Source organism: Planococcus circulans (assembly GCF_020023385.1).
Taxonomy (GTDB): domain Bacteria; phylum Bacillota; class Bacilli; order Bacillales_A; family Planococcaceae; genus Planococcus.
The window spans coordinates 57,672-111,963 of sequence record NZ_JAIQCL010000001.1 but is presented as its reverse complement, the minus strand read 5'-3'; the positions used below and the strand labels follow the sequence as shown (position 1 = coordinate 111,963).

At 44.3% G+C, this 54,292-nt stretch carries 69 protein-coding genes (2 of these 69 only partly in view); 45 read left to right on the top strand and 24 right to left on the bottom strand.

Features of this window, described 5'->3' with window-relative positions; genetic code table 11:
* Positions 1-3,316: the 3' portion of a dynamin family protein gene (locus K8U60_RS00640; RefSeq protein ID WP_223632721.1), read on the top strand. Its footprint begins 266 nt before the window's first position; 3,316 of the gene's 3,582 nt are visible here — the last part of the coding sequence; its start codon lies beyond the left edge, outside the window; its stop codon occupies positions 3,314-3,316.
* Positions 3,317-3,319: 3 nt separating this feature from the next.
* Positions 3,320-4,249, top strand: coding sequence for a sulfurtransferase (locus K8U60_RS00635; protein ID WP_223632718.1), 930 nt, complete (start codon positions 3,320-3,322; stop codon positions 4,247-4,249).
* Positions 4,250-4,292: 43 nt separating this feature from the next.
* Here the strand turns inward: K8U60_RS00635 and K8U60_RS00630 are convergent, their stop codons facing one another.
* A complete protein-coding gene (locus tag K8U60_RS00630; RefSeq protein WP_223632715.1) occupies positions 4,293-5,603 on the bottom strand; it encodes a hemolysin family protein in 1,311 nt (436 codons plus the stop codon).
* A 170-nt stretch (positions 5,604-5,773) separates the two neighbouring features.
* Between K8U60_RS00630 and K8U60_RS00625 the strand changes: the two genes are divergently transcribed.
* The 5 genes from K8U60_RS00625 to K8U60_RS00605 all read left to right on the top strand — a co-directional run bounded on the left by K8U60_RS00625 (position 5,774) and on the right by K8U60_RS00605 (position 10,606).
* The gene (locus tag K8U60_RS00625; RefSeq protein WP_223632712.1) at positions 5,774-7,351 is read left to right on the top strand and encodes an amidohydrolase; all 1,578 of its coding nucleotides are present in this window, start codon (positions 5,774-5,776) and stop codon (positions 7,349-7,351) included.
* A complete protein-coding gene (locus K8U60_RS00620) occupies positions 7,351-8,100 on the top strand; it encodes an SDR family NAD(P)-dependent oxidoreductase (RefSeq protein ID WP_223632710.1) in 750 nt (249 codons plus the stop codon). Before K8U60_RS00625 ends, K8U60_RS00620 begins: the two co-directional genes overlap by 1 nt.
* Positions 8,097-8,306, top strand: coding sequence for a hypothetical protein (locus K8U60_RS00615; RefSeq protein WP_223632707.1), 210 nt, complete (start codon positions 8,097-8,099; stop codon positions 8,304-8,306). The genes K8U60_RS00620 and K8U60_RS00615 overlap by 4 nt, the downstream gene beginning before the upstream one ends.
* A 287-nt stretch (positions 8,307-8,593) precedes the next feature.
* Positions 8,594-9,232 (top strand): pyridoxamine 5'-phosphate oxidase family protein, encoded by a 639-nt coding sequence (locus tag K8U60_RS00610; RefSeq protein ID WP_223632703.1) that lies wholly within the window; start codon positions 8,594-8,596, stop codon positions 9,230-9,232.
* 63 nt (positions 9,233-9,295) lie between these two features.
* Entirely contained in the window at positions 9,296-10,606 is a 1,311-nt protein-coding gene (locus K8U60_RS00605) for a TolB family protein (protein ID WP_223632697.1), read from the top strand.
* 104 nt (positions 10,607-10,710) lie between these two features.
* On the opposite strand, the gene K8U60_RS00600 is transcribed toward K8U60_RS00605, so the two are convergent.
* Positions 10,711-11,280: a biotin transporter BioY gene (locus K8U60_RS00600; RefSeq protein WP_223632695.1), complete on the bottom strand. Its 570-nt coding sequence runs from the start codon at positions 11,278-11,280 to the stop codon at positions 10,711-10,713.
* A gap of 191 nt (positions 11,281-11,471) precedes the next feature.
* Between K8U60_RS00600 and K8U60_RS00595 the strand changes: the two genes are divergently transcribed.
* Together K8U60_RS00595 and K8U60_RS00590 are read left to right on the top strand one after the other, a co-directional pair.
* A complete protein-coding gene (locus K8U60_RS00595) occupies positions 11,472-11,822 on the top strand; it encodes a hypothetical protein (RefSeq protein WP_223632693.1) in 351 nt (116 codons plus the stop codon).
* A 67-nt stretch (positions 11,823-11,889) separates the two neighbouring features.
* Positions 11,890-12,906, top strand: coding sequence for a potassium channel family protein (locus K8U60_RS00590; RefSeq protein WP_223632691.1), 1,017 nt, complete (start codon positions 11,890-11,892; stop codon positions 12,904-12,906).
* Positions 12,907-12,976: 70 nt separating this feature from the next.
* On the opposite strand, the gene K8U60_RS00585 is transcribed toward K8U60_RS00590, so the two are convergent.
* Genes K8U60_RS00585 through K8U60_RS00575 form a run of 3 tightly spaced genes read right to left on the bottom strand, consistent with a single transcriptional unit; the run spans position 12,977 to position 14,104 of the window.
* Entirely contained in the window at positions 12,977-13,552 is a 576-nt protein-coding gene (locus tag K8U60_RS00585) for a hypothetical protein (RefSeq protein ID WP_223632688.1), read from the bottom strand.
* Between the two features lie 47 nt (positions 13,553-13,599).
* Positions 13,600-13,740 (bottom strand): hypothetical protein, encoded by a 141-nt coding sequence (locus K8U60_RS00580; RefSeq protein WP_223632685.1) that lies wholly within the window; start codon positions 13,738-13,740, stop codon positions 13,600-13,602.
* Between the two features lie 40 nt (positions 13,741-13,780).
* Entirely contained in the window at positions 13,781-14,104 is a 324-nt protein-coding gene (locus K8U60_RS00575) for a hypothetical protein (RefSeq protein WP_223632681.1), read from the bottom strand.
* A gap of 241 nt (positions 14,105-14,345) precedes the next feature.
* On the opposite strand from K8U60_RS00575, the gene K8U60_RS00570 reads away from it, so the two are divergent.
* The 6 genes from K8U60_RS00570 (at position 14,346) to K8U60_RS00550 (ending at position 19,439) form a co-directional block, all read left to right on the top strand.
* Positions 14,346-15,443 (top strand): hypothetical protein, encoded by a 1,098-nt coding sequence (locus tag K8U60_RS00570; protein ID WP_223632679.1) that lies wholly within the window; start codon positions 14,346-14,348, stop codon positions 15,441-15,443.
* 99 nt (positions 15,444-15,542) lie between these two features.
* A complete protein-coding gene (locus K8U60_RS00565) occupies positions 15,543-16,292 on the top strand; it encodes a class I SAM-dependent methyltransferase (RefSeq protein ID WP_223632677.1) in 750 nt (249 codons plus the stop codon).
* 29 nt (positions 16,293-16,321) lie between these two features.
* Complete coding sequence (locus K8U60_RS00560; RefSeq protein ID WP_223632673.1) at positions 16,322-16,666, top strand: ASCH domain-containing protein; 345 nt, start codon at positions 16,322-16,324, stop codon at positions 16,664-16,666.
* On the top strand, positions 16,630-16,821 hold the full coding sequence (locus K8U60_RS19135) for a nucleotidyltransferase family protein (RefSeq protein ID WP_411730337.1): 192 nt from the start codon (positions 16,630-16,632) through the stop codon (positions 16,819-16,821). Before K8U60_RS00560 ends, K8U60_RS19135 begins: the two co-directional genes overlap by 37 nt.
* 351 nt (positions 16,822-17,172) lie before the next feature.
* On the top strand, positions 17,173-18,444 hold the full coding sequence (gene sstT / locus K8U60_RS00555) for a serine/threonine transporter SstT (protein WP_223632670.1): 1,272 nt from the start codon (positions 17,173-17,175) through the stop codon (positions 18,442-18,444).
* Between the two features lie 287 nt (positions 18,445-18,731).
* The gene (locus K8U60_RS00550) at positions 18,732-19,439 is read left to right on the top strand and encodes a DNA alkylation repair protein (protein WP_223634838.1); all 708 of its coding nucleotides are present in this window, start codon (positions 18,732-18,734) and stop codon (positions 19,437-19,439) included.
* A gap of 91 nt (positions 19,440-19,530) precedes the next feature.
* Here K8U60_RS00550 and K8U60_RS00545 read toward each other — a convergent pair whose 3' ends face one another.
* Positions 19,531-19,806 (bottom strand): hypothetical protein, encoded by a 276-nt coding sequence (locus K8U60_RS00545; RefSeq protein WP_223632668.1) that lies wholly within the window; start codon positions 19,804-19,806, stop codon positions 19,531-19,533.
* Between the two features lie 133 nt (positions 19,807-19,939).
* Between K8U60_RS00545 and K8U60_RS00540 the strand changes: the two genes are divergently transcribed.
* Entirely contained in the window at positions 19,940-20,374 is a 435-nt protein-coding gene (locus K8U60_RS00540) for an NUDIX hydrolase (RefSeq protein WP_223632664.1), read from the top strand.
* A gap of 145 nt (positions 20,375-20,519) precedes the next feature.
* Entirely contained in the window at positions 20,520-20,735 is a 216-nt protein-coding gene (locus K8U60_RS00535; protein WP_058385191.1) for a hypothetical protein, read from the top strand.
* A 94-nt stretch (positions 20,736-20,829) separates the two neighbouring features.
* Here the strand turns inward: K8U60_RS00535 and K8U60_RS00530 are convergent, their stop codons facing one another.
* Entirely contained in the window at positions 20,830-21,522 is a 693-nt protein-coding gene (locus K8U60_RS00530; RefSeq protein ID WP_223632661.1) for a DUF3169 family protein, read from the bottom strand.
* The gene (locus K8U60_RS00525) at positions 21,519-21,725 is read right to left on the bottom strand and encodes a helix-turn-helix transcriptional regulator (RefSeq protein ID WP_223632658.1); all 207 of its coding nucleotides are present in this window, start codon (positions 21,723-21,725) and stop codon (positions 21,519-21,521) included. The genes K8U60_RS00530 and K8U60_RS00525 overlap by 4 nt, the downstream gene beginning before the upstream one ends.
* Positions 21,726-21,933: 208 nt before the next feature.
* On the opposite strand from K8U60_RS00525, the gene K8U60_RS00520 reads away from it, so the two are divergent.
* The 7 genes from K8U60_RS00520 (at position 21,934) to K8U60_RS00490 (ending at position 27,741) form a co-directional block, all read left to right on the top strand.
* Positions 21,934-22,356, top strand: coding sequence for an Rrf2 family transcriptional regulator (locus K8U60_RS00520; protein WP_223632655.1), 423 nt, complete (start codon positions 21,934-21,936; stop codon positions 22,354-22,356).
* Between the two features lie 24 nt (positions 22,357-22,380).
* Positions 22,381-23,307, top strand: coding sequence for an NAD(P)/FAD-dependent oxidoreductase (locus tag K8U60_RS00515; protein ID WP_223632652.1), 927 nt, complete (start codon positions 22,381-22,383; stop codon positions 23,305-23,307).
* A 487-nt stretch (positions 23,308-23,794) separates the two neighbouring features.
* Positions 23,795-24,379, top strand: a complete 585-nt coding sequence (locus tag K8U60_RS00510) for a class I SAM-dependent methyltransferase (protein WP_223632649.1) — start codon at positions 23,795-23,797, stop codon at positions 24,377-24,379.
* Positions 24,380-24,686: 307 nt separating this feature from the next.
* Complete coding sequence (locus K8U60_RS00505) at positions 24,687-26,075, top strand: M1 family metallopeptidase (RefSeq protein ID WP_223632646.1); 1,389 nt, start codon at positions 24,687-24,689, stop codon at positions 26,073-26,075.
* 258 nt (positions 26,076-26,333) lie between these two features.
* A complete protein-coding gene (locus tag K8U60_RS00500) occupies positions 26,334-26,783 on the top strand; it encodes a hypothetical protein (RefSeq protein ID WP_223632644.1) in 450 nt (149 codons plus the stop codon).
* 154 nt (positions 26,784-26,937) lie between these two features.
* Positions 26,938-27,423 (top strand): hypothetical protein, encoded by a 486-nt coding sequence (locus tag K8U60_RS00495; RefSeq protein ID WP_223632632.1) that lies wholly within the window; start codon positions 26,938-26,940, stop codon positions 27,421-27,423.
* Between the two features lie 135 nt (positions 27,424-27,558).
* On the top strand, positions 27,559-27,741 hold the full coding sequence (locus K8U60_RS00490) for a hypothetical protein (RefSeq protein ID WP_223632630.1): 183 nt from the start codon (positions 27,559-27,561) through the stop codon (positions 27,739-27,741).
* On the opposite strand, the gene K8U60_RS00485 is transcribed toward K8U60_RS00490, so the two are convergent.
* Positions 27,723-27,959 carry a hypothetical protein gene (locus K8U60_RS00485; RefSeq protein ID WP_223632628.1) on the bottom strand — a complete coding sequence of 79 codons (237 nt, stop codon included), beginning with the start codon at positions 27,957-27,959 and terminating at the stop codon, positions 27,723-27,725. The genes K8U60_RS00490 and K8U60_RS00485 overlap by 19 nt on opposite strands.
* Before the next feature lie 116 nt (positions 27,960-28,075).
* Between K8U60_RS00485 and K8U60_RS00480 the strand changes: the two genes are divergently transcribed.
* The 7 genes from K8U60_RS00480 (at position 28,076) to K8U60_RS00450 (ending at position 32,773) form a co-directional block, all read left to right on the top strand.
* Complete coding sequence (locus K8U60_RS00480) at positions 28,076-28,474, top strand: NUDIX hydrolase (protein WP_223632626.1); 399 nt, start codon at positions 28,076-28,078, stop codon at positions 28,472-28,474.
* Between the two features lie 151 nt (positions 28,475-28,625).
* Positions 28,626-29,036: an HIT family protein gene (locus tag K8U60_RS00475; RefSeq protein WP_223632624.1), complete on the top strand. Its 411-nt coding sequence runs from the start codon at positions 28,626-28,628 to the stop codon at positions 29,034-29,036.
* Between the two features lie 65 nt (positions 29,037-29,101).
* Positions 29,102-30,346: an MFS transporter gene (locus K8U60_RS00470; RefSeq protein ID WP_223632622.1), complete on the top strand. Its 1,245-nt coding sequence runs from the start codon at positions 29,102-29,104 to the stop codon at positions 30,344-30,346.
* A gap of 64 nt (positions 30,347-30,410) precedes the next feature.
* The gene (locus tag K8U60_RS00465) at positions 30,411-30,869 is read left to right on the top strand and encodes a GNAT family N-acetyltransferase (RefSeq protein ID WP_223632620.1); all 459 of its coding nucleotides are present in this window, start codon (positions 30,411-30,413) and stop codon (positions 30,867-30,869) included.
* An 87-nt stretch (positions 30,870-30,956) separates the two neighbouring features.
* A complete protein-coding gene (locus K8U60_RS00460; protein ID WP_223632617.1) occupies positions 30,957-31,232 on the top strand; it encodes an ArsR/SmtB family transcription factor in 276 nt (91 codons plus the stop codon).
* Positions 31,233-31,272: 40 nt separating this feature from the next.
* Positions 31,273-31,659, top strand: a complete 387-nt coding sequence (locus K8U60_RS00455) for a VOC family protein (RefSeq protein ID WP_223632615.1) — start codon at positions 31,273-31,275, stop codon at positions 31,657-31,659.
* Positions 31,660-32,074: 415 nt separating this feature from the next.
* Entirely contained in the window at positions 32,075-32,773 is a 699-nt protein-coding gene (locus K8U60_RS00450; protein ID WP_223632613.1) for a Na-translocating system protein MpsC family protein, read from the top strand.
* Between the two features lie 23 nt (positions 32,774-32,796).
* Here K8U60_RS00450 and K8U60_RS00445 read toward each other — a convergent pair whose 3' ends face one another.
* On the bottom strand, positions 32,797-33,210 hold the full coding sequence (locus K8U60_RS00445) for an Lrp/AsnC family transcriptional regulator (protein ID WP_223632600.1): 414 nt from the start codon (positions 33,208-33,210) through the stop codon (positions 32,797-32,799).
* 117 nt (positions 33,211-33,327) lie between these two features.
* Here K8U60_RS00445 and K8U60_RS00440 point away from each other — a divergent pair, with 117 nt between their 5' ends.
* Positions 33,328-34,086: an MBL fold metallo-hydrolase gene (locus K8U60_RS00440; RefSeq protein WP_223632597.1), complete on the top strand. Its 759-nt coding sequence runs from the start codon at positions 33,328-33,330 to the stop codon at positions 34,084-34,086.
* A gap of 134 nt (positions 34,087-34,220) precedes the next feature.
* On the opposite strand, the gene K8U60_RS00435 is transcribed toward K8U60_RS00440, so the two are convergent.
* Positions 34,221-35,420, bottom strand: a complete 1,200-nt coding sequence (locus K8U60_RS00435; protein ID WP_223632594.1) for an MFS transporter — start codon at positions 35,418-35,420, stop codon at positions 34,221-34,223.
* 64 nt (positions 35,421-35,484) lie between these two features.
* Positions 35,485-36,063 (bottom strand): TetR/AcrR family transcriptional regulator, encoded by a 579-nt coding sequence (locus K8U60_RS00430; RefSeq protein WP_223632591.1) that lies wholly within the window; start codon positions 36,061-36,063, stop codon positions 35,485-35,487.
* 165 nt (positions 36,064-36,228) lie between these two features.
* On the opposite strand from K8U60_RS00430, the gene K8U60_RS00425 reads away from it, so the two are divergent.
* On the top strand, positions 36,229-36,705 hold the full coding sequence (locus tag K8U60_RS00425) for an immunoglobulin-like domain-containing protein (protein ID WP_223632588.1): 477 nt from the start codon (positions 36,229-36,231) through the stop codon (positions 36,703-36,705).
* Positions 36,706-36,797: 92 nt separating this feature from the next.
* Here K8U60_RS00425 and K8U60_RS00420 read toward each other — a convergent pair whose 3' ends face one another.
* From K8U60_RS00420 to K8U60_RS00405, 4 genes are all read right to left on the bottom strand, one after another.
* The gene (locus tag K8U60_RS00420) at positions 36,798-37,163 is read right to left on the bottom strand and encodes a hypothetical protein (RefSeq protein ID WP_223632584.1); all 366 of its coding nucleotides are present in this window, start codon (positions 37,161-37,163) and stop codon (positions 36,798-36,800) included.
* The gene (locus tag K8U60_RS00415) at positions 37,160-37,348 is read right to left on the bottom strand and encodes a hypothetical protein (RefSeq protein ID WP_223632580.1); all 189 of its coding nucleotides are present in this window, start codon (positions 37,346-37,348) and stop codon (positions 37,160-37,162) included. The genes K8U60_RS00420 and K8U60_RS00415 overlap by 4 nt, the downstream gene beginning before the upstream one ends.
* A 31-nt stretch (positions 37,349-37,379) precedes the next feature.
* Positions 37,380-37,865 (bottom strand): flavodoxin domain-containing protein, encoded by a 486-nt coding sequence (locus tag K8U60_RS00410; RefSeq protein WP_223632578.1) that lies wholly within the window; start codon positions 37,863-37,865, stop codon positions 37,380-37,382.
* Positions 37,866-37,981: 116 nt separating this feature from the next.
* Entirely contained in the window at positions 37,982-38,191 is a 210-nt protein-coding gene (locus K8U60_RS00405) for a heavy-metal-associated domain-containing protein (RefSeq protein WP_223632576.1), read from the bottom strand.
* A gap of 251 nt (positions 38,192-38,442) precedes the next feature.
* On the opposite strand from K8U60_RS00405, the gene K8U60_RS00400 reads away from it, so the two are divergent.
* Positions 38,443-40,344, top strand: coding sequence for a heavy metal translocating P-type ATPase (locus K8U60_RS00400; protein WP_223632574.1), 1,902 nt, complete (start codon positions 38,443-38,445; stop codon positions 40,342-40,344).
* Positions 40,345-40,445: 101 nt separating this feature from the next.
* Here K8U60_RS00400 and K8U60_RS00395 read toward each other — a convergent pair whose 3' ends face one another.
* Complete coding sequence (locus K8U60_RS00395; protein WP_223632558.1) at positions 40,446-41,246, bottom strand: TIGR00266 family protein; 801 nt, start codon at positions 41,244-41,246, stop codon at positions 40,446-40,448.
* A gap of 129 nt (positions 41,247-41,375) precedes the next feature.
* Here K8U60_RS00395 and K8U60_RS00390 point away from each other — a divergent pair, with 129 nt between their 5' ends.
* Positions 41,376-41,891 (top strand): cupin domain-containing protein, encoded by a 516-nt coding sequence (locus K8U60_RS00390; protein WP_223634835.1) that lies wholly within the window; start codon positions 41,376-41,378, stop codon positions 41,889-41,891.
* Between the two features lie 64 nt (positions 41,892-41,955).
* Positions 41,956-42,186: a hypothetical protein gene (locus K8U60_RS00385; protein WP_223632556.1), complete on the top strand. Its 231-nt coding sequence runs from the start codon at positions 41,956-41,958 to the stop codon at positions 42,184-42,186.
* Between the two features lie 63 nt (positions 42,187-42,249).
* Here the strand turns inward: K8U60_RS00385 and K8U60_RS00380 are convergent, their stop codons facing one another.
* Positions 42,250-42,894: an SDR family oxidoreductase gene (locus K8U60_RS00380; protein ID WP_223632554.1), complete on the bottom strand. Its 645-nt coding sequence runs from the start codon at positions 42,892-42,894 to the stop codon at positions 42,250-42,252.
* A gap of 197 nt (positions 42,895-43,091) precedes the next feature.
* On the opposite strand from K8U60_RS00380, the gene K8U60_RS00375 reads away from it, so the two are divergent.
* From K8U60_RS00375 to K8U60_RS00365, 3 genes are read left to right on the top strand one after another with little or no spacing between them, the layout of a single operon-like run.
* Entirely contained in the window at positions 43,092-43,298 is a 207-nt protein-coding gene (locus K8U60_RS00375) for a hypothetical protein (RefSeq protein ID WP_223632552.1), read from the top strand.
* 21 nt (positions 43,299-43,319) lie between these two features.
* Positions 43,320-44,330 (top strand): S66 family peptidase, encoded by a 1,011-nt coding sequence (locus K8U60_RS00370; protein WP_223632550.1) that lies wholly within the window; start codon positions 43,320-43,322, stop codon positions 44,328-44,330.
* A gap of 14 nt (positions 44,331-44,344) precedes the next feature.
* Positions 44,345-44,842 (top strand): GNAT family N-acetyltransferase, encoded by a 498-nt coding sequence (locus K8U60_RS00365; protein WP_223632548.1) that lies wholly within the window; start codon positions 44,345-44,347, stop codon positions 44,840-44,842.
* Positions 44,843-44,903: 61 nt separating this feature from the next.
* Here the strand turns inward: K8U60_RS00365 and K8U60_RS00360 are convergent, their stop codons facing one another.
* Complete coding sequence (locus K8U60_RS00360; RefSeq protein WP_223632546.1) at positions 44,904-45,914, bottom strand: PQQ-dependent sugar dehydrogenase; 1,011 nt, start codon at positions 45,912-45,914, stop codon at positions 44,904-44,906.
* A gap of 74 nt (positions 45,915-45,988) precedes the next feature.
* Here K8U60_RS00360 and K8U60_RS18980 point away from each other — a divergent pair, with 74 nt between their 5' ends.
* Positions 45,989-46,111, top strand: a complete 123-nt coding sequence (locus K8U60_RS18980; RefSeq protein ID WP_263298518.1) for a hypothetical protein — start codon at positions 45,989-45,991, stop codon at positions 46,109-46,111.
* 135 nt (positions 46,112-46,246) lie between these two features.
* On the opposite strand, the gene K8U60_RS00355 is transcribed toward K8U60_RS18980, so the two are convergent.
* The 4 genes from K8U60_RS00355 to K8U60_RS00340 form a co-directional block, all read right to left on the bottom strand.
* The gene (locus tag K8U60_RS00355) at positions 46,247-46,561 is read right to left on the bottom strand and encodes a hypothetical protein (protein WP_223632544.1); all 315 of its coding nucleotides are present in this window, start codon (positions 46,559-46,561) and stop codon (positions 46,247-46,249) included.
* Positions 46,562-46,581: 20 nt separating this feature from the next.
* Positions 46,582-46,791, bottom strand: coding sequence for a hypothetical protein (locus K8U60_RS00350; RefSeq protein ID WP_223632541.1), 210 nt, complete (start codon positions 46,789-46,791; stop codon positions 46,582-46,584).
* A 117-nt stretch (positions 46,792-46,908) separates the two neighbouring features.
* Positions 46,909-47,298: a ribonuclease HI family protein gene (locus tag K8U60_RS00345; protein WP_223632539.1), complete on the bottom strand. Its 390-nt coding sequence runs from the start codon at positions 47,296-47,298 to the stop codon at positions 46,909-46,911.
* An 8-nt stretch (positions 47,299-47,306) separates the two neighbouring features.
* The gene (locus K8U60_RS00340) at positions 47,307-47,990 is read right to left on the bottom strand and encodes a queuosine precursor transporter (protein ID WP_223632537.1); all 684 of its coding nucleotides are present in this window, start codon (positions 47,988-47,990) and stop codon (positions 47,307-47,309) included.
* Between the two features lie 147 nt (positions 47,991-48,137).
* Between K8U60_RS00340 and K8U60_RS00335 the strand changes: the two genes are divergently transcribed.
* The 3 genes from K8U60_RS00335 (at position 48,138) to K8U60_RS00325 (ending at position 51,924) form a co-directional block, all read left to right on the top strand.
* Positions 48,138-48,335 (top strand): zinc-finger domain-containing protein, encoded by a 198-nt coding sequence (locus K8U60_RS00335; RefSeq protein WP_223632533.1) that lies wholly within the window; start codon positions 48,138-48,140, stop codon positions 48,333-48,335.
* Between the two features lie 382 nt (positions 48,336-48,717).
* Positions 48,718-49,944 carry an ATP-grasp domain-containing protein gene (locus tag K8U60_RS00330; RefSeq protein WP_223632531.1) on the top strand — a complete coding sequence of 409 codons (1,227 nt, stop codon included), beginning with the start codon at positions 48,718-48,720 and terminating at the stop codon, positions 49,942-49,944.
* A gap of 18 nt (positions 49,945-49,962) precedes the next feature.
* Positions 49,963-51,924, top strand: a complete 1,962-nt coding sequence (locus K8U60_RS00325; protein ID WP_223632527.1) for a hypothetical protein — start codon at positions 49,963-49,965, stop codon at positions 51,922-51,924.
* Between the two features lie 58 nt (positions 51,925-51,982).
* Here the strand turns inward: K8U60_RS00325 and K8U60_RS00320 are convergent, their stop codons facing one another.
* Positions 51,983-52,192, bottom strand: coding sequence for a cold shock domain-containing protein (locus tag K8U60_RS00320; RefSeq protein WP_006831634.1), 210 nt, complete (start codon positions 52,190-52,192; stop codon positions 51,983-51,985).
* A gap of 165 nt (positions 52,193-52,357) precedes the next feature.
* Here K8U60_RS00320 and K8U60_RS00315 point away from each other — a divergent pair, with 165 nt between their 5' ends.
* Complete coding sequence (locus K8U60_RS00315; RefSeq protein WP_223632523.1) at positions 52,358-52,993, top strand: HD domain-containing protein; 636 nt, start codon at positions 52,358-52,360, stop codon at positions 52,991-52,993.
* Positions 52,990-54,292, top strand: the 5' portion of a protein-coding gene (locus K8U60_RS00310) for an ABC-F family ATP-binding cassette domain-containing protein (protein ID WP_223632520.1). 575 nt of this gene lie beyond the right edge of the window; only the first 1,303 of its 1,878 coding nucleotides appear in the window; it begins with the start codon at positions 52,990-52,992; the stop codon falls past the right edge of the window. The genes K8U60_RS00315 and K8U60_RS00310 overlap by 4 nt, the downstream gene beginning before the upstream one ends.

The window sequence follows — 54,292 nt, the reverse complement described above, 5'->3', positions numbered from 1 at the left end:
CTTCGCCATCGTCAATATGCGAAACGAGAAGCCTGTCTATTTTCCCGAGAATTACGATTTTAACGCTGTTAAGGAATTCTGCAAAAGCGGGGATGTCACACAGATCGACATCGGCCACCAAGCTTCTGTCTTGCCGAAAGGCATCACCGTCATGGATACGCCTGGCGTCGATTCGACGGATGACGCTCACCGGCTGTCGACAGAATCGGCTCTGCATGTGGCAGACATGGTCTTTTATGTCATGGACTATAACCATGTGCAATCCGAATTGAATTTCAATTTCACGAAAGAACTGCAGAAATACACCGAGCTGTACTTGATCGTCAACCAAATCGACAAGCATCAAAGCAGCGAAATGAGCTTTGCGGATTTCCAGCAAACCGTACATGATTCGTTTGCAGCATGGGGAGTCGTTCCAAAAGGCATCTTCTTTACATCTTTGAAGGACTTCACTTTCCCTGGCAATGATTTCGAACAGGTCAAAGAATTGGTGTCATCGACCATGCAGAACTGGAAAGGCCATATCGGCGAAGCTTCGGATTCGGCCTTGGACCAATTGAAGGATGAGCACATCAAGTTTTTGGAAGATGAAAAAGCGGAGCGCCTGCAGGCATTTTCTGAAGTTCTTGATCCGGAAGAATGGGAAATGCGTGAAGACTTGAAAAAGGAAAACGCATTGGTGTCACGCAGAATGTCTGTGCAGGATTTTGAAAACTGGCAGGCCAAATTCGAAAAGAGCCGCAAGGAACTATTGGAAAACTCGAATATCATGCCCTATGAACTGCGCAGCGCATTGACAAGCTACTTGGAGTCGGTCCAACCGAATTTCAAAGTAGGTATGCTGTTCAGCGGCAAAAAGACAGAAGAAGAACGCCAGAAAAGAAAACAGGAAGTGGACGAGCGGCTGGAGTCGACCGTTTCTTCCCAAATCACCAACCACCTGAAGAAATTGATGAAGGCTTCTTTGAAGGATGCTGGATTATTGACCGACAGTGAATCCCTGGCGATCGATGATATGGTCTTTGATGTGCCATTTGCTATAGTCGAAGATCAAACCCCAACAGGTGCTTCCACGACGGGAGATGCCGTGCTGAATTTTGCCAACAGCATCTCTACAGCTGTCCAGCGCTGGTTTATCCGCGAAACGGACGGCTGGAAAAAAGCGCAGGAAGAAAAGTTCGAAGGACTGACGGATGATGTCAGCACGGAAATTGACATGAAAGCACAAAATCTGTCCAGAAAAGTACTGGCGATCCAGACGCTTGAAGAAATGGACAGCAAAATCGACAAAGTGAAAAAATCCTATTCGGCGATGCTGCCGAAGCAAAAAACAGCCGCCGAAGAAAGAGTGGATCAATGGCTGGAAGAGTTTGAGGTTTCCATTGAAGAGATGACTGAATTCGATCCGGCGATGCTGGAAAAGGATGACCAGCAACAGGTCGAACAGGAACAACAGACTGAAGTGCTTGAAGTGGCGGCATTCGATGAAAAAGCTGTACTTGAACGTGCCAACCGCACCGCAGAAGTGATCAACCCGATCAAAGGCTTTGCCGAAACGGCTGCCTATTTGAAACGGAAAGCCGGCCGCCTGGAAGGACAGGAATTTACCATCGCATTATTCGGTGCATTCAGTGCCGGGAAATCGTCATTTTCAAATGCCTTGATGGGTGAAACTGTCCTGCCGGTATCACCGAATCCGACGACGGCAACCATCAACCGGATCCGTCCAGTTACGGAAAAGCATCCGCACGAAACCGCGGATGTGCGTTTGAAGACCCGTGCCCAGATGACGGAAGATGTTAAAAACTCCTTCCATGTACTGGGGATTGAAGTGACGTCTTTGGAAGATGCCTACGCCAAGTCGCTGAAATTGCCGGAGGATACGCCGACTGAACAGCAGGTCCATAAATCGTTCATCATCGCCTTCAACAAAGGCTATGAAGGCTTCAAGGACCGTTTGGGTGAAACCGTCCGGACAGACCGGGAAGAATTCGGTTTGTATGTAGCGAAAGAAGAAAAAAGCTGCTTTGTCGATGAAATCGACTTTTATTATGATTGTGAACTGACGCGCAATGGCGTAACGCTGGTCGATACGCCGGGAGCGGATTCCATCAATGCGCGGCATACCAATGTCGCCTTCGAATACATCCGCAACGCTGATGCCATCCTGTTCATCACGTATTACAACCATGCGTTTGCGCGGGCGGACCGGGAATTCCTGATCCAGCTGGGCCGAGTCAAAGATGCCTTTGAAATGGATAAAATGTTCTTTGTCGTCAATGCCATCGATTTGGCCAACGACGAGCAGGAAAAAGATGCGGTCGTCACTTATGTGAAAGACGAGCTGCAGCGTTTCGGCATCCGGTTCCCAAGGTTGTTCGGAGTATCCAGTCTGTTAGCGCTGCGTGACCGGGAACATTCCGGCATGCCGCAGTTTGAGGAAGCGTTCCAGCATTTCCTGAAGGAAGAGCTGAAAGGCATGGCCGTCCAATCACTGGCGGAGGAAGAACAGAAAACGGTGGATCGTTTTCGGAGCCTGATCGAACATACGGAAAAAAACCTGATGCGAAAAGACGAACGGCTGGAAGAACTCAAGCATCTTGAACAGCAGCTGCGCATCCTGTTTGGCGCTTCCATCGCGAAACTATTGGAGCGCGAAGCCCTGCAGGAATTGGATGAATTGCTGTATTACGTCAATCAGCGGGTTTTCTACCGCTTCAACGACTTTTTCAAAGAAGCATTCAACCCGTCGGTCTTTTCAAACAAATCGGCGCAGCAAGCCTTGGATACCGCGTTGCAGGACATAAACGAAATGACCGGCTTTGATTTCCAGCAGGAATTGCGTGTCACCAATTTCCGCCTGGGCCAGTTTATCGAAAAGAAACTGGAAATGCGCTTTAAGGAAGACACGGCCAAGCTGAAAGAACTGAATCCGGACTTTTCATTTACACCGTATGAAGTCCAGGAAGCAGGTTCGTTGAATATTGCTAAACCATTCACGGATGCCGATTATTCATCGGTCAAATCCTATTACAAGAACAATAAGAGCTTCTTTGAGAAAAATGAAAAAGAGAAGCTGCGTGATGCACTGCAATCCATGATGGAGCCGGATGCCTTGCGTTATTTGGAAAAAGAGAAAAAAGAACTCGGCAACTGGGCGGAATTCTGGATCGAGCAGGAAGCGGAAGGCTTACGCCAGCATATTCTCCGCCAAGCCGTCGATCAGATCGATTCGGAGCGTACTTTGCTTCAGCAATCTGAAAGATTGGCACAATGGAAAGAGCTGTATTCAAATTTGATGGACGGAAGGGTGTAGACGATGTCTGTGTTTATAGAAACGATCGATACCGAAAACCATAAATGGATAGATGCACGATTTGACTTGAAGGACCCGTCAGCAGGCCACAAGATGTACAAAGAAGAACATGTCGCCGGGGCCGTCTTTTGGGATCTGGAAAAAGACCTATCGGATATGTCCTCGAATGAAGGGCGGCATCCAATGCCTTCACACGAGCAATTGACTGAATTGATTCGTTCAAGCGGATTGAACAAGAACGATTCGATTGTCATTTACGACCAGGGCGGTTCTCCTTTTGCGGCACGTGCCTGGTGGCTGCTGAAATATGCAGGATTCGAAGAGGTCCATATCAGCCAAAAAGGCTTTCATGAACTGAAAGAGCAGGGAATTGCAGTTTCTGCTGAAGTGCCAAACCCTCAACGCATAGACTATGAACCGGATTTCAACAGTGAAATATTCGCTGATCAGGCATACGTGAAAAATGTCATCAGCGGCGACGAATTAGGAGTTCTGGTTGATGCACGTTCTGCAGTGCGTTATGCGGGACTTGAAGAGCCGATCGATCCTGTTGCAGGACGGATTCCAGGAGCGCGAAATCTGGACTGGGCGCAATTCGTTTCTCAGGGTGAGTTCCAGTTGAATGAAGACATCAGCCATATCGTACAGAAGCATGAACCAGCTGTCGTCTATTGCGGCAGCGGCGTAACAGCAGCGGCACTTTATGCCATCTTGGCTGAAAAAGGCTATGATCAGCTGAGACTTTATATGGGCAGTTTCTCAGACTGGATTACAGACGCAGAAAACGTCGTGGAATTTGACCGCGGCGAACATCCGGAAGCAGCGGATGATGAAACCAAAGCGATATTGGCGAAATTGATCGAAGAAGGCTATTCAGGCGAGATGCTGATGAAAAAGTTCGAATACGAAAAATCATTATTGGAAGAAAAATAAAAAAATCCCCGGCAACAATTTCTGTTGTCGGGGATTTTTCTGGTTATTCGATTCGCTCTGCAGTGCGCGTTAAGAGTACCCGGATAATCTGATGATTTTCCATTTCGCGTACGGTGATGGTATGGGTCGGCAATTCAACCGACTCGCCTTCACTGATATCTGTATTCTTCAACTGGATCCAGCCGCCGATGGTATCGACATCTTCACTGTCATCAAACTCGATGGCGAAACGATCTTCCAGATCAGACAAGAGCACGCGGCCGTTCAATAAATAATTATTGATATCGACGGCTTTGATCTCGTCGCGTTCGTCTTCGTCAAACTCATCGCGGATTTCCCCGACGATTTCCTCCAAAATATCTTCCATCGTGATGACGCCGGCAGTTCCGCCGTATTCATCGACGACTATCGCCATGTGGACATGCTCTTTCTGCATTTTCAGCAACACGTCCTGTATCGGCGCCATGTCATGGACAAAAGGAATATCGTGGATGACGATGCTGTCGTTCAAATCTTGTTTATAGGTGTAATTGGTCAGCATTTCCTTAACGTTGACAAAGCCGATAATATCATCTTTGTCACCATGTTCAGTGACGGGATAACGGGTGTACTGATGGTCACGCACAATCTCCATTAAATCGTCATGGCTCATCTCAAGTGAAATGGTCTCCATTTGTGTCCGCGGCAGCATGACATCTTTTGCCAGCCGTTCATCGAAAGAAAAAATATTCTGCATATACGATAGTTCCGTTTGATTGATTTCACCGCTGTTGTAACTTTGCGTCATGATGATCTTCAACTCTTCTTCCGAATGGGCATGCTCGTGCTCAGACGGCTCAATGCCGAAAGCGCGCAGCAACAAACGTGCTGATCCATTCAACACCCAGATGAATGGCAGTAAAATGACGCCAAACAGATAGAGCGGGCGGGCGAAGATAAGGGCCATTTTCTCTGCATACTGAATCGCCAGAGTTTTAGGGGCCAATTCGCCGATCACCACGTGCAAAAAGGTTATGACGGTAAATGCGATGATAAAGGAAAAGATCGACGCAGTCGGTTCTTCTATTCCAAAGTTTTCAAAAACCGGATGCAGGATCCGTTCGACAGTCGGTTCACCCAGCCAACCAAGGCCAAGCGCCGTTACTGTAATTCCCAATTGGCAAGCGGATAAATAATAATCCAAATTGCTGGTGATTTTCTTCGTCAAGATGGCATTTTTATTGCCTTCTGATACAAGTTGATCAATGCGGGACATCCTGACACGGATAATTGAAAATTCCGATCCAACAAATAAAGCGGTCAGCCCGATTAAAAGAGCGACCAAAAACAAATTGAGAATGAGTATACTGTCCAATTCGTCCCTCCGATTGGGAGGGTTCACCTCTGCTTTCTATAAGTAAAAACAGTATACCATATTTAGGCATGCTTTTGCTTTGCGGGTGGATCATTGAAAAATTCAAACCAAACATATTGAATGCCACGGCGAATAAACTTATGATGGGAAGAGAGAAAAGGAGTGGTTAGATGAAAGTGCTATGGCATGGGGGAACGATCTATACAATGGAAACTGAAGGCGCTACTGCAGAAGCGGTATTGGTGTCGGATGGTCATATAGAGAAAATCGGTACGTATGAGGAGTTAAAGCAATGGGCTGACAAGGAAATCGATCTGCAGGGAAAAAGCATGTACCCGGGATTTGTCGATAGCCATATGCATATGATCGGCCATGGCGAAAAGCTGATGCGTGTCGATTTATCGAAAATCGGAAGCTCTGAAGAAATGCGGGAGCAATTGGTCGAATCCACCAAAGGATTGAGCAAAGAGGAATGGTTTATCGGAGAAGGCTGGAACGAAAACAATTTTGCAGACCGCAAAATTTTCCACCGCCATGAACTTGATGAAATCAGCGAATCACCGATGTTGCTGAAACGGGTATGCCGTCATGCGATTCTGGCCAATTCCCGTGCTTTGACACTTGCCGGCATCACAAAAGACAGCCAGGATCCTGAAGGCGGTGTAATTGTGCGTGATGCTGACGGAGAGCCGACCGGCTATCTGTTGGACGCTGCACAAGATCTTGTCGCCAATCAGGTACCGGAGGTCAGCGTTGAGTATTTGACGCGTGCCCTGCAAAAGTCAGTAGACAATTTACTGTCGCTTGGTTTGACGGGTGCACATACGGAAGATATGGGCTATTACGGCCATTATTCACGCCCTTTGCAGGCATTCAAGAATGTCATCGGCGATCAGGTGAAATTCCGTGCGCATCTGCTTAGAGCACATAGCGCATTTGAAGACATGATGGAAAACGCGACATACGCTGAACCGTTTGTCGATCCGGGCCCGATGAAAATCTTTTCGGACGGATCAATCGGCGGCCGCACAGCATTGTTGAGCAAACCGTATAACGATGATCCATCAACTATCGGCGTCGCGATCCAATCAGATGAGGAATTCAAGCGCTTGGTCTCTATAGCACGCAAACATGGGGAAGCTGTAGCTATACATGTCATCGGGGATCTGGGATTGGAAATGGCATTGGATGCTATTGAAGCCCATCCGGTGCCTGCAGGTAAACGTGACCGCCTCATTCACGCAATGGTGGTTCGTGAAGATTTGGTGGAGCGCATGAAGAAGATTGATGTAGCGTTGGATCTCCAGCCGAGCTTTGTGACATCTGATTTCCCTTGGGTTGTGGAGCGTCTGGGTGAGAGTCGGTTGGAATGGGCATATGCCTGGAAAAAACTGCTCGACCATGGCTTGATTTGTGCTGGAGGATCGGATGCGCCGATCGAAGAGGTCGATCCGTGCCTCGGCATCTATGCGGCAGTAACACGCAGAAAGCCATATGAAACCCATGAAGGTTTTCAGCCTGAAGAAAAACTGTCGCGTTTTGAAGCGATCCAGCTTTATACAAGCGGCAGTGCAGCAGCCATCGGAAAGGAAGCGGAACGCGGTGTGATCCGTGAAGGCTTTGATGCCGATTTCACGATTTTCGATCGGGACCTGTTCTCAGGAAATGAAGAACAGATTCTGGAAGCTCAAGTTGCCGTGACGGTTGTGGCAGGAGAAATCATGTACCAAAAAGGCGGGATGGAGTAATGGCAAAAGAAGCATACATCATTACCGGAGCATCCAAAGGGATCGGTTTTGAATGGAGCCGCCAGCTTAGTGAAGCGGGTCATTTGGTCATCGGGATCGCACGCACCGAACCGGAAAATTGGCCGGGTGGGCATTTTCTGCCATTCGATCTGACCCGTCTGGAAGCAATTGAAGAAATCGTAGCACAGGCTTTAAATCTGATTCCTGGAGAAACCGAAACGATTGTCTTGGTAAATAACGCGGGAACTATCGAACCGATTGGACTTGCCCACACCAATGACTCGGCACAGGTCAGCCAAAGCATCGTGCTCAACTTGACGGCGCCGATGCTGCTTTGCGGTGCTTTCATCCGGCAGCTGAAAAGCAACTCAGCCGAGAAGAAAATCGTCAATACTTCTTCAGGAGCGGGACGTAAAGTCTATGAAGGCTGGAGCGCTTATTGTGCCGGAAAAGCGGGACTTGATCATTTCAGTTCGTGTCTGGATGCGGAAAATAATGATGTGAAAGTGGTCTCTGTGGCACCGGGAATCATCGATACCGCCATGCAGCAGAAAATTCGCCAAAGTGAAGCGGCCGATTTCCCATTAGTCGAGAAATTCCTGGATTACAAAGAGAGCGGATTGCTCAGCAGTCCGGAAGAAACGGCTCGCTTATTGATGGAAATGACCCAACGAGTTGATTTTAAGGAATTGCCGACCATTTTGGACATCCGTAATTTACCGCAAGCAGGAAAGGGGAGCTTGGAGTGAGTAAAACACCGGACAACATCCTGATGAAACTGGCTGATGCTAACCAAGCCGGTATCGACATGGCAAGCCCGAAAGCCGTGGTCACTTTTTTGCTGGCACAAGGCGAAAAAGAATCCATCCTTTTCTTCTATAAGTCCAACAGCGTCGAATTCGATTTCGACAAATTCAATAGTGCTGTAGCAGAGATGAACGATTGTAAGAATTGAGCCCATCATTCACTGTTCGTAAATTCAATTAAGAAAAAATGAACGTTCGTAAAGTGCCAAAACACTTAGCGGACGTTTTTTCATTTTAATTGATGTTGCAATCGTTCTGCATGGTTTAAGCTTTTTACATAAGCACCCTCATCGAGGAATAGTAAGTTACACTATACAAAGAAAACTAAAAACACGGAATAGTAAGTGCTATGTAAGGTAAGATGGAATTATAAAGCGTTTAAGTGAAATCCTGTACATCATAAAAAGGGAAGTTGAAACGAAGGGGATGGAAAACTTTGAAGACCGAAAACACATTTCCAAATACAATAAAGACAGTGGAAGAACTGAGGGAAATCACCGGGAAGCCGAGTGAACTCGTAAATAATAAGGTTATTTCATACATAGACGAACATTGCAGCGGTTTTATTGCAAAATCACCTTTTCTAACCTTATCAACAGCTGACGAATCAGGATTTTGCGATGTGTCACCGCGGGGCGACAAAGCCGGATTTGTTTATGTATTGAACGATAAGCAATTGATCATACCGGAAAGGCCCGGTAACAAACGGATGGATTCCATGCGGAACATCTTGTCGAATCCGAATATCGGCCTGCTGTTTCTGATACCAGGGCTCGGTGAAACTTTACGCATCAACGGAAAAGCCAGTGTGATCCACGACGAAGAACTATTGGAGAAAATGGCGGTTAACGGAAAAAGTCCGCTTCTTGGAATCGGCGTCGACGTGGAGGAATGCTTTATTCATTGTGCCAAGGCGTTTAAACGGTCGGAACTATGGAATCCTGAAACATGGGCGGATAAAGAAGAACTTCCAAAAGGTGCGAAAATTTTAGCGGCTCATGCGAAATTGCCGAATGTGGACGAAGAAGCGATCGGCAAACTTCTGGAGAAGAGCTACAGGGACAGCCTGTATTAGAAGGCAGATGGTCGAGGAGAGAAGCAAACATCGATCAACAAGTATCGGAGAGAGGGCGGTCAAATGAAAAGTCATCGTGCTCTATTGATTTCCATTGGTATCGTCGCTGTACTTTTCGTGGCAGTGATCACTTATGGGATTTTGAATGACGAGACTTCGTATAGTACTCACTCAGGTTTGGGTTCAAGTATTTCTCTATCGCCAGATGATGCGACTCTTGCATTTTCTTATTATGAAAATGGAAAGGAAGCTATTTATCTGGGGAGCCTGGAAGACGGGGAAGTGAGGAAAGTGACGGAACCGGCAGAACAGGACCACAGAATGCCTCAATTTTCACCGGTTGGCGAAGGGTTTCTGTATCTGGCGGCTGACAGTGCCGGCGTCCAGTCTCTGCATCACAAAACCGGGGAAACTGGTGAATCCATAAAATTGACCGGAACAGAAGTGCATGTGTCTGACGCTGCTTTTTCACCGGACGGCAGCACTATTTATTATATGGCGATTCCCGCCGAAGACTTTTTAAAGCCTGAAGGGGAGAAAGAAAATGGAGCCGACTTATTTTCAGTGAATGCCGAAGGCGGAGATTTTCTTAAGCTTACTGACAAAGACTCTTTTGCAATGGACGACTTATCGGTTTCAGGCGATGGAACAACACTTTATTATACAGAATTTGATGGTGTGCAACGGCTGGTTGCCTATTCAATCGAAGAAGGGATGGAAAGGGCTTATTTGCCGCAGTACATCAGCAGTGACCTTTACCATCCGGATTTTTTTAATGATGAAGGGCTGCTGGCTTATACAGCAGTATCGGAAGAATCCAAAAATAATGGCTCGCTATTTGAATACGAACTTTTTTTGATGGAAACCTCATCGGGGGAAACGAAAAGACTGACGGATTTCAATGCTTCTGTCGCATCTCCAGCTTTTTTTCATCATGAAAACCGGATCGCTATTTTGATGCAGCCGAATTGGCCAAGTCAACCTGAGGACTATGAGGCAATGACCGTCGATTATAACAGTGGGGAAACGGCATCTGTGAGCTTGGATTTTCCTGAACTGAGCACCGAGTTCCAATCCTCCGCTCTAGTACACTGGCTCGAAAACCCCATAACGGTTACAGGTCTTTATCTTCTGCTGTTCGGTTTGTTGACCGTCTACTGCCAGTCGGTATTGAAAAGAAGATATCTCCCGGTTAAGGTAAGTGCTGTTCTGACCGGCACCATATTGGCAGGCAGCTTTGCAGTCGCTGTTTTCGACCCGTGGACGGCCATCGGTCTATTTGCTTTAGCTGCAGGACTGGCTGTCTGCACGGGAATCATCCTGGTTTTTGCTTATATTTACCGGAGGTTAGGGAAGTCGACAAATGAAACGTAATTGCAGTACTTATAAAAAAACTGTCGACCCAAATGAAGGGCGACAGTTTTTTTGAGTTAAGTGGCTATGTAAAGCGAATGTCACTTGAAGAAGCTCTAGATTATTCATGGCGTAGTTTGAGTGCCGCTATATAGAAGACTTGCGGATTTTAAACGTTTTCTGACGGAGATTCCTATCCAGGCAGCAAGTGCGGCTTTGATGACACCCACTAAAAGGAATGGGAAAAATCCTCCCATAAAGGCACCTGTCCATGACAGGTTTGCGAATATTTTCAACCAGACAGTTCCGAAAGTCAAGGCAACAAACATGCCGATGATATTGGCAATAACTGCATGAGTAACTGTAAAGCCCGTCTTCTCAAGATAATACCCGATAATAAAGGCGGTTGGGATAAAACCAATTAAATATCCGCCGGTTGGTCCAAACAAGCTGCCTAAACCGCCTGACATTTGCGCGAATACCGGAATTCCCACTGCACCGATCCCTAAATAAACCAAAACAGACAATGTCCCGTACTTAGCCCCTAAAATAGTTGCAGCAAGTCCAATTGCTAATGTCTGGCCTGTAATCGGCACTAATGGCAATGGAATAGTTACTTGCGCTAAGACTCCAATAATGGCTGCAAATAATGCTGTAACAATCATCATTCTCAATTTCAAATTCGATTCCGACAAAACTGTACGCCTCCTTATGAGTTAACCTTTTTATTTTATTGGTTAACTCATATACTAGCGTAGTTGAGTAAAATATGTCAATAAGCTTTTTAAAGATAAAACAAGTGATGAATAAAAAACAGAAAAATCACTCTATGGTGTAATGGAATAGTATAAACTAATAAGAAACATAAAGCGATGGGAGGGTTATTATGAGTTGGATCAATGGTGTAATTCCATTCCTTTTGATTTGTATCTTTATATACGGTTTGATAAAACAGATTCAACAGTCTGTAATTTTGCAGAAAACAATTTCAGCTGCCGATTCCATCAATAGAAGGCTACTCATCGGAAATCATTTCTACACCTTTGTATTTGCAGGATTTGTTTTTCTTTTACTGATTAATGTTGTCGTTTATTTTGGGATTATTCCTCAAACTCAAACGATCAGCAATACTGTAAGTCTGTTGACTGTTTTGTTTCTGGTGCTGATGTTCATAGCGAAATTTGCAGTTATACCTAAAGATCAGTTTGAATTTCCTCTATCCATTAAAAGACTGTAGTTAAACTGCTTAATCGACTGCTGAAGGCAGTGGGAATCAGAAATGCATCAAGGTTGGAGGTTTTAGGATGTTCGAACTGATCAAGCGAATTGTAAAAATCAATCCGGGTAAATTGATCCTGTTTGCCAGTCTATTTTACATCGCCAGTGCATATATCATCTACATTATCGAGCCACAAACTTTTCCTAGCCCTTTTGCTGGTTTCTGGTGGGTGATGACGACGGTCACCACTGTAGGTTTTGGTGATTATTCTCCAACCACGGTTCCGGGAAGGATGTTTGGAATATTCCTCTATATATTCGGTATCGGACTCGTTGGTATCATACTTGGGAAAGTGGTGGATTTTTATACTTATTACGGGAGGCTTAAAATGGAAGGAAAACTGGCTTACAAAGGAAAAGATCATTTTTTGATAATCGGCTGGTCAAAAAGTGTACAGAAGACCATCGAAGAAATATTGCTTAGCAGAGATATCAAAACAGATGTTGTGTTGATTGACCATGTGAAAGAGGCGCCCTTTAAGCATGAGCGGTTTCACTATATCCGTGGTAACCCCACGAATACAAAAGTTTTGCAGGAAGCAAACATCGATAGGGCAAACTCAGTATCGATATTCGCTTCTGAAAGTGATTATGAAGTCCAGGCAGACGGTAAAACATTGCTTATCGCATCCGCTATCGAGAGATATGCCGCTGATCAGAAGAGGAATATATACACCATCGTTGAAATCACACATGAAGATCATATCCGAATGTTCCAGCATGCCGGAGTGAATGAATTTGTGCTGTCGAGTGAATCCTTTCCTCAGTTAATGACGAAGTCCATGCTCCATCATGGTTCAAGCCGTTTATTTATGCAGCTGTTGAACCATACCTATGGTGAAAATATTTGGGAAATCGCTCCTTCTCCTTCGTGGCGCATATACAAAGATGCATTCGATGCGTTGAGTGAACAAGGTGCCAATTTGATTGCAGATGGACCTGACTTCAGCATTATTCGCAGGAGGGAAGATCCTATATCTGAAGGTGCACGGCTTTTTATCATTTGTGATCAGGCAACCTATGAAAATTTAAAGTTACAATAACTTCGATAATAGCAAAAAGGAAGACCAGAATCACCCTACAGGCGATTCTGGTCTTCCTTTTTCATGGATATCAGTTTACTTCATCTGTTACTTTGGAATTGTCGATTCTTTTAAATAAAGAAACCAAGTTTTGATTTTCCTGCAGCTTCTTTACTCTTACCGGTTTAAATGATGGAAGCTGTTTATGCATGAGAGACTCTGCAATCGTAGTAAACCAATAAATCAACACCATGAAAATAGATAGTGGCGGAAGAATCAACCAGTACTGGTTCGTCACAAAAACTTCCCTGGAAATCGCAATCATTCCTGACAGTTCATAAATTTCCAGCACCAAGCGGGGAGAATCAGACTGATACAGCGCTCCACCGACAAAAACAGATAAAATACCCAAGTGCACGAACATTTGAAGCACCTGCACAATGTGCTGTACCCACATCAACAGCAATTTTGGCCAGATCTGTGGCTGGATGTGTTTGGCTAGAATCCAACTCAGGGAACCTCCCATTAACACTGAACTCAAGACGTATTCTTTTTTCAACGACTCATTTATCTCGTTTCCGATTGCGCTGGTCGTTACAGGCAACACGATCACTGTCATAATGAACTTTTCAAAGACAGCATTCCGTTCGATTTCATTCCGTTCCATAAACAGTTCAATGGCTGTGTAGAAAACGAAAAAAGGAATGAACATTGTCAGCAGGATAAAAGTGATGCCTTTGGGACTGAAATCCGATCGCAGATAGCACCGCCGAATAAAGCAGGCGTCACACTGATCAGGACGATTCCAATAACGCCGAATAGAAATTTCATGGAAATCTTTATTACTTTCTTCATTCCGACCTCTTATATTTTGGGATTAACCTGGTAAGTGTATTCAAGTCAAAAAATACTCCCTGTAGATATAAAAGGTCAGTCCAATTACGATTAAGAGGTAAAGGACGGAACCGATGAAAATATATGATCTTCCTGCTGAATGGGCTTCCCGCTCCATCCGAATCCCCGTTTGCCCTTGAATGGACATGTCCAACTGGCGGCTGGCCATGCCTCCTTTAGATTTGAAAAAATAAATGAGGACCAATGCAAGTCCCGCAAAAGGGATAGCAATATCCAAAAAAGCCATTTGCAGAATAGCAGCTGCCACCCAATTGCCTAAAATCAACACAGCTAAAGTGATTAAAATAATCAGCCAATTTTTCATATATACCTCCAGTTTGAATTTTTTGAAAAAAATGTTAATTTCTTTGTATTCTATACGTTAACATAGAAGATGGGTTTCAGAAAATGAAATATTCATAAATGAGAAGCTGAAATTACTATTTTTTATTTCCTTTATGTATAACCTGTAAGCGAAAAGATTTTTCCGTAATCTTCTGTTTAATAATGGTAAACTTTATTTATCGTATTTATCTGTCTATTTAAAACAGAAAGCAGGGACAATTATGGACAATATAAAATTGGAAAAAGCCTTACAGCATGCTGGTATCGATTCAGCAGAGTATCTTGGGGAAGGGGCGTGGCATTACGCATGGAAAGTATCGCGAGCTGGTATCGATTTAGTGTTGCGGATCCCGAAAGCTAGTGCCTATGGCAAGCAGGTCCCGTTCGATGAAGAGACTTTAAAAGCAGATTACGGGGGAACTGAACTTTATTACCGAACCGTCAATAAAGCAGTTGCTGGAGCAGCGCCATCATTTTTTCAATACCATGTGTCCCCAGAGCTTACGTATACACTCGAGTCTTTTGGAGGAGAAAAGATCGATTTACATAAACTCACCGATGGAGAAGCTTACCGGATAGGCCGGGAGATCGGATACATCCATCGTAAGACAGAAGAGATTCCCCATGGATTGGAAGGTTTCGGTTATCTGAAATGGTCACAAACTCAAGGGCTGCAAGGCAGTCTGTCAGGAAGTGCTGAAGCATTTCTTATAGAAGAAAGTGAAGAGCATTTAGCGGATTACCAAGCATTAAGTGCAGTCCTTCCTGAGTTCGAAGACAAAACGCTCGGCGAAGCGATCCGCATGTCCGTAGAACTTAGAAAACAAACATTCACAAAGACTTTGTTGGTCAATCAGGATGTCTCACCGGAGAATATCTTGATGAATGATAACCGGGTCGTTGTAATCGACCCTTTTCCAAGTGTTTACTATCCGCGAGGAATGGCTGGAAATTTTATGAATTTGTACGAAACTTTCTTTGTCGCTTTAGCGGATACAGATCGCTATAAACAACATGATTTTAGTGCAGTTGCACATATTTTGAGAATGATCGGAAATGGATTTTTAGAAGGCTATAGCGAAGGGGATGCACATATCGCCAATCAAGTAAGAGGAGAACAACTGCTGCAGCTTTTGGAAACAGCAAACATACACCATCAATTGCTGTCGGAAGACATGACCGAAGGAATTCGGATTCGCTATGGAACAAAGCAGCAGATAGAAAATCGCCTGATGCTGCTTTCCAAAGAGTTAAAAAGATTGGGGGCTTCTGAAGCTGGGAATCTAGCAAAATCAGTCCAATCAGCTTACCGCGAGTAAAACAGTAGTTGGTGAAGGGAAAGATTTACCGAAATGAAAGTCTTCCAGATCAAGTGAACCAACTGCACGAATACTATTGATTTGGATGGGGGCGACTATATGGATGAATTGGAGTATGCAAGGTTTTACGAAAAAACCGGAAAGGTAAACGGATGGGACTTCAGCCAATTGCAAGTTTCCGTCAATGGGACAGGATGGCAATTCAATGATGAAGTAATCAAAAGGTGCAATAAAACAAAAATCTTGTTGGACATCGGTACGGGGGGAGGAGAAAACCTGTTAGCACTTGCTCCTACCGTACTGCTGGCAGTTGGAATTGATTCATCAAATGGAATGATTGATTCGGCAAAAGAAAACCTGAAAAAAATGAAGTTAGCTAACCTGCGTTTTGTGAAGATGGATTCCGAGAATTTGTTTTTCCCTCCAGATTTCTTTGATGTCGTCACCTCTCGCCACGCTCCTTTCGATTCAAATGAAGTCGCTCGAGTGTTGAAAAGCGGCGGGGTATTTTTAACGCAGCAAGTGAGCGAAGACGATAAACTGAATATCAAAAATACCTTTGGACGCGGCCAGTCTTTTGGGGATGCTGATGGGGCATTGAAACGAAAATACATGAAGGAATTAAAAGCTGCCGGTTTTTCTGTAGTGCAGGCATTCGATTATGACGCCAAAGAATATTATCAACGGCCAGAAGATCTCCTGTTTCTGCTCCAACACACACCAATCATTCCTGATTTCGGCAAAAAGATGAAAGACCTTCGCCTTTTCGATGAGTTCATCAAAAACAATCAAACAGCAAAAGGAATTTGCACAAATGCTAAACGGTTTTTGCTCATAGCAACTAAATAAGCACTTTCAAATTTTTCATAACGGAGGACATGATGAGACATACCATGGGGTTGGATAATGAATACTTCAGACTGATGAAAGAAGGAAAGAAAAGAATCGAGGTGCGGCTGAACGATGAAAAGCGTAGAAAAATTAAAGTTGGAGATACTATCAAGTTTAAAAAGCTTTCTGGACAAGATGAAGTGATGGAAGTTGAAGTTACCAATCTTACAACTTATTCAGGCTTTCAAGAAATGTATAAGCAAGTACCTTTTGTGGATATGGGTTGTGGAGGGTGGACAATGGACAGGATGATTAATGGAACGTTTGAAATCTATTCTAAAGAACAAGAAACACAATGGGGTGCATTGGCGATAGAGGTGAAATTGTTTTAGGGCAGTTGATTAGATTGACAAGGGAAAATAAAATCATTATTCCGGAGACCGCGACAGTCCTGGGAGTTCGACTGGACAGGCGTGATAACTTAATCTTATCGGCACCTCATGGGATTGACGATCCCACCAGTTTGGTCGTTAAACCATCTCCATAAGTTCACCGCAGATATCGGCAGGATTGAAGTTTATAGAAGTCGGATGGAACAGAAGAATTGGAAAAGGTATTGGCCAAAACTTAGGATAAAGAATCTGGATTAAACGAAGTCTCTCAATGAGGATACAATATTCGTTTTGTATATCTGAAGAAGGGAAAATTGATAAATCACAATAAAGTTACAAACTAATCATTGATTTTAGAAAAAATTTGTTTTATTCACTCTTCAGGTTGTATAGAATAAGATTAGATTGAAAGCGTTATTATAAGGGGGAAAGACAACTAGAGACGTTCAGCAGAAGATGGGCTGTGTTTAGGCTACTTAGAAATCAACAGGGGGAATAACGAACGTATGAAAGTATTGAAAGCATGGAATCAGATTAGTCTTGTAAAGCAAATATTGATAGGGCTGATATTAGGGGTCGTACTGGCTGTTTTGATTCCAGAAGCAGCAAAATCATTGACCATCTTTGGTACTTTATTTGTAGGCGCACTGAAGGCAATCGCGCCTGTATTGGTGCTATTTTTAGTGATGGCATCAGTCGCGCAGCATAGAAGCGGCAAGCCGACAAATATGAAAACAGTTATATTTCTTTACTTATTAGGAACGTTTTTGGCCGCATTGATTGCTGTCATCGCCAGTTTCATCTTCCCGGTAAGCATTGCCTTGACTCAAGGTGCTGAGGATTTGGCGGCTCCGGGTAATGCGATTGAAGTTATTAAAACTTTAGTGTTGAACATTGTCGATAATCCAGTAAGTGCGCTTTACAACGCAAACTATATCGGTATTTTAGCTTGGGCGATTGTCATTGGTTTGGCGTTGAGAACGGCCGCTGATAACACAAAATTAGTAATCACTAATTTCTCGGATGCAGTAGCTAAAATGGTTGGCTGGGTCATCAAGTTTGCACCACTTGGCATCATGGGTCTAGTGATTGAGTCCATTACGACAAACGGGCTTGGGGCATTGCTGAGTTATGGGAAATTGCTCGCTCTTTTAATTGGATGTATGCTTTTTGTGGCGCTTGTGGTCAATCCGCTTATCGTTTTTATGAACATTCGCCAGAATCCATATCCACTTGTATTTAAGTGCTTGAGAGAAAGCGGCATTACGGCTTTCTTCACGCGCAGTTCTGCAGCAAATATCCCAGTAAACATGACGTTATGTGAAAAGCTGGGATTGGACAAAGACACATATTCTGTATCAATACCACTAGGAGCAACTATCAATATGGCAGGTGCCGCTGTTACCATTACTGTTCTGACGCTCGCTGCTGTGCATACGCTTGGCATCCAAGTGGACATCCCTACAGCGATTATCCTTAGCGTATTGGCCGCAGTATGTGCATGTGGCGCTTCCGGTGTTGCGGGCGGATCGCTTTTGCTGATTCCTTTAGCTTGCAGTTTGTTCGGCATTCCTGCTGATGTGGCTATGCAAGTAGTAGGTGTTGGCTTCGTGATAGGCGTGCTGCAAGATTCATTTGAAACATCGCTCAACTCTTCAACAGACGCACTTTTTACAGCAACAGCTGAATACAAGAAGCGACTGAAGGAAGGCGAAAAAGTGAATTTCAAAGAAGTATTTGAACTCAATAAACCATCCGAAAATTTGGTGAAGAGTTAAATTTTTGAATCATTCGCTATGAATAACGTGATGCAATTCTTGTATCATGATGTGAACCAGTAAACTTAGACATGTACAAAGCGTCGTTTTGGGCTACTTGATTTTCGGATTCTTTCGGAATGAAAGTAGCCTATTTTTTTATGCGATCTTCTTGGATTTTCGTGTCCACCTTTTTGCTTAACTGCTAAAAAGGACTACATGGTGTACACTTACGTTAGAAAAGAGTGGATTTGACATGGCATTTGCTGAAGCAAGATATTATTTTTCTCAAGAAAGGGTGCTGAATGATGGAGTATGAAACAGTGATGCAGGAGCTTGAAGCATTAGGCAAGGAACGGATGAAAAAAATATACCTATCCAATGGCGCGGTTGAACCTGTTTTCGGCGTAGCTACAGGCGCCATGAAACCGATGGCCAAGCAAATAAAAAAAGATCAGCCATTAGCTGAACAACTGTATGCAACCGGCAATTACGATGCCATGTATTTTGCGGGCATCATTGCAGATCCGATAGCAATGACCGCAGCTGATTTCGACCGATGGATGGATGGTGCCTATTTCTATATGATATCGGATTTTGTAGTAGCGGTGACGCTTTCCGAATCGGATATTGCGCAGAAAGTGGCCGATAAGTGGATTGAGAGTGGTGAGGAACTGAAGATGTCTGCCGGTTGGAGCTGTTACTGCTGGCTTTTGGGGAACCGGAAGGACCATGAGTTTTCTGAAAGCAAGATTTCCTCGATGCTCGATAAAGTGAAAAACTCAATACACGATTCACCTGAACGTACGAAATCTGCCATGAACAATTTTTTGTACACGGTGGGGATTTCCTATGTGCCGCTAACTGAAAGAGCGATTGAAGTTTCCAAAGAAGTCGGTGTAGTGGAAGTGAAGCGTGACAATAAAAAAAACAGTTTCCTGAATGCTTACGAGAGCATTCAAAAAGATGTGGCTAAAGGCAGAGTGGGGTTCAAGCGAAGATATGTCAGATGCTAATGGGAGAGGGCAAGTCCATGATGGACATGCCTTTTTTGATATCAACAGATTCTTTCAGAACAGAACAATATAAGGAAATCAAAAAATTTTTTTACTCCTCACGAAGCTTTTTGGATGCATAGCCTATATACAAAAAGACAAATCCGGTGAACGATGTAGCAATAGCAAAAAGAAAGCCGAAAAAGCTCACCCCGATTCCAGCCTTTACAATAGGAGCAATGATTCCAAGAAAAATAGCATACACTAAAAAAGGCAGAAGAAATGCGGTAATGTAGCCCGAATGGATCCACCGGTGGTGTTTGTTTCCGACAAATTTGCTTACAGAAAAACTTAGCAGTGCAATATAGCTAGCTAAAATTAAAATCACATCAAGACCTCCAGTTCGTCATTTCACAATAGAAGAGTTGGAATTAGTTTACCCTTTTAAAGTGAAGCAAATACAAGAACTGACGAATAAGTTGCTGAATATAGGTCTTGAGAGAAAAGAGGTAGAAAACAGGATGAAAAGAGTAGATGTAGTCTATGTCCTTTTGTTCGACAGCAAGAAAGAAAATATCCTGACGGTGAAAAATAATACATTGGATTCCCCGTACTATACACTTCCTGGAGGAGCAGTTGAAACCGGCGAAACTTTGGAAGAAGCAGCTATACGTGAAGTGAAGGAAGAGACGGGATTGGATATTGAAGTAGGAGGCATGTATGCGGTGAGTGAAGCGTTTTTTGAAGAGCGGGGACATCACGCCATTTTCTTTACGTTCGAAGGGAAAATCGTTGGCGGAGAAATTAACCGGTCGCCTACTGACGAAATAGAAGAAGTTATTTGGATGGATGAAAATACAGCAGAAAAGTATGCGTATGTTCCAAGTGAGGAAAAAGGCTCAATACATAGGAAGACAACTATTCCATACGTTCTTCGCGGGAAAGTATTTCATTAAGAATGAATAAGGATGGATGAATATTATTATATAATGTGGCTGGCCCGTGTTATAATAAAGAACTTAGGGCAATTATTATTAGTGCCTCAATTGAACGGATGCCAAAAAGCCTCCGCTTATGGAAAGAATATGGAGGTGTAACAAAATGAATAAACGATGGACTTTTAAAGAAATCAAAGCATTTGTCGAAAAAAACTCAGACAGTAAATTATTATCGACGGAATACCACGGTTTTTCTCAAAAGCTGCTGTTTAAATGTGCATGCGGCAATAACTTCGAAAAAACATTTACGAAATTCAATACGAAAAACCAGCGTAAATGTGACGTATGCCAGCCGCCAAAAGCGCCACGAGGCGAATAAGATACGAACAAAGCCCCAGTTTCTGAACTCAGAAACTGGGGCTTTGTTATGTCTGATCAGAAATTCAGATCACCTCTTTGTTAGCTGTCGGCATTTATTTATTTCGAATACTGAACTGATATTGCATATTGGTGATCGCCAAAATACCGATAATGATGAAAATACTGAACAGCTGTGATGATTCTGAAGCCATCGAATAGAAAAGAAGCAGAACAATCGCTCCCAGCAACAGGGAATTCATGGTGATATGGGTTTTGTACAAACCGCCAAGCATTACATGCTTTTCACCGTCATCCGAAACATTCAGTAGTTTTTCAGCATATTTCTTATCACTGATAGTAGGCAAGTCTCGTTCCGGGTACATATTCTTCATAAGTCCCGGGAGGATGATGGATATGTTGAAACTGAAGACAATCAGTACAAAACCCAAAAGCAGCAGCCATAGCGGCTGGATGGTCAGGATGCTTAGGCTCATTGATGCTAAACTGAGCAGAATTGCCAGAGTGGAACTGAGGCTGGCATCCGAATACTTTTTGTACATACGTCCTTCAGCTGCATCTTCTTCGTCTCCGGTCAAGTCCTGTTTAGCGAGAATGCGGACACTGAAATAACAGTATGCTGAAAAGACAACCAGAGCTGCAGCGATGGCAAGAATGATTATGTTTCCTGCGTAGGCGTATGGCGACAAGTCTATACGGATATCGCCATCCAGGACAGCAAGCATACCAAAAAATCCTATCAGCGAACCGATCAGCAATTGACCACTTATTCTTCCGAATTTTTTCATTCCAGTTCCTCCTCCTCAAATTGAAAAATCTCTTCGACGGGTTCTTCAAAGACACGTGCGATTTTCGTGGCAATCAACAGAGAAGGCATAAATTCTTCCCGTTCAATCAAACTCACTGTTTGTCGGGAAATCTTTGCCCGCTTGGCTAGTTCTGTTTGGTTGATGCCCAATCGAGCCCGTAATTCCTTCAATCGTGTTTTCATGTCTTCACCTCACTCTATCTAAAGGGTAACTGATTTGTTTCAAAATGACAACTATATTAGTCAAATTGAAAAGTATCTTTGTCTTATTAGTTTAAATCATGAGGATAAAAGTTAATGAATTGACTTTTGCAATAAAAGGATGATATATTTTAATCAATTAGAGACAACGAGAGTCTGTAATATCTTTAAAAGGAAAAAGGAGGCCGTTATGAAATATTCAAATGCAACGAACTATGCCTTGCATACAATGGTGCACTTAATCCGTTTGCCGCTAAATAATACGATAGGTGTTCAGGAATTGGCGGAATTTCAAAAGCTGTCACCGACTTATCTGTCGAAGATTTTGACCAAGCTTACGAAAGCCGGACTGATTGAATCCACACCAGGCGCGAAAGGCGGATACAAGATTTCGAAGTCCCCGAATGAAATTTCATTTTTGGATGTCATTACGGCGATTGAAGGGGATACCAATTTGTTTAATTGTTCCATCCATCGTCATGAAGGCTGTCTGATTGAAGGAGTCATGAGACAATCTGAAGAAAACATGAAAGAAGAGCTTCGGAAGCGCCTCTTGATCGATATTGTGATAAAGATGGAAGAAAAGAGCCAGAGAACAGAAAACATCAACTAAAGATTCAAGAAAGAAGATGATGACATGATAGTGGATTGTGCCGTAATTGGTGGAGGGCCAGCGGGGTTGAACGCTTCGTTGGTTCTCGGAAGAGCAAGAAGAAAAACCATCTTGTTTGATGATAATAAGCCCCGCAATGCAGTGACTTCAGAAGCACATGGTTTTATAACTCGTGACGGGATAGACCCACAGGAGCTGAAACGGATTGCCCAAGACGAGCTGGGTAAGTATCCGGATGTTAAAATCGAAAAACAGCGGGTATTGAACGTAAAAAAAGAACAGCAGCTATTCCATATTGAAACCGAAAATGGAATGTTCTATAAAGCTCGAAAGGTAATTTTAGCAACCGGTTTCAAAGAGGTTCTTCCGGATATCAACCGCTTGAAAGAGTTTTATGGAACGAGTCTGTTCAGTTGTCCATTCTGCGATGGATGGGAGCTTCGAGATCAGCCGTTAGCCGTCATTGCAGAAATTCCTGGCGCTTTTCATATGGCTAAAGTGTCTTCCAATTGGACGAATGACTTAGTTGTCTGTACGAACGGAAAGCAGATCCTTTCAGCAGATGAAAAAGGCATTTTGGAACAGAACGGCATTCAGGTCAATGAGAAAAAAATCCGCTCATTGATTGGGAAAAACGGTAAGTTGGAGGCAATTGAGCTTGTTGGCGGCGAACGTCTCTTCCGTACAGGCGGATTTGTAGCGTCACAATGGATACAGGCCTCTGCTATTGGGGAATCACTCGGCTGTAAGTTAAGCGAGCGGGGCGGAGTGGAAGCTGATCGTTTTCGACGGACCAATGTAGAGGGGGTCTTTGCCTGTGGAGATACGGTTATGGATGGCCCATCCCAATTGATCATGGCAGCTGCAGAAGGCAGTATGGCTGGGATTGCTGTGAATGGAGAGTTGTTGGAGGAAAGATTTGCACAAGTAAAAGTAAGCTCTATAAGTTGAACTAAAGAAGTAACATTTATATGCCGATTCGGCGGCTATGGAAGAGAAGAGAACAATGATCCTCCGCAAGCTCTGTTGTATAGGTGAACCAAATTCTTCTGGCGTACCTTGGTTCCCACGATAAGCCGAGAAGAACACACACCTTACTGCCCCACCTCATCCTGAGCCGCACCGGCGCTGGAGAACTCTCAAAGATATGGAGCAAAACAGCGAAGACTCCTGCGGCTTAGCGATTCGACCGATACACCGCAGGGAATAAGGCGGGCAAAAGGAATTTGCCTACCTTATTTGCGACGAAGCTAGCGCAGCGATGCAGGAGCACCGGTTTTTCGCAGCGGACGAGGAGGATTGGGCGGGAGCCCGCTGGAAAGCGGAGCTGTTTTGCGGAGTATCGACTGAAATAAATCATTAGTTCAACTTATATAGCATAAATAAATTATTTAGTAAACCAAAAGCATTTACCAGCAAATCAAAAGGAGATCAGAAAATGGCTAATGAACACAATAAATCCCATGGAACAGCTCATCAGCACGGAAAAGTTTCTTATTTGGAGAGCGCAAAAAGAAAAGCCGAATTTTCACCGGAGCAATTGCTGAATAGGATTCCATTAAAGAGCACCGATCATATTTTAGATTTTGGGGCGGGAACGGGCTATTTTACGATACCTGCTGCTAAGAGAGTGGACGGCCAAGTTTTTGCACTTGATACCGATCAGGAGATGCTGGAGATGATCAGCCAAAAAGCAGCTAAGGAAGAGCTCGCCAATATTGTTCCGCTCCAGGGACGCAACATGGGAATTCCGATCCCTGATGCATCAATCGATGTGGTAATCGCATCATTGGTATTGCATGAAATCCATCCATTGGCGGCGACTTTGACACAGATTAAAGATGTACTTAAAAACGATGGTTATGTAATCGTTATCGAATTGGAGCCGAAAGGGCAGTCAACGCATAAGACACCAAGAATTTCTTTAGCTGGTATGGAAGAGGAGTTAGAGGCTGCAGGACTGCACATTATAGAAAAATTCTTTCCAGCTGAATCTTTGTATGTTTTGATTGCACAAAAATAAGCCCTTTGAAATGGAATCTCTTTTATCTTAATTAGAGACAACATGTGTCTTTAAAGTATCTAATTAGATTGTGAAGAGTACCAATTGAAATTTACAAGAAAGGTGCAGATTTAATTTCTGCTCCTTTTCTATTGTGAAAAAAATAATCTTTTCTCATACATATGAAAACGAAATTTGAAAATCAAAAATTATGTGAGCCAGTTAGAAAAACAAATGATACTATTTAGAAAGAATAATCTCTTGCGATGAACTGCCGGAAAATAACTGCTGGAAATGATAAAACATTTAAAGAGACGGGAGATATATCATGAAGCTGGAAATATGGGCAGCAGTAATGGTCATGGCAATAGGAGTCATCGGGTTTATAGCTTTGAGGACCACTTTCTTTTGTGAAGACTGCGGACCTCAGGAATCCGGAAGAGTGGAAGATACAGTAAACGCTATCTACGACTTGGAGGTTTTTCTGAATGAGACAAACGAATTTCAGGTAGCGGCTTCCATCAGTGTTACGAACTATTCATCGGACACTTGGGAAGATATCGGTTTTTACTTGGTTCCTAATGCCATGAACTCTGAAGAAACCTCTTTTTATAAAGATGACGATGTATGGCTGGAAATAATTGCGGTATCTGTTAATGGAGAAGAGTCGGGTTTTAACTTGGATAATAATGAGTTGTTGGTGGAGTTGGATACAGATCTAGAACCTGATTCAACTGTAGATATTCAAGTGGAGTATTCAATGGTTTTGCCGCAAAACGGTATGCGGTTGTCACAAGTGGACAACAACTTTTACTTGGCCCATTGGTATCCGATGCTTGGCTATTACCAAAATGGATGGGATATTGAAGATTATGACTCGAAAGGCGAGTCCTACGATACGGATTATGGGGACTATACCGTCAGCTACGACTTGCCCCAGGACTATTTGGTGGCCAGTTCGGCTGAAGATGGTGAAATCGTGGCCGCTTCAACTGGCACTGTGCAAGGTGACAACATAAAAGACTTTTACTTAGCCATTATGGATCCGGACGAATGGGAATTTGAAACCGTAGCAGCGAATGATACAAAACTGCGGGTGTTTACACCTCTTTCAGCGGATATGCTGGAGGAGACTTCAGGACTGGCAGCGGAGTCCTATGTGTATTTTGAAGAACACATCGGCGATAATCCCTTTGGCGAGCTGGACATCATAGGGAACGACGGCTATATGGAATACCCGAATATTATCGAAGTCGCAGCGGATGAAGAATCCCAGGAGTCTGTACTTGTGCATGAAATTGCCCATCAATGGTTTTACTTCCTGGTGACGAATGACCCGTACGAGGAAGCTTGGTTGGATGAAGGATTGACGGAATTCGCAAGCTCGCTTTTCCTAAGCGACTATTATGATGACGATGAATATGGATTTTGGGGCGCGCAAATGGCTCAAGAGTACTACCCGCCAGAAACCTATGTGAACTTGCCGCTCGACGAATTTAAAGAAGAGTCTTATTACTCTACGATCTACGGCAAGGTTCCGATTCTGCTGAAGGACTATTTTGACGGCCTGGACGGAAATGAAACCGCGCTCGATTTTTTAGCGGCCTATTACGAAGAATATCAATTCGAGCAAGTGGATACGGAAGAGTTTCGAGAGTTTTTTGAAGATTATTTTGAAGGGGACCAAAGTGAGTTTTTGGACAGCTGGTTAGAATAATAAATAATAGGTAAAGGGGAGAAGCTGCATTTATGCTTCTCCTCTTTTGTATTGTTTCGGTAAAAACCAATCTGATCGCGACAAAAAAACGGAGCCAGTATTAAAGTGAACCCCACAAGTAACTGCCCTTATAAAGACGTTATGCAGGCTCTACATCTAAAGTCTTAGTTCCAAGCACCCCTCAGGCTGATTAGTTATATGTCAAAACCGGTTATGCTGTTCTTATCAAAGGCTTAACTAAACAGTAGGAGGTTCAGTATGCAATCTACACGAAAATTGGTTTCACTATCCATCATTCTATTGGTGGCTCTTTTGGCTGGCTCGGTATTATCTTTGAACTCATTAGAGAAAAACCCATGGGTACATGATCAGCTGGTCGAACTATTCCAAAATGATTCGAAAGTGCAACTGGATATGAACAGAGGAGAAGTCACGGTTTCGGCTGACCAATTTGCGGCTGAGATGATCCTCTTTGCTGAAGATGTTCTGATTTATCCTTTTTATATGATTGTCTTCGCCGTATTCTTCAGCTTGTTCGGTTTGGTGATGTTGTCGACTTTTCCATCAATTGCGGCCGCATTCCTTGCGCTGGCTAGTATCTTGTCGCTATTTACTTTGGTGCCACCTCTGCTCTTATTTTTTGCAGCAAACAGTTTACTGAAGTCGGAAGGTAGTTTAAAAGCAATGACCACCAAGAACGCAATTTGATGGATTGGTGACTGGTTGAGAAGAGGCGCTGAAATGCGCTTCTTCTTTTTTTAGCTAAATAAGGTTTCATTTAATGCAAACCGGAAGGAATCTTTCGGAAAATGGAGAATATAACCATATGGTGTAAAAAGCTGGATCAGCAAGGAGGAAGAATATGTACAAACTGCTTATGTTATTGTATTGGCTTTCCGCAATCCTTACTCTTGCTGCTTTTTACGGAATGAACGCTTTAAGTGAACCTGTAAAAAATGATGGCTTCGGAGGTGGGAATGGAAATCCGACTTTGGTCATTCCTTTTTTTCTGATGCCATTCATCATGTACTTTCTGTACGGCACTGTTGAATTGTCGATGCGGATTGCCAGCAAGTGGCTTACTTCGAGAAGTATTTGGCTGGGGATTTTAATCAGCTCTGTTTATGTAGTCACAGTCTCAGTTTACACATTGAAAAAAGCAGATGATTTCCGTTCCTACATCGTGGAAACGAAAGACGCTTTTGACAATCCAGAAGATTTTTCCCTGTTCACTATCTTTTCGAATCACATTTTCTTTAATCCACTGACTTTCATTTTGGTGGTGATGATTTGTTTTCTGGCAGGGTTGGTTTGGAGTTTGATCAGGGATAGACCGAAGAAAAAATGAAGGGTTCAAAATGGCAGTTGCCGAGCTTCTGTGATTGACGGCCATGAAAGCAATGGAAGACCGGCAAAAGAATAGAGAAGATTCATACCTACAATATGTTAAAAGTAAATAATGGATAGAAAGGAGATGTTTACTATGTCCAATGAAGTGATCGGAATCATCGCATTAGTGTCAATAGCGATTTGGATTGCAGTATCCAAAGAAGCGGTAAAACCAACGAAAGAGATCCAATGGCCGAAGATGTTGACCTTGTTGTCTGCCGGAACCCTATCGGCATTCATCATCACCATTTCACTTTTTCAAAGCCTGCCGCTTTGAGATGGACTCGTTAGTTTGAGTCTTTTTTTCTTTCTGTATTTCAAACGCCAAAAGTAGAAAATAATCCAGGCACTCAAAATCACCAAGGAAGCAATAGATTGATATGTATAGTCTGCAAAAATCAAAATGGAAAATCCGATGATTGCGGTGGGGATCATGATGTAAATCCACATTCTCACTTCTTTATTCTTCCAACTGAGATCGAATCGATTTTCCACAGGCTTCCCCTCCTCTAAACAATTATCTCTAGAAATTTATTTTGCTAAGGCATCACTCTTATCAACAGAGTATACAATAATTAGGCGAATCAGGAAATGAAGAAGGCAGGTGAACGATGAGGGATTGCAGTGCAGTGATATTGATAAAACATAACAAATTAGGTCTCATTAAACGAGTGAAAAACGGAAACACATATTATGTTTTTCCAGGCGGTGGAATAGAAGATAGCGAAACTCCGGAAATTACAGCAAAAAGAGAAGCAATGGAAGAAACCGGGCTTGAAGTTGAAATTCAGGAATGTTTTGTGAAGATCGATTTTCATGGAACCCAGTATTTTTTTCTCGCCACAATAGTAGACGGTGAGTTTGGTTCGGGGAATGGTGAAGAATTTAATGACGATAGCAGAAACCGAGGCACATATTTACCTGTGTGGGTAGATATTAGCAAGTTAAACGCATTTGATGTAAAACCAAAGGAAGTAGCTAGAAAAATACAGGCTCTGTTCTGCTGCTGATAATTTAACAATGCACCATGATTATCCGGAAGACTTGGAACTGCTTCTCGCTTTTTGTTGAAAGGGATTTTTCAGAAGCTGAACGTTAACTTGACGAAATTTAAATTCACAGACCAAATGGAAATAACAAAATCAGAAAGGTTGGTAAATCATGTCTAACGAAACGAGTTGTCCATTTTGTGATCCTCATAAAGACCCGAACCAAAAGATTGTGTTGGAGAATACGAGCTGCTATTTTCTGCAGCATGCGAAACAACAGGATGTATTGGAGGGAAGTGGTGTGATCGTCCCAAAGCAGCATCGCACCCTAACATTTGATTTAACGAAAGAGGAATGGAACGATACATACGACTTGTTGAAACTGGCCAGGGAATACTTGGACAATGAATTTTCACCGGATGGCTATACATTGGGCTGGAATGTAGGCGCGGCTTCAAATCAGTCGATCGGCCACAGCCATTTTCATGTGATTCCCCGGTATAACGATGAGCCATTGGCAGGCAAAGGCCTGCGCCATTGGCTGAAGCAGCCGGAAAATAGAAGGGATAAGGAGACGCTCTAACCGGGAGCAAGTCTTAGACGCTTGCTCATCAGAGGAATTTCGCAGTAGCTATAGGGGGAAATACTTTGAAACAAAATCTAAACGAATGGAAAACACCTTCGATTCTCCTTGGTTCTTTGGGCATCGCCAGTGTGGGAGATTTCATTTACCTGGTTGCGATTAACATCATGGTTTACCAGATGACCGCTTCGGCAGCCGCTGTAGCAGGGCTATGGATAATCGGACCTTTGACCAATATCGTGACGAAGTTTTGGACCGGCAGTTTCATCGATTATCGAAGCAAGAAAAAAATCGTATTGGTGACCCTGATTGCAAGGGCGTTGTTTATCGCGTTGATTCCCCTGGCACCGAATCTTTCAACGGTGTACGCGATTCTTGTTGTTCTCAGTGTTGCCAAATCGTTTTTTGGCCCAGCTTCAATGACCTATATTACCATGCTGGTATCACCGCAAAAAAGAAAACGATTCAACTCGCTGCGGTCATTCACATCGTCGGGAGCTTTTATCATCGGACCGGCTATAGGAGGCGCGTTTATATTACTGAGCAACATCTCAGTGACCATGTGGCTTAACGCCGGATTCTTCTTGCTTGCTGCCCTGCTCTTGATCGTTTTGCCTGAAACGGAGAAAATTGATCAGGCGGATATTCCTGCTTTGACACCTGCTCAAATCGCGAAGGACTTTACAGTGGTCTACGGATTTATGGCTGACAGGAAATACGTTACGGCCATCTACCTGGGTTTTCTGGCAGTGATGCTCTTTTCTTTTGCGATGGATGTTCAGGAAGTTGTCTTTACCCAGCAGGTGATTGGCCTGACCGATGTAGAATATACGCTGCTGATCAGCATTACGGGTCTCGGTTCAGTGAGCGGTGCGCTATTGCTATCGCTGTTTTCGAATAAAATCACGATCCGATATATGATTGTAACTGGCTTGCTGATGATGACTGCCGGCTATGTCATCTACGCGTTTTCCTGGTCTTTTGCCTCGGTTACAGTCGGCTTTGTCATACTTGGTTTCTTTAATGTCTTTTTGAATGCAGGCATCATGACTTTTTATCAAAACAATATTGCAGTTGCTGTGATGGGCAGAGTGACGAGCATTTTTGGGCTGCTCCAAAGCGTATTTCAGATCTTTTTCATATTGGCAATCGGTTTCCTTGCTGATTTTGTGTCATTGAAATTGACCATTGGATCTCTTGCAGTCATTATGCTGATCACAGCATTCCTGTATTCCATCGCTGTGTTGAACCCGAAGTATTCCAGATGGTATGAGGAAGAGAATGAGGCACTTGAAGAAACACTGGCATGAGGTGTATCAATGCCAGACAGACTGAACACGAATAATGTTAATCGGATTGGAGGGGGAGCAAAAGATGAAAATAGAGACTTTACGGTTAATCATGATTCCTTGTGACAGCCATTCACAAAAGATCATAGAAACTCAAAACTATGACAACGGTGCTGAAATCGCCAAACATCTAAAAGAGCTTGGCGACGATCCAGCATTGTATGGGTGGGGCAGCTGGTTGGTTCTACAGAAATCAGATGGGGTGATAATCGGAGATGCAGGGTTTAAAGGGAAGCCGAACTCCGGACATGAAGTGGAAGTAGGCTACGGATTCCTCGAAACCTATTGGGGAAAAGGGTATGCAACAGAAGCAGTCGAAGGGCTTGTGGCTTGGGCATTTAATGAGATGGCGGTAAAAAAAGTGATTGCAGAAACCAACTGGGACAATATTGGATCCATCCGTGTGCTGGAAAAGGTCGGCATGAAAAAAACGAGGGATTCAGAGGACATGATTTATTGGGAACTGACGTATCAGAAGCGCTGAATACAATGAGTGATGAGACCGGATGTCTATATATGTATGGTCATTTTTTTGTTGACATGCAACCAAAAGGTTGCTTATAATAAATGTATGGAGAATAAAGATGCGGTATTCAGAGCACTCAACGACTCGACACGTAGGCTGATACTGGACGAATTATCTGAACGCACCGAAATGACTTTATATGAACTGACGATTCGTCTGATCACCAAACACGATCTCGACATTTCACGGCAGGCAATTGCCAAACATCTATCCCTATTGGATGAAGCAGAGCTGGTGAAAACAACAAGAAAGGGGAAATACCGGGTATTGACTTTCAACAAAGAGCCATTGAGAAATTTGCTGGAGGATTGGCTCGAGTAAGCTACGGAAGCATCTATTCAGATGAAGGAGGCAAAACAGGATGAACATACTTGTAACCAGTTTATTTGTCGAAGATCAGGACAAGGCTTTGAAATTTTATACGGAAACACTTGGCTTCATCGAAAAGAATGATATCCCAATGGGGGAATTCAGGTGGATTACACTTGTTTCTCCGGACAATCAACAAGGGACGGAGCTTGTCCTTGAACCGAATAACCATCCTGCCGCCAAAGAATACCAGCAGAAGATATTTGCGGACGGCATTCCGGCTACAATGTTCGGAGTTGAAGATGTGCAGAAAGAGTATGAACGATTGCTGGATCAAGGTGTAAAATTCACTATAGAGCCGACAGAGATGGGCAATGTCAAAATCGCTGTCTTGGATGATACGTGCGGAAATTTGATTCAGATTGCGCAAATGCTGTAATTGCAAGCGTATAAACAATCAAAAAAAACCATCTTTCAGCTGAAGGATGGTTTTTTGCTATCGTTTGTTAAATGATTTTTTCGAGTACGGCGTCAATAATAACTTTATCGATTCATCTGGAAACTGAAATAGTGCAGTGGCAAAGCAATAAAAACAGTTTTCTTTACTTCACAGAAAATTCAAGATAAAGTTTAGATAAAGAAATCAACAGGGCAATTTATAGCTAAGAAGAGAAAATTTCAATGGAGTGGCCAAGTATTCCGGACAATAGAGCTGGAAATACCGCCAAAAAGAATGTTTCATTCTTTTTGGCGGTATTTTTTATAGCAGGCTGGTAACCAGGGAAATCATTGATTTCACTCTTCTGCTGACGGATAATTCGATCGCTCAAGAGAATGAAAAGGAGGGGCTTCTGATGACGCGTGAACCGCATAGCCAACCATTAATTTCTCACTATATCGAAAAATTCCTGGAAGAGCATTTCGGGGAGAAACCGGAGCAGGTGATAGTCACTCTTCGCCCTCCATTCCTCCTGATCCACTTGAACGGTTTTATCTTGCCGTCCGAAAAAATGTTTGTGGAGAAAGGCCAATGGAATAAAGTTTTGGAAATAAGGGATTTACTGATCGATTCGGTAAAAGCGGATCTACTGACCGGGCTGCAGGCGTATAGCAAAGGGAAATTAACTAATCTGTATGCTGACTGGAATCTCTCCAAGAGGAGCGGCATGCTGATTGCGACTATGGAAAAGGACAGCCTGCATGAGGAATTTCCTTGGCCAAAGCGAGTCGATGAAGACACATTGCGGGAAATCATTCTCCTCAACAGCATGAGTACCCAAAGAATACCGGATCAGACGAATTTCTATTGGTTGAGCGACCAGATTCTGCTGATCGAACGCATCGGTATCCTTATAGATATTGAAAAGAAACTGGTCGAGAATGGAATCACGGAAGAACTGCGCTTGGCCAAACGGCCCTTGGAATTGCGGATCACTCAATTATTCAATTTGGAATCCATCCTGAATGGCCAGGTGTTGGACCTTTTTGTGGATTGGGACTTTCAGCGGGAGGTCAGTTATCTGGTGCTTTTGCTGGAGGAGCGAAAAACGTGAGCTGATGATGCAACCAGAAGAATCTACTGCTTATTGATAACAAGTGATAATCGATAATTTACATGTTTGTTCAAATCAATCAGAAAATCATCCAGCTGTTCATTGGATGGGAATTTGCATTCAAGAAGATAGCAGCTATCCCCGCTTATCTTGTAGTTGTTTATCACAAATGATTCCTGGGTTTTCAGGAAAGATAAATAAGGCTGATGATCCCTGTTTTCTGTAATGATGCTGATCATTGCATGCACAGGATAACCCATTTTCACTTGGTTGATCTGGACAGTATAGCCTTCGATGATGCCGCTTGATTCTAATTTTTCTACACGTGCGGACGTTGCAGGTCCACTCAGGTGAATTTTTTGACCTAACTCTTTCATTGTAATACGGCTATTTCTCGATAGTTCATCAAGAATATGTAAATCGGTGTGATCCAACATTTTTTCAAATCCTTTCACAAATAAAGTAAAACGGCAAAAAGACTTCATCCATCCTCTGTATTTCCGAATCGGTTAACATGTATACTGGGTTCACATTCAACAAAAGGAGCTGTACAGATGAATATACACCATATTCGAAATGCCACGCTGGTTGTAGAGTACGCTGGCAAAACATTTTTAGTTGATCCATTTTTAGCCGAAAAAGAGGTTTATCCGCCATTTCCGAATTCAGCCAGACAAGACCAGAAAAATCCCTTGGTCGGACTTCCGGTGTCCATTGAAGATATTATCGATGCAGATGCCGTAATTGTCACCCATTTGCACTTGGATCATTGGGATGACGCTGCAAAAGAGGCATTGCCGAAAGAGATTAAGTTATTCACTCAAAATGAAGAAGACGCGAAAGAAGTACAAAAAGCCGGCTTCACGAATGTGGAAGTCTTGCAAGGAGATACCGTCTTTGAAGGCATTCAATTGATCAAGACAAAAGGGGAGCATGGAAGAGGAGAAGTCCTGAAGCTTGCAGGAAACGTATGTGGCGTGGTCCTCAAACATCCGGATGAAAAAACCTTGTATATAGCAGGAGACACAGTATGGTATCAAGCCGTTCAGGAAGAAATCGATGCTCATAATCCGGAAGTGATTGTCGTCAACGCTGGAGACAATCAATTTTTGGAAGGGGGGTCTCTGGTCATGGGGAAAGAAGATGTCTACTCAGTCCATAAAGCTGCTCCAGAAGCTGAAATTGTCGCTGTCCATATGGAGGCAGTCAATCATTGGACTCTGTCCCGGGAAGAACTGAAAAATTTTGCGGAAGAAAAAGGCATGTCTTCCAATCTATTGGTTCCCGATGACGGGGAATCCTATTCTTTTTAGAGCAGACTCTAATTTGCTGGAGCTCATCTACTAATTGGAAATACTAAAAAATTATAAGAAAGCAGGCCACCTTGAATTTCCCAAGTTGGCCTGCTTTCTTTGTTGTAGCTATTATCACTTTGCTATCTCCTGGTTCAGGAAACTTCAACCGGTTTACTGGGTTCTCTTCCTGGAGAAATTGGGTGGCTTTTCCATGCATACGTTAAAGCGATTCCGACGCCCAGCACGATGGTGGCAAAATAGAACGGATAGTTCAAATCGATGTCGAATAGGATCCCTCCGATAATCGGACCGAAAATATTGCCGATGCTCGTAAACATGGAGTTCATTCCTCCGGCGAACCCCTGCTCATTCCCCGCTATGCGTGACAGGTAAGTAGTGACGGCAGGCCGCATCAGGTCAAAGCCGACGAATACGACCATTGTCACCAAGAGGATCGACCAATAGCTGTTGACGAGTGTCATGATGAATACCAGAATGGTGGAAACCAGCAGGCTGTAGCGGATCAGACGGATTTCGCCGAGCCATTGCGTCAGTCGATTGAATAAGCCGACTTGGAAAATCACTCCGACTATCGCGCCGAGAGAGATGACGATCGCAATATCCATGGCGGTAAAGCCGAATTTATGGTCTACAAACAACGCAAACAGGGATTCGAATGCGGCCAGTCCGAATGACGAAATGAGTATGACCATAAATGCAATAAAATACATTGGTGAAAAAATTTTCTTAAATCCTGATTTTGGAATCGGCTGATGTTTTTCCTCAACTTCGTAAACGCGTTCCGGTTCTTTTAAGGTGATCAGCGACAAAATAGTTGCGAATAGACCGAAACCGGCTGCAAAGAAGAACGGAAGCCGTGTGCTGATGTCGGCCAGAAAACCGCCGATTCCCGGTCCGATGATGAAACCAGTGGAAATGGCCGCAGACATATAGCCTAAAGCTTTTGGCCGTGTGCTGCTGGTTGTAATGTCTGCAATAAATGCTGTTACTGCCGGCATGATGAAAGCGGCACTGACGCCACCGAGAATCCGGGAAAGAAACAGGACTTCCACTGTTTCCCCGATGCCGAACAGGAATTCCGAAATACTGAAGATCAGCAAGCCGGTGATGATCATCGGCTTGCGGCCAATGTTATCGACCCATCTTCCGGCGATAGGCGAAACGATGAGCTGGGCAAAAGCGAACGCAGAAACCATATAGCCGACTACTGTCCCTGAAATGTTTAATTCATTCATAATAGTCGGTGTGACTGGAATGACGAGGCCGATACCTAAAAATGCGATAAACAGGTTAAGCAATAAAGTGGAAAGAACTAATTTATTTGTTTTCATGTGGTGATCTCCTTAATGTATTCGCGCCTCGTTGATAAAGGGAAACTGTAGTGGATACGGATTATTAGATGCTCAAGCCGCGCCAAAAGATGGGCCAGACAGCCTGCAGGCGTTTTTCATATTTTTCCACGCCACTGTATACAAGTTCGGTCATGGTTCCTTCTGTGATCGTCAGGTATGCCAAAGCCGCATTAGAAAAATCCGCTGTATACAGTATTTTTTCCTGGCGCTGGCGTTCACGCAGAAGACGTGTTAAATGCCGATGCATGTTATCAAAAAAGGGGTTGAACAGTTCTCCGACTTCTTTTTCAAGTTTGAGCGGTGGAAAATAAGCGACTCTCAGGATGAATTTCATCCGTTCATTGTCTTGGCTTTCTTGTGAGAACCAAGCAAAATAACCGTACAGCATCGACTCTAGCGGAAGGTCCCTCATACCATTGAAATAACTTGCCAAATGAGTTTTTTGTGTGTGGAGAGAGTAATGCAGAGCGGAAAGGAAGAGATCGTCTTTCCCTTTGTAATGCGCATAAATTGATGGTTTTTTTATTCCGACTTCCTCGGCGATTTTGCTGAGGGAAGCACCTTCGTAGCCTTCTTTCGCAAAATGGCTGACAGCGGTTTGGAGAATATGATCTGCTTTCATCGGTTCACCTTCCTAACGGTCGTTAGGATATAATCTCATATGCCGATTTTTTTGTCAATCGGACAAGCTTAAACTAGAGTGGTTCTAGAAAATCCTTATATAGGCTTGATATACATCAAGGCGGTGGAGCTGCATACGAGCTATGCTGGGGGGAGAGGTGTACTTATGGGAAAAATAATTCTATTCTTGATGATTGCTGTATTTCTAGTAGCTTGCGGCAACGATTCTACAGTAGCGACCATAGAAAATCCGTCGCCCGATCAGGAACTTGCATCCAGTAAAGCCGGCTTGTCGTTGCTTCTTGAAGAACATAGTTACGAAGGGTCGCCTTCCATCATCGCTACAACGATCAAGAACGACAGCATGCAGGATTATGGTTTCGGGCAATACTTCCATATTGAATTGAAGCGAAAAAGTGGATGGCATATCCTGACCCATTCTGACGCTGTATTTATAAACAATCCGCAATTGAATGATTTTGGCCGTGTGTTGGCGGCGGGAGACGAAACGGACATGGATTTTTCTGTGAAAGAATTGGGAATAGTGTTGGCTCCCGGTGAATACCGGATCGTCAAAACTTTCTTGTCACAGGAAGTCCCAATCTTTGAAATATCGATTGCTTCGTCTTTTGTCGTCAACTAATTACAGCCAGCAAACAAAAAACGTCTATCCCGAGCCACTAACGGCTTAGGATAGACGTTTTTTATGATTTAATTGACGGCTAACAGGGTCTTTTAATAAAGAATGGGACCTGTTCCTGCATTGCCGCCTTTTGTAATGTCAGTCGGGCGTAAATGTGTTTTTTCAGAATGCCGATAAAAGCTTGTGTCTACTGCAATTTTAACCTTCCAGATCATCCAAATTCCGAACAATAGCTGAAGGACAACCAGTGCCAAGTAAAGTGGATTGGAAAAGGTTTCAGCAATAACAAAGAACAGGGAGAGCAGAACAGCCTCGATGACAACGACTCTTCCTGCCCGCAACAGCACCGAGAAGAAAAGGATCAATATGCCGATAATTAAAAATGCACTATGCTCATGCAGTAACGCATTAAATGAAAAATCGGTAGAAAATGGTGAAATAAACTGAACCGCATTCATTTTAGTTCTCCTCCTTGTCCCGGTATATCAATTGGCTGAACTGAAGACGGGGTCTGGTATTTTTCCTTCAATTTTAGATGGGTCTCCGTATACTTCGGATTGACGGTCCCGCCGCTTAGTCCTTCGTCAATCATACGGTCTATTTCTTCGATGCAATCACAAGCCAATGCTTGTTGTTTTTTCATGGGTGTTTCCTCCTCGTTTAATGTAGTTAGATTAAAATTGCCCAGCTTCATGAGTAGAGCTGGAGTTTATGATGGTTTGCTGGAATTCCGCTGCTAATTTTCCGATGGATTGCAGGTCTTCTTCCTCGTCAGGCGACAAATCCACTTTGACGGAATGCTGGATGACCTGGGCATTTTGGTTTTTAAACTCAACTTTCATCAAATCAACTGCCGCGCAAAATCCATCGTAGGCAGTATCCCCTGAACCGAAAACGCCGACCACTTTCCCTGTCAAATCGACGGTTCGCAGCGTGTCGCAGAAAAGATCTGTTTCAAATGGAAGGTCACCATCATCATACGTATAGGTGCCGAATAGGATGCCATCATATTGAAGCAGGTGTTGGGGTTCCGTGTCTCCCATTTCGATATTTTCCAAGCTAACTGCATAGATCTTCGGATCCAGGTGCTGCTCCAATAGGCTGGCTATTTCTTCTGTATTTCCTGTTGAACTCGCATAAAGGATAAGCACATGTATCATAGCGATCACTCCTGGTTCTGACTTGCTTTCTATCTCTAGTTTATCGGAAATATCTAGAGAAAAACTTGACGCACATCAAGTCAGACGTTGAATTCATCGTTTTGGAATAGCTGGAATTAGGCCGCTACTGGATAGCCAAGCTTCTCGATAACGGACTTCAACTCTTCTGGTGATACCTGTTCTTCGTCATAATCCACTTTTACTTTACTGGAATTGAACAGCACTTTCACTTTCTCCACACCATCTATCTTTCCGACTTTTCCTTCAATCTTTTTGATGCATGATGGGCAAGTCAAAGGTTCCAATTGAAATTTAATGACAGTCATTTGAACCGCTCCTTTCTCTTTCTGGCTTTAGTATAGAATCTCCAGTCAGGCTTGTCCTTGACCTGTATCAAGCCCTGAAAACAACTATTCCATATTCTATTGCCTAACTATCTGTGAAGATTTCCATTTACTTGATGGGAGTCAATTTGTAAAAACTCAATTGGATTTAGTATAGAAGTATAAGGAAAAACAATATCCAAAAAGAATTTGGCTAAAACTTCCCACATCAATGAAAGAGGAGATGAAGGAAAATGTTTGCATTTATTCACAAAAACAAAATAAATATAACGTTTGGAGCTGGTTTTCTACTGGTGTTCGCATTGGTTTCAAACTTTACAGGCCAGTATGACTTGCGGCAGCTCACGCTGATCCTCGCCACGGTCATTGCGGGGATCCCGATTGCCATCAAAGCATATCAGGCATTGAGGATGAAAGCGTTCAGTATTGAAATGCTGGTCACAATCGCAGTCATCGGCGCCTTGTTTATCGGAGAATATGTGGAATCGGCAGTTGTTACCTTCTTGTTCCTGTTCGGGGACTATCTGGAGGTACGGACGCTTGAGAAAACCCGTTCATCACTGAAAAGCCTCGTGGATCTGGCGCCACAGGAAGCAATCGTCATCCGTGAAGGCATCACCTTGACTGTACCGGTGGAAGAAGTTATCAGAGGCGATCGGGTAATGATACGGACTGGTGGAAAAATCCCGGTTGACGGAAAAATCCTCACTGGACACGCTTCACTTAATGAAGCGGCTATTACAGGAGAATCTGTCCCTGCCTCCAAGAAAGCCGGAGATAAAGTGTATGGCAGCACCATTATTGATACGGGATATATCGAAATCATCGCCGAAAAAGTTGGAGATGATACAACTTTCGCAAAAATCATCGAACTGGTGGAAGAAGCGCAGGAATCGAAATCGAAAACCGAGAAATTCCTGAACAAGTTTGCGAATATCTATACACCTGCCGTCGTGGTCTTATCGATCGTGGTGTACGCCCTGACAAGAGATCTCCATCTGGCCATTACATTCCTGGTCATTGCCTGTCCGGGTGCATTGATCATCGGGGCGCCTGTCTCCAGCGTAGCGGGCATCGGCAATGGGGCGAGAAATGGAGTCCTGGTCAAAGGCGGGGAAGTCATGGACCGCTTCTCGAAGGTCGATACGCTGGTCTTTGATAAAACCGGTACCTTGACCAAAGGAAAGCCGGAAGTGACAGATATCAAAGTCTTCCATTCACATGAAGAACAGAATTTGCTTCGATTGGTTGCCCAAGCAGAAATGGCTTCTGAACACCATCTGGGCCAAACCATTGTCAAAGAAGCGAAAAATCAGGATATAGCCCTCGATCAAGAGCCGGAACAAGTTGAAGTCATTAAAGGCAATGGCTTGGCCGCTAAGGTAGAAGGCGAAGGTTTGGTGATCGGAAACCGGAAACTGATGAAAGCGAGAAATATCTCCATCCCGGAAAATGTAGAAGCGTACGCGGTAAAACGCGAAAAAGCAGGGAATACGGCTATATTTGCAGCTGTAAACAGGAAAGTGGCCGGCATCTTCTCGATCGCCGACCAAATACGTGAAGATGCAGCTCCTGCACTCGCTCAAATGAGAGCGAACGGCATCAAAAAAATCGTCATGCTGACAGGGGATAACCAGCACACAGCCGAGCTGGTCGCAACTGCTTTAGGCTTGGACGAGTTCCATGCCGAGCTGCTGCCGGAAGACAAAGTGACTTTTATAAAACAATTGAAAGAGCAAGGCCATATAGTAGCAATGGCGGGGGATGGCGTCAATGATGCTCCGGCTATCGCCACTGCAGACATCGGACTAGCGATGGGCGAAGGCGGCACCGATATTTCAATGGAGACAGCGGATGTCGTGTTGATGGCTGACAAACTGATGCAGTTCTCGCATGCCTATTCACTGTCGAAAGCAACAATCCGCAATATGAAGCAAAACACTTTCTTCGCAGTGGGCATTGTGGCGGTTCTCCTGGCTGGTGTGCTGGTGGGATCCATCCACCTGGCTTCCGGGATGTTCATCCATGAAGCGAGTGTCTTGATCGTCATCTTGAATGCCATGAGATTGATGGGCTTCAACAGCAAAAAACTTCAAGCTGAACAGCCAATGGAACCGGCTAATGCTGCAATTTAAAATACAGTTCGAGCTGAAGACCAGCAGGTGATGGTTTAGATTTTGGACATGAAAAAGCCGACCGTTTCCATTTTCGACAGTCGGCTTTTTGCTTTTTTTGTTTATCTTCCACCTAATAGATCGAATAATCCTCCTGCAGCACTGCCTTCGCCTTGTGAACGGCCTGCGGGATTTTGAGGAGCGGCCGCAAATACACGGCTGGCCAAACGGCTGAATGGCATCGACTGGATCCAAACACTTCCAGGTCCGCGCAGAGTCGCAAAGAACAAACCTTCGCCGCCGAACAGGGCGGTTTTAATGCCGGGTACGGTTTCGATATTATAATCGACATCGCCTGTCATCGCGACCAGGCAACCGGTATCAACGCGCAGAACTTCGCCTTTTTGGAGATTCTTGCGGTAGATGGTGCCTCCGGCATGGACAAATGCCAGCCCGTCGCCTTCCAGCTTCTGCATGATGAAACCTTCTCCGCCGAAAAATCCAGCGCCTAGTTTTCGCTGGAATTCAACGCCGATCGAAACGCCTTTTGCCGCCGCCAGGAAGGAATCCTTTTGACAGATGATTTTGCCGTTGAGCATGCTCAAGTCCATCGGAATGATTTTTCCTGGATAAGGGGCTGCAAAAGAAACATGGCGTTTGCCGGTTCCGTTATTGGTGAAAGCCGTCATGAACAGGCTTTCTCCGGTAATGATCCGTTTTCCGGCACCCATCAATTTGCCCATCAAACCGCTGCCTCCAGAACTTTTGGAACCGTCGCCGAAAATCGTTTCCATGGCGATGCCGTCTTCCATCATCATCAATGCACCAGCTTCTGCGATAACGGTTTCGGAAGGATCCAACTCCACTTCCACAAATTGCATATCATCGCCGTGCAGCTTAAAATCGATTTCATGATTATTCATCTTTTATTCCTCCTTGGTTTCTATCGTTCAACTTAGGTTGATATGTTATATAATGGATACGTCTAAAGAGTTGAAAAGTTTCATTAATTTAAGGCACGAAAAAAATAATAAGGAACGGAGCTGGAGATGATGAATGCAGAGGATTGGATTACTCATTTGGATATGGCGGCGCATCCGGAAGGCGGGTATTATAAGCAGTCGTTCGTTTCGCCCGAAAAAATCAACCTGGCGACACACTCAGCTGAAAGGAATTTGTATACCAGCATCTATTTCCTATTGAGGTCACAGGACATTTCACATTTTCACCGGCTTAAATCCGATGAGCTCTGGTATTTTCATGCCGGTGATGCGGTAACAGTGCATATCCTGGATGTTGATGGGAAATACCGGGCCGAAAAATTGGGGCTGGACATAGCAGCAGGAGAACGGCCGCAGGTGCTGGTGGAGAGAGGCAGTATTTTCGGTTCGACAGTTGAGGCAGAAGACAGCTTTTCATTGGTGGGCTGCATGGTTTCACCTGGCTTCGACTTTGCGGATTTTGAATTATTGCGGCAGGCCGAGCTGCTGGAGTTGTATCCCGATCAGGGAAAGATCATCAAAAAGCTGTCCTATGAAAAAATTCCCGGTACTCTATCGGATCGATAGGGGAAATGTTAGTATTAGGGAAGACAAAGTTAAAGGGTGAGAGAGAACTATGGGGAGTTTTTTGTTGATATTGATTATCGCTGTGGCGATTTTTGTAGGAATCGCGTCCAAGAAATATTATGACCGGCCGTATATTGTGAATTTCGGCATTGCGTTGATGATGGCTTTGTTGGTCATCCAAACCTTCCAAATGACGCCAATCGGCGGCCTTGGCTATGCCGCAATCATTCTCTGTTCGGTTGCGTTTGTGTTCCAGCTGGTACTCGGGATTAAAAGCCTGAAAACAGTATCCTAATTTATAGATAAAAAAAGGCTTTGATCAAAAGATCAAAAGCCTTTTTTAGAATTTTTGAGCCCTTTACAAACTGTTAAGCGCGTCTACGATGTCATCTTCACCGGAGATGATTTCAAACGTTTTGTTATAGACATGTTCATTTGCCAGTGAATGGAGCAGGACTCGGGCTACATCTTCCCGTGGGATTTGGCCGGAATCCAAATTTTCTGTCGCTAGGATCTTGCCGGTTCCGGAATCGTTCGTCAAAAGGCCCGGGCGGATGATGGTATAGACTAATCCGCTGGCGCGTAGAATATTGTCGGCGTGGTGTTTTGCGACATAATAATGGGCCATATCCTCTTTCCACATATTCCGTTTGTCGGCATTGATGGCACTGATCATGAGAAAGCGTTCAGTACCGGTTTGCTCCGCTGCTTCAATCGTTTTTGCGGCGCCATCCAAATCAATCAGCAGGGTTTTGTCTGCACCTGTACCGCCGCCGCTGCCCGCTGCGAATACGACCGCGTCGCATCCTTGCATGGCAGCAGCTATTTCTTCCACACTGCCCTCGAGACTGGTCAATACCGACTCCACTCCCAAACTGTTGAAGAAACTGATTTGTTCTTCTTTGCGGATCATCGCTTTCGGTATATGCTCTTCGCTATCTGCCAGCATTTTTACAAAATGCCTTCCGATTTGTCCATTTGCTCCGACTACCAACACTTTCATCCGACTCAGCCCCTCTTCAATTTTCGTTTCTCTTCTCTCCTAATATACCCTGTATGAGTCCCTGCAGGCAAAACATGCCTATGTTTAATTCTGAAAAATGCCAATAAGTAGAAAAGGGGACTTTATTCTCAAGTTAAGTTTAGTATAATGAAAGACAACAAACTGATTTTATTGCAACTGATTTTAGGAGGAACATTATGAACACGACGACAGATTCAAAGATGATGGAAACAAAGAAAACTAGTCAAAAAAGAGAAACACCGCCTGACTTCTCCCAATTTAAAGGGAAAAGACTGGATAAAGAACCAAGCCGTTTTCTCGAATTGATGGGTCATGCATTATGGTTCTGTTCAGGTGCGGCTATTTTAATGGCGATGATTTTTTCTTTGTTTTATTTCGTTTAACTCATAAAGGGGGACTATTGGATGATTCGTTATCCTGCAAAAACCTTAAAAACAATTGGGATTACAGCACCGTCTTCGGGTGTGGGAAAAGAACAGCACGCTCTACTGAAACAGGCGATTGCCCGCCAGCAGCAGAACGGCTTCCGGATTGAAACGGGAGAAACCGCCTGGACGCAGGAACTCGCCAAATCGGCATCCGCGAAAAAGCGTGCGGAAGAGTTCATGGACATGGTGAATGATCCAGAGATCGATTTCATTTTCCCTCCATGGGGCGGCGAGTTGCTGATTGAAATACTGGAATACCTGGATTTTTCAAAAATTCAGCCTAAATGGTTACTGGGATATTCGGATCTCAGCTTGTTATTGCTGGCGATTACCTTGAATACCGGACTAGCCACCGCCCATGGAACCAATATTGTGGATCTGCGTGGCGAAAAGAGTGATGAAACAACGGGACAGTGGCTGTCAGTTCTGAAGACTGGAGCCGGAGAAACCGTAATACAAAAGTCTTCGTCGCATTTCCAGAAACAATGGAATCATTCAGAGCCATCACCGGTAGTCTTTCATTTGACGGAGCCTACCAGCTGGAAAACCGTTTCAGGCGCCGACGAAACAATCTCAGGCCGGCTGCTGGGTGGCTGCATCGATGTGATCCGCCACCTGATCGGGACACCGTACGGGGAATTCCAGGCTTTCAGAGACAAGCACATCCCTGGTGAGAAAGTCGTCTGGTATCTGGAGAATTGTGAAATGTCCGTTACGGATTTGAAACGCTCGCTGACAGGGATGAAATATGCTGGATGGTTTGAAGATTGTGCCGGCATTGCCTTTGGGCGAAGTGCAGCGAATGAACCGGTCGAGGGATACACGGTCGAAAAGATGTATCAGGATCTGTCGGATGATCTTAATCTGCCGATTGTTTTTGATATCGACCTGGGACATGTACCGCCGCAAATTATCTTTGTCAATGGTGCCTATGCGGAAATCCATGTCTCCAACGGCAAGGGAACCGTCACACAGGAATTCAGATAAAAGGATGTCAGCCCATGGAAATCAGGAAATTGGATGTTACGGATACACAGGCATATTATGACTTGCGCATCGAAGCTTTGCGGGACAGTCCCGATTCCTTCACTACGAGACTGGAAGATGCCATCAGAAGGCCGGTTGAAAAGACGGCAGAGAACTTGGCTTTGGAGAATGCCGCCACTTTTGGTGCTTTTGCAGACGGCGCTTTATGCGGCAATGTAACGCTTGTGCGAAATAGGACGCCAAAGCTGAATCACCGGGCATCGGTGGTTGCTGTTTATGTAACACCTGGCCAAAGAGGCAACGGGATCGCCTGGCGATTGATGCAGGAGCTCTTTCGTTTTGCTGAGAACTGGGAAGGATTGGAGCGGCTGGATCTGATGGTCGCCAGTGAAAACCTGCCAGCAATTGCTTTATATGAAGGGCTGGGCTTTGAAAAATACGGAACGGAAATCAAATCGATGAAAACACCTGAAAAATACATCGATGAAAATCTGATGGTGAAGTTCATTTAGCGGCATACTGTTATAAACTATAAAAGAAAAGGTGTATTGGACTCAGCCAATACACCTTTTGCTATTCATTCAGTTTGTAGAGTTTATCGTCTCCTTCAGCGGGCGTACCCCGGCCATCCGTGTTATTGCTGATGAAATAGAGTGAGTCCCCATCAGAATGTACATCCCGGACACGGCCGAAGCCTTCAATCGAGTCTGTCACTTCAGCGTTATCTAGGTCCAATACTTGAATGGCTGTCCCGCGGAGGGCAGCTACATAAAGTGCGTCATTGTGGATCGCAATTCCACTCGGGGCCCAGGTTTCAGCGGAGCCGGTTGTATAGAAAGGAGATTCGAGTCCTTCTTCAGTTTCTTCGCCTTCAATGGTTGGCCATCCATAGTTGTTTCCTTCTTCAATGATGTTGATTTCATCGTTGGCTGATCGGCCGTGTTCTGAAGCATACATCGTCTCTTCGTCCCAGGCAAGACCTTGCGGATTTCGGTGGCCATGGGAATAGATCTCAAATTCATTGGAAGAATTCAGCTTTAGGATTTTGCCGTTGACAGACCCTAAGTCCTGCGCAAGCTCCGGAGTCGAAGCATCCCCGATGGCCGCAAAAAGGGTTCCGTCCGGGTCCAATTCCAGTCGGCCGCCGTGGTGGACATTGCCTGTCGGAATTCCTTCCAGCAGCACTTCATTTTCCTGCCACTGGCCATTTTCCAAAAGCAGTGTGATAATTTTATTGTAGTCTTCACTATCACGCTCATACACATAATACCCGTAGGCTTCCTGGCTTTCTTCAAAATCCTGCTTTAAAACGAAGCCCAAGAATCCTGCCTCTGCGGCACTGGAAAGCGTATCGGAAAAGTTGACTTCCTGGCGCGTCATAGTCCCATCATCAGCTACATGGGCAACACTGCCCGGCCGTTCCGAAATATAGAATTCTTCACCGGTTTTATTGATGGCCCAGGGAGCCTCAAGGTCTGTGGCAATCTCTTCGAAAGGAGCGGTCGCTTCTTCCGGATTCGGTGCGGCATTGTTGCAGCCTGCCAACAGGAAGAGGGAGAGAGAGGGGAGTAAAATTTTTCTCACGAAATAACCTCCTTTTTTCCATCTTAATGGATTAATACGCTGATAGGAAATAATATACTGAAGGAGGTGATTTCATGCCGTTTATGAAAGACGTAAAAGAACAGGAAGAAATCCGCAAAAAGCAGAATCTGATCCGCATCCTTACTTGGGTTATCGTTGCCATCGTCCTGGTAGTCGTTTGGTACTTTACGAGATGAAGAAAACTAACCTATTTTACCCCTTTAGAAAAAAAGTTGTGCAATCCAAGAAGCAAATTTGTTCATCATGGCTGTACAAAAAAAGACCATAATCAGACTCGAATCATTCGAGTCCGGCTATGGTCTTTCGCCATCTCAGGCTGGCTTTTTTTTCGTCTGGATAATCTCAACGATCACTAATCCCAATGTGATACCAAGAAGCACGTTAATGATCAATGGGCTTAAAAACTGGTCACGGAAAATGGTGGCAACCGTCAATATGTAGAAAGCCGCTTGTGTGATTTTTGCAATCGTCGGCAATGCGTCTTTCGGATAGCGTATGCGTGCCAGCTGAAAAACCAGGAATGCCAGCAGCAAAACCAGGTAATGCGGCCACGATAAAGCAGAGACCACATTATTAATCACCGCAAAAACCAGCAGCGGGATAAAATAGAACAAAACTGATTTCACGATTACAGCCTCTTTTCAAATTATTTTTTCGTATTGTCCTGTTGTTTGCGCACCACTAGTAAATATAGATTATAGATGGAGAATATTACCGCAACGGTTACGATAACCACTGAAACCATCGGATAAACAGAAACTCCATTTTGCATCATTTCCACGATTCGCGTATAGACGATCCAGGGTCCGATGACCAGAATGAAAATATCAAGAGCAGTACCAAGTTTAGTTCTCATAAGCTTCCTCCAATAAATGATGATAACTCAATCTTATCAGACTTTAGCTGCAGCGTATGCATAGAAACCAAACAGCTGTCCATAAAAATAAAGGACGGCTGCCACAGATGGGACAGATTACTTATGTGCACGAAGCTCGGTTCTTGCCAGCGCATCCGCTGCCCGGTTCTGTGAGTCTGGAATCCACTTGATAAAACAAAAATCGAATTGATCGCCGATTTCCAGTGCTTTGGCCAAAAGAGGCTTGAACTTTGGATTCTTGATCGATCTTTTTTCAAAGGCATCGACCGTAACCTGGGAATCAGACTTGATGGACACCATTCCTGATGATAGCCCTTTCGCAAGCTCCAGCCCTTTTACCAGCGCGGTGAATTCTGCAGTATGATTGTCCATTTCCCCCACATATTCGCTCCAGTGGATCAAATGGCCCTCACCGCGGATGAAAACACCGACTGCACTGACTTGAGGAGTTCCAGCAGAGGCCGCATCCACAAATACTTCCAGCATCGAATCACCTACTTTTCATCAATGGGTTTCATGATTTTCGCCAAATAGCCGAATGGGGTATCCATGATGGATACAATAAATTTCAACACGTATGTCGAAATGAATATTTGCAGCCATACATCAAATGGAAACACTCCCCAAAAAGCGATGAATGTAAAAATCAAGGTATCAAGCAATTGACTCAACAAGGTTGAGCCGTTGTTGCGAATCCAAAATTGGCTGTCTTTCGGGAAGATTTTACGAAGCGCCCCGAAGATGATGACATCCAAGTGCTGACTGGCAAGATAAGCCACCATGCTGCCGATGGCGATCTGCGGAACAAGACCGAAGATCGTTTCCAAAGAGCCTTGTGCGAAATCGCTGTCTGCGGGGATGAACTTGATCCCGAACTGCATGACCAGCACCATGATGAGCAGGGAGGAAAAGCCGAGCCAAACTGCTTTTTTCGCTTCTTTTTTGCCATACTTTTCGTTCAAAATATCAGTCGCCAGAAATGTCGATGCGTACAGGCTATTTCCTAATGTAGCAGTGAGTCCGATAATTTCAATGGTCTTCGTGACTTGGATATTGGCCAGTACCGTGGAAATAGCTACCCACGCAAACAAACCGGTCTTCCCGAAAAATTTATACATGATCAATAACAGTACAAAATTGAACAAGGCAAAGCCGAGTCCCCAAAATTCATTAAACAAAAAAACTTCCTCCTTAGTTTTGGTAAAGCGGGAATTTGCGAACCGCTTGGTACCGTAAAAATGTCCTCAGTCAGTATAACTATTGTTGCAATAAAAAACAAATGCGTAGTAGAATGAGGAAATGACGATTTGCTATGAGGTGACTAAGTGAAAAAAGTTTCTATTATCAATGAAATCGATGAAATGCTGTCGACATACTGTGAAGGCTGTTTTGTGAGAACCCAACTTCGCAAAGATGAAGGGAAAACCGCTGCCCACAGATTTTGCATCAGCAATTGCACAGTCGGAACCCAACTGCAATTTTTAGGAAACGAACTCAATAAAGTTGGAACCAGCGATAAATGATAAATAGAGAGCCCGGGACAGAATAACCGTCCCGGGCTCTCTATTTGGCTTTCCTGAAGATTTGTTTTTCGGCAGCCATGTATAGGCAACATTCTCCGGCAACTGACTACCAGGTATTTTTCTTTGATTGAAGCGACACGCTTCCAAGTGGGCTGGCCACGAAGACTCCTGTGGGACAGGGAAGCGGACGGACCGGTTGGGGATTATGCACCGCTATACATTTTGGTCAGACTTTGTCTACAGTCTGGAAATTCTTTCTTTCTTCTTCTTTTTGGCTGCCGAAATCAAAAAACATTGAATAATCTGTATGTTTAGAATACTTTGGCTGGGTAATAGTAAAAGTATGCACGGATTTCTAAACTAAGGATTAAGGAGTGTTATTATGGCGGAAACAAACGAGCAACAAAAGCTTACGGCATTATTAGGGTGGAGTTTACCCGCAATCGAAGCGATTGATAAGCTGGATAGGCCTTATGTTGTGGTCGGTCCACCGGATTTCCAGGCTTTTGCGGACGAGAACGGCATCAACTTTATCGGCTGGGATTTTGATCGGCTCAATGAAGGGTCAGATGAACTTTATGAACGGTTAAAAGAAATGGACACGAAAGTGACAGTTCCCATCTATGAAGAAACGGTGGAATGGGCGGGAGCCTTGAATGCAAGGCTATTCGACGATCCGCGGATCTTCAACCGCTCCTTATTGCTGCGGGATAAAGGGTTGATGAAGCGGAAAGCTCAAATGTCAGGGATTAAAGTGGGCGTTTTTGAAGAAGCCTACACCAAAGACGACATTCATCGTTTCCTGAAGCGTGTAAACGATGCTTTGATTAAAATAGACGGAGACCTAAACGACCCGATCCACATAAAACCATTGAACAAAGCGGGAACAGTGGGGCATATGATGATTCGGGACGCTGGCGATATCGATAAAATCGGTGATCAGGAATTTCCATACCTCATGGAGAGCCATTTGGACGGACAGGAATTTTCCTGTGAAGCGTTCATACACGATGGCCAGGTCAAGTTCCTCAATATTACGGAATATGTGAGATTGGGACATTCCAATTTCGTTCCTGCCTCGCCCGCACTTGAAGAATGGCGACCGCAGATCCTCGAACAGGTACAGAAACTGGTTGATTCATTTGAAATCCAATATGGCGTCATCCATCCTGAATACTTTATCTCCCATGATGGAACGTTAAATTTCGGTGAAGTGGCAGCACGTGTGCCAGGTGGTCATATCTTTGACTTGATTGAACGGGCATATGGCTTTAATGCATTTCAGGCGCAAATTCTGTGCAGCGATCCTGACACACCTTCGGAAGAATTGGACAATTTCTTTCCTGAAGAAGTCGTTTCAGCGAAGGGCTATGCAGGAAGCTTAATGGTTTATCCGCGTGTCCGTCTTATTGAGAAGCTGGACGTTCCGGAAGAGCTGAAAAATGATTCATATTTCGAAAAACACGACCTGTTCATACCGGTCACCTCCAAGGTAGCAGAGCGCGTAGGGTTCGGAAATCATTATGGAACCTTGTTCTTTTTCGGAGATGACAGCAATCGGATGCAAGAGTTGCTGAAGCAATATGAAGACTACGATTTTTATCATTAATAGCTTGGGGGAATTTCAATGTCAACAGGATTAACAACGAAAGACAAGTTCGGACAGGCGCTTCAAACATTGGAAGAAGCAAAGCCGTTCGCTAAAAGTATGTATCAGACAGAGGTTTTCCAATTGGCCACTGAACTTGCTTCCACAGAAGAAGGGCTAGCCCAAATATATGAGTTTGCTCAGCAATTCGATCAAGCGGGCGTATTCCATGCAGGTCCCTGGGCAGATGCCTCAAATCTTGAAGCTCCGTTTGTTGGAGGAGCTCTGAAGGTCAAAGGCATCAATTCGGTAGTCGAGATGCTCAGTGAATTGCGTATGCTTTCAATAGCCGAAGGCAGGTATGAACATCCAGAAGTTTCCGCTGAAGAAGCAGCCACATTCCTGAATGAAGTGCTGGCATTAAATTTGGATCTTCTGTTTCCCCCGGAAACCGAAGAAGCGAGAGTAGCAGGTGGGGGCGAGCATCTCGAAAGAGGCGAGCGCTTATTCCGCTTTCTCGGCGGCAAGCTTTCGTATAAAGCGGTCGCTGAGAAATTAGTGGAGGAAATCGAGCGTTTGACAGTTCAGCGTCCCATCATGGTGGACCGGATCGTCTTGATGATTGAAACGGCTACGCGCATGATTGATGAAAACATCTCTGACGAAACCAAAAATCGGCTGCTTTATTTTAAGAAAGCCATTACGTATCCGACTGCATTGAGCGAGCAGTACCCGGATTTGAAATCATATCGTCTGCAATTGATGAAGGAAAGCGAAGAAACCCTGCAGCAAGAAGCCCAGGCATTTGCAAAATCCATCAACGAAACCGGGTTGGTGTCGCCGGTCAATGCAGTGTTCTTGCGCTATCTCAACCGGAAATATCCTCATCTATTGAGTGATGCTTTAAGCTTGACTGAACAAGGCCAGGCGAGTTTGAACGCCAATCCGGAATTGATTCGGGACATGATCCAAATTTCCGTTCATCCGCAGACGAGCAAAGTGGTTTATGGCTTGTCGAAAATGCTGGACCGTGGTGTGCTGACCCAGGAGCCTTTGCTGCCGGCACTCAGAAGGCTTTTTGAAATCGACATCCAGCCGGAAGTGAAGCAGCTGCTGATGAAACCGGAATTCAGAAAAGGCGGCATCACTGCGAACGGTGTACTGGTGGGGGGAGTCATCAATGTGCTCGGCCAGCCTCTTGGCATCGGCCAAGGGTTGAACCCGACATGCCAGTCGGCGAGAGCACTGAGCCTCTGGGCTCAGCACGGCATCGGCCAATTGCTTGAATACATCGCCCGTGCTGTACGTGAAAATGATATCGATATGACATTTGAAGGGGAACCGATCCATTCCAATATGGTGATCGGCGGTGTCGCCGAGGAAATTCATCAGGATCTGGATCCTGTCTCCATCGTACTGGTTCCTCATCTCGACAAAATCTACAACGAAATGATGAAGAAAACCATATTGCGGGGAGAAGATGGTCATAAATGGGTCAATCCTGAGTTTTACGGTGAATGGATTTCCCGTGGCTTTGCCAATATCATCGACCCGTTAACCGGCTATGCAGCTGACTATGCAGCTTTTGTCCGGTTGTTCTATGCTACCCATCATCCCGAATACAACGAAGGTTATGAAATGATTTACCCGAATCCTGTGGGAATCTACATCACCAATGTACATGGCAATCTTTTAGGGTTGCATGCCGTATCGATTCAGCGGATAGCAAAAGATCCGCAAGGTGAATACCGTGTCTACTTCTATAATCCGAATAATGACAGCGGACAGAATTGGGGCCAGGGAATTCTGACGAGCGTGCAAGGGAATGGGGAGCTGGAAGGTGAATCTTCCTTGCCTTTCCATCAATTCACTTCCCGGATGTATGCCTTCCATTATAATCCCTACGAACAAGGCGACCTGATTATGGTTGAGGATTCAGACGTAGAGAAAATAGAAGCATTGGCACGTGAAAGCTGGGGAAAAAATTACACATGGGTTTAAACGGACAAAAAAATAAAAAGCAGGAACGGAATTTCCGTCCCTGCTTTTTTCTATTGGATTATTCTGAATCGATTTGAATAACATTTGCAGCCTGTGGTCCGCGATTGCCATCAATAATATCAAATGACACGGTCTTGCCTTCGGTCAATGTCCGAAACCCATCGCCCTGGATGCCTGTAAAATGGACAAATACATCATCACCATCATTATACTCAATAAATCCGTAACCTTTTTCTGAGTTAAACCATTTCACTGTTCCCTGGTGCATGCGAGTTCCCCCTATTATTGAGTATGCCATGGACCTATAGACGCCATGTTATGGATGGCTATACTATACATGAAGCCTATCGAAACGTCAATAATCGTTGGGAATACAGGCATTCTGATGGCATTTCAGGTTATAATAGAAGAAACAGGCGATAGGAGCGGAAGCATGGACCAGGAAAAAATCAAGCAATGCCGTAACGAAGTGAAGAAAATCTATGAGCAGTTCGATGCCAGCCATGATTGGCAGCACGTTGAGCGGGTATTGAAAAATGCAGAAATCATATTGGAGCAGGAGCGGGCAGATGCGTACATTGTCGAACTCGCAGTGCTGCTGCACGATGTTTCGGACCCGAAATACAAAAAACCCGAAGAGGATTTGGAGCAGGACATCCTGGATCGCCTGGAGCTGCCAGATATTCATAGGCAAAGGGTCCAAGACGTCATTGCTTCGGTTTCCTTCAAAGGCGGCAACGGCAAGCCGGCAGCAAGCATTGAAGCGAAGATCGTCCAGGATGCAGACCGCTTGGATGCCATCGGAGCGATCGGCATCGCCCGGGCATTTGCCTATGGCGGAGCCAAAGGGCGGAAGCTCTACGATTGGAACGAAAAAGCACGCACAGCAATGACGGAACAGGAATACCGGGAAGCACAAACAAGCAGCGTTACGCATTTCTATGAAAAGCTTTTGCTGCTGAAAGATCAAATGACAACGGAAACTGGTAAGCAGATGGCTGAAGAACGCCATGAATTTATGCTATCCTTTTTAAAGCAACTACAAACAGAAACGGATGGGAATAAATGAGCCACTTAAATATTACGAAATTAACAAAAACAGTTGGAGCCAAAACATTATTCAAGGATGTCGAATTTTCATTGTATCCAGGAGAACGCGCCGGATTGATCGGCGTAAACGGAACAGGGAAATCGACCTTGATGTCCATTTTGGCAGGAACAATGGATGCTGATAAGGTCGTTATGGACCATCCGAAGAAATACCGGATTACGTATTTGATGCAGGAGCCGGAATTCGATGAGTCATTGACAGTTCTTGAAACAGTGTTCTCGGGTGATTCACCGATACTGGTCTTAAACCGCGCCTATGAGAATGCTTTGAAAAATATGATGGTCGATTCAAGTTCTACTCAATTGCAGGACGAGTTAATGGATATCCAGGAAAAAATGGAGCAGGAGAATGCTTGGGACATCAATGCCTTGGCCAAGACAGCTTTATCCAAACTGGGGATCGACATGTACGACCAAGTGGTCAGCGAGCTTTCGGGCGGCCAGCGCAAACGTGTCGCCCTTGCTAAAGCATTGATCGAACCAGCGGACCTGATCCTTCTGGACGAGCCGACCAACCATTTGGACGCCGTTTCAACGGAATGGCTTCAGGAAACTTTATTGCGCATGGGTTCAGCCATGCTTTTTGTTACCCATGACCGCTATTTCCTCGATGCCGTTTCTACACATATCTTCGAGATTGCAGATCAGACGATGTACACCCATAAAGGGAACTACGGAGACTATTTGGAAAACAAAGCGATTCGCGACGAAATGAACGCCTCGTCTCAGCAAAAACTCGAAAACCGCTTCCGTTCAGAATTGAAATGGATTCGACGCGGAGCAAAAGCGCGTTCAACCAAACAAAAAGCGCGGATTCAGCGTTTTGATGAAATTAAAGAAAATGTCCAAAAAGAAAACGACAATACTTCTTTGGAACTGTCGATGCAAAGCCAGCGTCTTGGCAAGAAAATCATTGAAGGCAAGGACATGGGTGTCGCTTTCGGCGACAAGCAGATCTTCAGTGGTTTTGACTTCCTATTGCAGGGTGGAGACCGCATCGGCATCGTCGGGCCAAATGGCGCCGGCAAATCGACCTTAATGAAGATGTTGGCTGGCGAACTGGAACCGACTACCGGTAAGATGGAATATGGCAGTACGGTGAAAATCGCCCACTTCACACAGCATTTGCCGGAAATGGATGAGTCCCAGCGGATGATTGAATATATCCAGGAAACATCCAGTGATTTTGAAGCTGAAAAAGGAGTTCGCCTGTCTGCAACGCAGATGCTTGAACGCTTCCTGTTTCCATCGAATGGCC

What these genes read in the sequence shown, in the direction of transcription:
- K8U60_RS00635 (WP_223632718.1), top strand. Translation starts at nt 3,320, where the DNA reads ATGTCTGTGTTTATAGAAACGATCGATACCGAAAACCATAAATGGATA.
- K8U60_RS00625 (WP_223632712.1), top strand. Translation starts at nt 5,774, where the DNA reads ATGAAAGTGCTATGGCATGGGGGAACGATCTATACAATGGAAACTGAA.
- K8U60_RS00620 (WP_223632710.1), top strand. Translation starts at nt 7,351, where the DNA reads ATGGCAAAAGAAGCATACATCATTACCGGAGCATCCAAAGGGATCGGT.
- K8U60_RS00605 (WP_223632697.1), top strand. Translation starts at nt 9,296, where the DNA reads ATGAAAAGTCATCGTGCTCTATTGATTTCCATTGGTATCGTCGCTGTA.
- K8U60_RS00595 (WP_223632693.1), top strand. Translation starts at nt 11,472, where the DNA reads ATGAGTTGGATCAATGGTGTAATTCCATTCCTTTTGATTTGTATCTTT.
- K8U60_RS00590 (WP_223632691.1), top strand. Translation starts at nt 11,890, where the DNA reads ATGTTCGAACTGATCAAGCGAATTGTAAAAATCAATCCGGGTAAATTG.
- K8U60_RS00585 (WP_223632688.1), bottom strand. Translation starts at nt 13,552, where the DNA reads ATGGAACGGAATGAAATCGAACGGAATGCTGTCTTTGAAAAGTTCATT.
- K8U60_RS00580 (WP_223632685.1), bottom strand. Translation starts at nt 13,740, where the DNA reads ATGAAGAAAGTAATAAAGATTTCCATGAAATTTCTATTCGGCGTTATT.
- K8U60_RS00575 (WP_223632681.1), bottom strand. Translation starts at nt 14,104, where the DNA reads ATGAAAAATTGGCTGATTATTTTAATCACTTTAGCTGTGTTGATTTTA.
- K8U60_RS00570 (WP_223632679.1), top strand. Translation starts at nt 14,346, where the DNA reads ATGGACAATATAAAATTGGAAAAAGCCTTACAGCATGCTGGTATCGAT.
- K8U60_RS00565 (WP_223632677.1), top strand. Translation starts at nt 15,543, where the DNA reads ATGGATGAATTGGAGTATGCAAGGTTTTACGAAAAAACCGGAAAGGTA.
- K8U60_RS00560 (WP_223632673.1), top strand. Translation starts at nt 16,322, where the DNA reads ATGATGAGACATACCATGGGGTTGGATAATGAATACTTCAGACTGATG.
- K8U60_RS19135 (WP_411730337.1), top strand. Translation starts at nt 16,630, where the DNA reads ATGGGGTGCATTGGCGATAGAGGTGAAATTGTTTTAGGGCAGTTGATT.
- sstT (WP_223632670.1), top strand. Translation starts at nt 17,173, where the DNA reads ATGAAAGTATTGAAAGCATGGAATCAGATTAGTCTTGTAAAGCAAATA.
- K8U60_RS00550 (WP_223634838.1), top strand. Translation starts at nt 18,732, where the DNA reads ATGGAGTATGAAACAGTGATGCAGGAGCTTGAAGCATTAGGCAAGGAA.
- K8U60_RS00540 (WP_223632664.1), top strand. Translation starts at nt 19,940, where the DNA reads ATGAAAAGAGTAGATGTAGTCTATGTCCTTTTGTTCGACAGCAAGAAA.
- K8U60_RS00535 (WP_058385191.1), top strand. Translation starts at nt 20,520, where the DNA reads ATGAATAAACGATGGACTTTTAAAGAAATCAAAGCATTTGTCGAAAAA.
- K8U60_RS00530 (WP_223632661.1), bottom strand. Translation starts at nt 21,522, where the DNA reads ATGAAAAAATTCGGAAGAATAAGTGGTCAATTGCTGATCGGTTCGCTG.
- K8U60_RS00525 (WP_223632658.1), bottom strand. Translation starts at nt 21,725, where the DNA reads ATGAAAACACGATTGAAGGAATTACGGGCTCGATTGGGCATCAACCAA.
- K8U60_RS00520 (WP_223632655.1), top strand. Translation starts at nt 21,934, where the DNA reads ATGAAATATTCAAATGCAACGAACTATGCCTTGCATACAATGGTGCAC.
- K8U60_RS00515 (WP_223632652.1), top strand. Translation starts at nt 22,381, where the DNA reads ATGATAGTGGATTGTGCCGTAATTGGTGGAGGGCCAGCGGGGTTGAAC.
- K8U60_RS00510 (WP_223632649.1), top strand. Translation starts at nt 23,795, where the DNA reads ATGGCTAATGAACACAATAAATCCCATGGAACAGCTCATCAGCACGGA.
- K8U60_RS00505 (WP_223632646.1), top strand. Translation starts at nt 24,687, where the DNA reads ATGAAGCTGGAAATATGGGCAGCAGTAATGGTCATGGCAATAGGAGTC.
- K8U60_RS00500 (WP_223632644.1), top strand. Translation starts at nt 26,334, where the DNA reads ATGCAATCTACACGAAAATTGGTTTCACTATCCATCATTCTATTGGTG.
- K8U60_RS00495 (WP_223632632.1), top strand. Translation starts at nt 26,938, where the DNA reads ATGTACAAACTGCTTATGTTATTGTATTGGCTTTCCGCAATCCTTACT.
- K8U60_RS00490 (WP_223632630.1), top strand. Translation starts at nt 27,559, where the DNA reads ATGTCCAATGAAGTGATCGGAATCATCGCATTAGTGTCAATAGCGATT.
- K8U60_RS00480 (WP_223632626.1), top strand. Translation starts at nt 28,076, where the DNA reads ATGAGGGATTGCAGTGCAGTGATATTGATAAAACATAACAAATTAGGT.
- K8U60_RS00475 (WP_223632624.1), top strand. Translation starts at nt 28,626, where the DNA reads ATGTCTAACGAAACGAGTTGTCCATTTTGTGATCCTCATAAAGACCCG.
- K8U60_RS00465 (WP_223632620.1), top strand. Translation starts at nt 30,411, where the DNA reads ATGAAAATAGAGACTTTACGGTTAATCATGATTCCTTGTGACAGCCAT.
- K8U60_RS00460 (WP_223632617.1), top strand. Translation starts at nt 30,957, where the DNA reads ATGGAGAATAAAGATGCGGTATTCAGAGCACTCAACGACTCGACACGT.
- K8U60_RS00455 (WP_223632615.1), top strand. Translation starts at nt 31,273, where the DNA reads ATGAACATACTTGTAACCAGTTTATTTGTCGAAGATCAGGACAAGGCT.
- K8U60_RS00450 (WP_223632613.1), top strand. Translation starts at nt 32,075, where the DNA reads ATGACGCGTGAACCGCATAGCCAACCATTAATTTCTCACTATATCGAA.
- K8U60_RS00445 (WP_223632600.1), bottom strand. Translation starts at nt 33,210, where the DNA reads ATGTTGGATCACACCGATTTACATATTCTTGATGAACTATCGAGAAAT.
- K8U60_RS00440 (WP_223632597.1), top strand. Translation starts at nt 33,328, where the DNA reads ATGAATATACACCATATTCGAAATGCCACGCTGGTTGTAGAGTACGCT.
- K8U60_RS00435 (WP_223632594.1), bottom strand. Translation starts at nt 35,420, where the DNA reads ATGAAAACAAATAAATTAGTTCTTTCCACTTTATTGCTTAACCTGTTT.
- K8U60_RS00430 (WP_223632591.1), bottom strand. Translation starts at nt 36,063, where the DNA reads ATGAAAGCAGATCATATTCTCCAAACCGCTGTCAGCCATTTTGCGAAA.
- K8U60_RS00425 (WP_223632588.1), top strand. Translation starts at nt 36,229, where the DNA reads ATGGGAAAAATAATTCTATTCTTGATGATTGCTGTATTTCTAGTAGCT.
- K8U60_RS00420 (WP_223632584.1), bottom strand. Translation starts at nt 37,163, where the DNA reads ATGAATGCGGTTCAGTTTATTTCACCATTTTCTACCGATTTTTCATTT.
- K8U60_RS00415 (WP_223632580.1), bottom strand. Translation starts at nt 37,348, where the DNA reads ATGAAAAAACAACAAGCATTGGCTTGTGATTGCATCGAAGAAATAGAC.
- K8U60_RS00410 (WP_223632578.1), bottom strand. Translation starts at nt 37,865, where the DNA reads ATGATACATGTGCTTATCCTTTATGCGAGTTCAACAGGAAATACAGAA.
- K8U60_RS00405 (WP_223632576.1), bottom strand. Translation starts at nt 38,191, where the DNA reads ATGACTGTCATTAAATTTCAATTGGAACCTTTGACTTGCCCATCATGC.
- K8U60_RS00400 (WP_223632574.1), top strand. Translation starts at nt 38,443, where the DNA reads ATGTTTGCATTTATTCACAAAAACAAAATAAATATAACGTTTGGAGCT.
- K8U60_RS00395 (WP_223632558.1), bottom strand. Translation starts at nt 41,246, where the DNA reads ATGAATAATCATGAAATCGATTTTAAGCTGCACGGCGATGATATGCAA.
- K8U60_RS00390 (WP_223634835.1), top strand. Translation starts at nt 41,376, where the DNA reads ATGAATGCAGAGGATTGGATTACTCATTTGGATATGGCGGCGCATCCG.
- K8U60_RS00380 (WP_223632554.1), bottom strand. Translation starts at nt 42,894, where the DNA reads ATGAAAGTGTTGGTAGTCGGAGCAAATGGACAAATCGGAAGGCATTTT.
- K8U60_RS00375 (WP_223632552.1), top strand. Translation starts at nt 43,092, where the DNA reads ATGAACACGACGACAGATTCAAAGATGATGGAAACAAAGAAAACTAGT.
- K8U60_RS00370 (WP_223632550.1), top strand. Translation starts at nt 43,320, where the DNA reads ATGATTCGTTATCCTGCAAAAACCTTAAAAACAATTGGGATTACAGCA.
- K8U60_RS00365 (WP_223632548.1), top strand. Translation starts at nt 44,345, where the DNA reads ATGGAAATCAGGAAATTGGATGTTACGGATACACAGGCATATTATGAC.
- K8U60_RS18980 (WP_263298518.1), top strand. Translation starts at nt 45,989, where the DNA reads ATGCCGTTTATGAAAGACGTAAAAGAACAGGAAGAAATCCGCAAAAAG.
- K8U60_RS00350 (WP_223632541.1), bottom strand. Translation starts at nt 46,791, where the DNA reads ATGAGAACTAAACTTGGTACTGCTCTTGATATTTTCATTCTGGTCATC.
- K8U60_RS00345 (WP_223632539.1), bottom strand. Translation starts at nt 47,298, where the DNA reads ATGCTGGAAGTATTTGTGGATGCGGCCTCTGCTGGAACTCCTCAAGTC.
- K8U60_RS00330 (WP_223632531.1), top strand. Translation starts at nt 48,718, where the DNA reads ATGGCGGAAACAAACGAGCAACAAAAGCTTACGGCATTATTAGGGTGG.
- K8U60_RS00325 (WP_223632527.1), top strand. Translation starts at nt 49,963, where the DNA reads ATGTCAACAGGATTAACAACGAAAGACAAGTTCGGACAGGCGCTTCAA.
- K8U60_RS00320 (WP_006831634.1), bottom strand. Translation starts at nt 52,192, where the DNA reads ATGCACCAGGGAACAGTGAAATGGTTTAACTCAGAAAAAGGTTACGGA.
- K8U60_RS00315 (WP_223632523.1), top strand. Translation starts at nt 52,358, where the DNA reads ATGGACCAGGAAAAAATCAAGCAATGCCGTAACGAAGTGAAGAAAATC.